The following is a 57400-nucleotide window of genomic DNA, read 5'->3' as shown; positions in this document are numbered from 1 at the left end:
ACCGGCGAGGGCGATGTCCACAATGCCGTCCCGGTCCGTGTTGAAGACCACCCGCCGCTGCAGGATGGAGGTGGAGTTGTAGAGGTGCACAATGGCACGGTCCGCACCCTGGAGGGACTCGTAGGTCCGTTCGATCAGGTGTTCCCTGGACTGGGTGAGTACCTGGATGGTGACGTCGTCGGGAATCCGGTCACCCTCGATCAGCTGGCGCACAAAGTCGAAATCCAGCTGTGAAGCTGACGGGAAGCCGACCTCGATTTCCTTGAAGCCCATCTTCACCAGCAGGTCGAACATCTTGTGCTTGCGCTCGGGTGTCATGGGATCGATCAGTGCCTGGTTGCCGTCCCGCAGGTCCACGGCGCACCAGCGCGGTGCCTTGGTGATGAGTTTGCCGGGCCAGGTCCGATCCGGCAGGTCCACGGCGATCTGTTCGTGGAACGGAACGTACTTCGACGTCGGCATACCGGAGGACTGCTGTGCATTACGCATGGTGTTGTTGTGGCCTTTTCTAGTCGATCATCAGAAATAGTGGCCGGGCAACACAAACTCCGCAGCGAGGGGTCGGCCTAAGCAGGTGCTTGTGTGGCCTCGCCGCGGCAGCTAAGGAGAAGGATCTCTGCGTGCACGTGATCACAGTAACACGCAGAGGATCCCCCCTTTCAAACGCTAGTTCCCAAATGCCGACTGGCACGTAACCTGGGCTGCGGTCTGGCCGCTCAGGTCGCCCAGGTCACCCAGGTCCTTCATGGCGGTTCCCGCGGTGAAGTCCGCGCCGATCTCCACCGACACTCCGGCGTAGGCGGCGCTGAGCACTACCTGCACGTCGGGGATGTTCAGGGTCCGGGCCACCTCCAGTGCCATTTCCTCATAGCCGTAGCCGTAGAAGATCTGGGTGGCAGGGCTCTGGGTGGCGGCCGTGCCGTTGGCCAAGGCCTGAACGAACCCCTTGGACAGCAGGAACTGGGCGATGGCGGCATCCCGGCCCTGGGTGCCGGACGCATTCACCAGGGTCACCGGGACGGACGCCGGATCCACGGCCGGGGCCGCCGGCTCCGCGGGAACGGCGGTGCCGGTTTCGGATCCCGTTGCCGTACCTGCCGGTGCCGACGGTGTGGCCGACGCCGTGATTCCCTGGTCCGAGACCAGGGCGTCGAAGAGCGGCTGCGCCTTCTCTTCGTCGAGGGCGAGGCGGTTCGGATCGTATTCCCAGGGCATTACCGGGGCGGTCACGAAGGCCACCTTGCCCAGGTCCACGTCCTTGAGCCGGGTGGCAAGGGACACCAGGTCCGGAATCTGCGCCAGGCCTTCGTCCACCGTCAGGTTCTTGGTGACGGTTTCGGCGATGGAATAGAGCTTGGGCAGGTTGTTCAGCGTGCCTTCGTCCTTGACCTTGCGGACCATGGAGGCGAGGAAGCTTTGCTGGGCACGGATGCGGCCTTCGTCGCCGCCGTTGCCGAACCCGTGCCGGGTGCGGAGGAATGCCAGTGCCTGGTCGCCCTGGACGCTGCTCACGCCGGCGGGGATGTCCAGGCCGGACAGCGGGTCATTAACGGGCTGGTTGACGCAGACTTCAACGCCGCCGAGGGTGTTCGACAGCTCCTTCACGGCATCAAAGTCGGCCATCATGAAGTGGTCGATGGTCAGGCCGGTCAACTCGTTGATCGCGGCAACGGTGCACCCCGGCCCGCCGTTGCCCAGGGCGCCGTTCAGCTGTCCCATGTCCATGGCCTCGTAGACGGTGCCGGTGGAGGGGTCCTCACATTGCGGCAGGGGAACCATCAGATCGCGGGGGAAGCTCACCACGGTGACGTTGGACCGGTCCGCCGAAAGGTTGACCAGCATCATCACATCGGAGTTGTTCGAGTTCTGGCCGTCGCGGTTGTCGGTGCCAAGGACCAGGATCTGCATCGGATCGGTGCTGGCGTCCACCTGCTCGGCCGGCTTGTCTCCGGCGCCCAGGTTCAGCGGCTGGGTATCGAAGTTGCCCTGCAGCCGCATCACCTGCACGACGCCGAAGACAACCCCGGCCACGAGGACCAGGGAAAGAAGAGCGGCAATGCCCTTGAGGACCGGGTGGCCGGCCGACTTCCGCCGGGAAAGGTGGCGTCCGCCGGGTTCAGCGGAAGCACCCCTCCTGGTAGTGGGTTGTCCCAAGGGGCCGCCGCCCGTTGCGGCACGGCGAGATGACATAGCCGGTCCCCTTCATGAATCGATATGCTCAAACGAATGTACAAAGTGTACGGGCTGCTCCTGTGTGTTTGCCGGGCGCAGCACCGTGGCGGCGGCACGGAATTCCGTGCCGCCAACCGCCAGGCCCGGGTCAGAACCCGAGTTTCACCAGCTGTTTCGGGTCCCGCTGCCAGTCCTTGGCGATCTTGACGTGAAGGTCAAGGTACACCTTCGTGCCCAGCAGCGCCTCGATGCCGCGGCGTGCCGTGGTGCCGACGTCCCGCAGCCTGGAGCCGCCGCGGCCGATGATAATGGCTTTCTGCGAGGAACGCTCCACGTAGAGGTTCACCCGGACATCGAGCAGCGGGTTCTCCTCGCTGCGCCCTTCACGGGGAACAATCTCCTCCACCACCACGGCTAGGGAGTGCGGCAGTTCGTCCCGCACACCTTCCAGCGCCGCTTCACGGACCAGTTCGGCCACCATGACCGCTTCGGGCTCGTCCGTGAGTTCGCCGTCCGGGTAAAGCGGCGGCGAAGCGGGCATATGGCCGGCCAGCACATCCGCCACGGTATCCACCTGGAAGCCGTCCGCCGCCGACACGGGGACGACGTCGGCCCAGCCCGACTCGCCCAGCACCTCGTTGCCGAGGGCAGTGACAGACATCAACTGCTTGGCCAGTGCGGCGCGGTCCACCAGGTCCGTCTTGGTGACCAGGGCAATGACCGGTGTCCGCTTCAGGGCCGCGAGCTGGGCGGCAATGTAGCGGTCGCCGGGGCCCACGGCCTCATTGGCCGGCAGGCAGAAGCCGACGGCGTCGACTTCGGCAAGGGTGTCCGCCACAAGCTCGTTGAGCCGCTTGCCGAGGAGGGTACGCGGGCGGTGCAGGCCGGGAGTGTCCACCAGGATCACCTGTGAGTCCTCGCGGTGGACGATGCCGCGGATGGTGTGCCGGGTAGTCTGCGGCTTGGCGGAGGTGATGGCCACCTTCGAACCGACCAGCGCATTGGTCAGGGTGGACTTACCGGCGTTGGGCCGGCCCACCAGGGAAACGAATCCTGCGCGGAACTTCGGTTCAGTCATTGCGGGGTACCAATTCTGTAGAGCGGGTGCGCGGGGCGGCATTTCTGCCCTCGTCGCTGTTTTCTTCTTCTTGGGCGGGAAGGGCCTTCCACGCCAGGACATGGGACACGCGGTTGCGCCTGCCTTCGAGGCGTTCGGCGTGCAGGACTATGCCTTCAACCTCCACCTCGCTGCCCACGATGGGGACACGGCCAAGGGCCTTGGCCAGCAGGCCGCCCACCGTATCCACTTCATCATCCTCCAGTTCGACGTCGAACAGCTCACCCAGGTCGTCAATGCCTGCCTTGGAGCTGACCCGGTAGCGGCCGTCGCCAAGGTCCTCGATCTCGGGCCGTTCGGAGTCATACTCGTCCACGATTTCGCCGACGATCTCTTCGATGAGGTCCTCGAGGGTGACCAGGCCCGCCGTTCCGCCGTATTCGTCAATGACGATTGCCACGTGGGTCGACTCACGCTGGAGTTCCTGCAGCAACTCGCTGACGGCCTTGGATTCGGGCACGTAGCGCACGCTGCGGGCGAAGTCCTCGACCTTCTGCACTGACCCGTGCTCCGGGTCGCTGTGGATGCTGGCGGCGACGTCCTTCAAATAGAGGATTCCCACCAGGTGGTCCGCACTGTCCTCAATAACCGGCACCCGGGAGTATCCCGAGCGCAGGAACAGCGACATGGCCTGGCGCAGGGTGCTGCCGGCCTCGATGCAGACCATGTCGGTGCGCGGGACCATGACGGACCGGACCTTGGTGTCGCCGAGTTCGAAGACGGAGTGGATCAGTTCGGCCTCGGTGTCTTCGATCATGTCCGCGTCCGATGCCCGGTCCAGCAGTTCCCGGAATTCCTCCTCGGTGAAGAAGGCCGCATCCGGGCCCTGGGTACCGGGCGCCACTGCGGAACCCAGCCGCACCAGCCAGCCGGGGATGGGACCCAGCACGGCCCGCAGCACGCGCACCAGCTGCGCGGTCAGGACCACGACGGCGGTGACGTGCTTGCGTCCGATCTGCCGCGGGGAGACCCCCACCAGCACAAAGCCGACGGCGGCCATGGTCACGGTGGCCAGCAGTCCGGCCAGCCAGATGTTGTCCAGCACCAGCTGGAAGATGGTGGCCACGGAGACGGCCATGGCCATTTCAAACCACACCCGCCAGAAGCGCAGCGCGTGCATATGTGCCACCGGGTGCGCCAGGATGCGGCGCAGCGGAGCTCCTGCCTTGCCGTGGAGCAGCGCCTCGGCGTCCTGCCGGGGCAGGTAGCCGTAGGCGGACTCAGCAGCGGTCAGCAGGCCCGCCAGGACCATAAAAGCCATGGCCATGACGATGAGGACGCCAATGCTCAACTTCGGGTCTCCTTGGGGGCCTGTTTACCCAGGTAGGCGGAGAGGAGGCGCCGCTGGAGGCCGAACATTTCCTTCTCTTCCTCCGGCTCGGCGTGGTCGTACCCCAGCAGGTGCAGTACGCCGTGGGTGGTCAGGAGCAGCAGCTCTTCGCCGGTGCTGTGGCCGGCGTCGGAGGCCTGCCGGGCCGCCACCTGCGGGCAGAGCACAATGTCACCCAGGACGCCCGCGGGGGTGATCCGCCCGGATGTCCCGGGACGCAGCTCGTCCATGGGGAAGGACAGCACATCGGTGGGACCGGGCAGGTCCATCCACTCGATGTGCAGCTTTTCGATGGCGTCCTCGTCCACCAGGATGATGGACAGGTCCGCTTCGGGGTGCACATAGAGGCTGTCGAGCAGGTAGCGGCCCAGCCGGGCCAGCTCCTCCTCATCGACGCCGGTTGCACTGGATTCGTTATTTACTTCAATGCTCATGAACGGGCCTCCCGCCCCTGGCTGCCGTTGCTGCGGCTGCCGTTGGAATGTCCGCTGTTGCCGGAATGTCCGCCGCGGCTGCGCCGCGCTTCGTCCCACTCGCTGTAGGCGGTGACAATGTCACTGACCAGGCGGTGGCGGACGACGTCGGCGGCCTGCAGTTCAGAGAACGCGACGTCGTCAATGTCGCCGAGGATGTCGTGCACGATGCGCAGGCCGGACGCGGTGCCGCCGGGCAGGTCCACCTGGGTCACGTCCCCGGTGACCACCATCTTGGAACCGAAGCCCAGGCGGGTCAGGAACATCTTCATCTGTTCCGGCGTGGTGTTCTGCGCTTCGTCCAGGATGATGAAGGCGTCATTCAGAGTGCGCCCGCGCATGTACGCCAGCGGTGCCACTTCGATGGTGCCCGCTGCCATCAGCCGCGGGATGGACTCCGGGTCCATCATGTCGTGCAGCGCGTCGTAGAGCGGACGCAGGTACGGATCGATCTTGTCGCTCAGGGTACCGGGCAGGAAACCCAGCCGCTCCCCCGCCTCCACGGCCGGCCGGGTCAGGATGATCCGGTTTACTTCCTTCTGCTGCAGGGCCTGCACTGCCTTCGCCATGGCGAGGTACGTCTTGCCCGTGCCTGCGGGGCCGATGCCGAAAACCACGGTGTTGCGGTCGATCGCATCCACATAGTTCTTCTGGTTCAGGGTCTTGGGCCTGATGGTCTTGCCGCGGGTGGACAGGATGTTCTGCGTCAGCACATCCGACGGCCGGTGGGCGCTCTGCTCACGGAGCATGCTGATCAGCTGCTCCAGGACCTGCGGCGTGACGCGGGTCTGGTTCCGGGCCAGGACGCGGACTTCGTTGACCAGCCGGACGGTCTGCTCCACGTCGGCTGCCGGTCCGGACACGGACAGTTCGTTGCCCCGTACCATCAGGCTCACCGCGGGGTTGGCCGCCTCAATGATCCGCAGGGCCTCGTCATTGGCCCCCAGCGACTGGACCATGTGTTCCGTGGAATCGAAGACTATTGTCTGGGTGTCCAGTCGGATGGTGCCGATTTCCATTGAAGATTCGGTCATATATACGGCCTTCCCAGGCCTTTCATCGCCCCTTACAGAGTCCGGTATCAGGTGGTGCTGTGCAGTTCAGTGGTGCTGTGCGGTTCGGTGGTGCCGGCGCCGTATGTCTTTAACGACACCTTGTAAAAAACACCGCGGCACGGACGTTTATTTCCCTGCGTTCCCTGCCGGCTACCTAAATCTTACTTGATGTGCCCGTCCCCGGACGGAGGAGCGGCAGGTTTATCTCAGCACCGCAACGGTGATGTCTCAATCGTGTTTCAGTCCGGCCGAGGGCCGGTGAACGGTACGGATCGGGCCGATGCCGTATGCAAAGGTTGAACACGTACCTTTTACCAACGCCTTGAAGGAGGGTCGATGTCCGCCGGTAAACTCCGCCATGCTTCCTCCCTCCCCGGCTTCCGCGGGCGGCTGCTGCTGGCGGTTTCGGTACTGGCCGCCGGCACGCTGATGCTGGAAGGGTGCGGCGTGGTGGCCGAGAATCCGACCATCACCATGCCCACCACCTTTGCCGCCGGCCAGGCGCCCAAGGGTGCGGCCATGACCATCTCCCCGCCGGCCGAGGCCGGCGTCACCGACACCCTGATGCCCGTCTATTGGCTCGGCCTGAATGAGGCCACGGTCAGCCTGTACCGTGAGTTCCTTCACTCGGATAACACCGGCGATCCGATCGGCGAAGCCGTCAAGGCCATGACCGCGGGCAAGCCACTGGACCAGGATTACTTCACGCCCTGGCATCCCGCAGATAACGTAACCGCCTCCATTTCGAACACGAACGTCATCACCGTGGACATTTCCTCCAACGCCTTCAAGGGTTCCCTTGATGCCGGCATGGCCCACCGGGCCGTGCAGCAGCTGGTGTACACCGCCACTGCCGCGGCCGCCAATGCCAAGCTGACGGCCGTTGGGCAGGAAAGCTCCGTCGTCATCCTCGTGGACGGCAAGGCCGGCTACCAGGCGTTCGGCCATGAATCCCTGGACGGGCCGCTGCGCCGGGACCCGGCCCTGACGGCGCCCATCTGGATTATCGACCCGCAGGAATCCCAGGCCCGCGGCACCGGCCTCAACGTCAGCGGCACGGCCGTGGCCCGGGAATCCGAGCTGCACTGGCGTGCCGAGCCGGTAGTGGCCGGAAGGCCGTCTCCGGATGCTGTCGCCTCCGGCAAGGTCACGCTGGACGCAGCCGTGGGAGAGACCGGTTCCTTCAGCTTCTCCTCCACCCTTGCGCCGGGCGAATACAGCATCAGCGTTTTCTACGCCGGAAGTGAAGCCGCCGGCGACTCCAAGCGGATCACCATCACGGCTGCGCCGGGGTCACCCGAAGACTGAGCCGGCGGGACCCGGTCCGCCCCGGGCTGCCCGGTTCCTCCTTCTACCAGCGGCCCAGCAGTTGGTTGAGCACGGCGAGGGCCGAGGGCCCGGCGGTGGAGGACCGCAGCACATGCGGTCCCAGCCGGACAGCCACTGCCCCGGCGGCGCGCAGCTGCTCCAGTTCAGCCGGGCTGATGCCGCCTTCCGGTCCCACCACCACGGCAATGTCCGCAGGTGCGGATCCGGCGTCCGATGCCGCCCGGCGCCGGACCATTTCCGCAACCGCTCCGGACAAGGGAGCATCCGCTTCCTCGTGCAGGACGAGGACCAGGTCCAGCCCTTCGAGGCGCCGCACCAGTGCCTTGCTGTCCAGGACCGGCTCGACGGCGGGAATGCGGGAGCGCCGGGACTGTTTGGCGGCCGCAGCGGTCAGGGCCTGCCACTTGGCTTGTCCCTTGGCGGCCTTTTCGGTACGCCAGCGGACTATGCTGCGGTCCGACTGCCAGGGAATGACCGTATCCACACCCAGCTCCGTGGCAGCTTCGACGGCCTGCTCATCCCGGTCTCCCTTGGCGAGGGCCTGGACGAGGATGAAACGCTCGGCGTCAGCAGGTTCCTCGGTCACGGCTTCCACCGCGAGCTCCAGCAGGGACGGTCCGGTTTCCGTGACGGTGCCGGTGATCCGGCGTCCGGCACCGTCAACAACATCCACGGCCTCGCCGGCACTGATCCGTTTTACGGCGACGGCGTGGCGGGCTTCGGAGCCCTCCAAGCGGAACGTTCCGCCGGGATGTGCAGCTGCCACCTGTGCCGGATCGCCGAAAAAGATCGGGTTGGTCATGCTAGAGGTTGCCCAGCCGGTCCCGCAGCTTGGCGAAGACGCCGGTGCCGGAGCTGTTCAGCCGGCCCTCGCTGTATTCCTCCCCGCGCAGGTGGGCGAGCTTGCGCAGCAGCTCTTCCTGTTCGGAGTCCAGCTTCTGCGGGGTTTCCACGTGCAGGTGGACCCGCAGGTCGCCACGGCCGTGGCCGCGGAGGTGGGTGACACCCAACCCGTTCAGCACGGATACCTCACCGGACTGCGTTCCGGGCTTGACGGTGATTTCCTTCTCGCCGTCGAAGGTGTCCAGGGTGACGGTGGTGCCCAGGGCGGCGGCGGTCATCGGCACGGTGAGGGTGGCGTGCAGGTCGTCGCCTTCCCGGAGGAACGTCGGATCGTTGTTGACCCGGATCTCCACGTACAGGTCGCCCGAGGGCCCGCCCGCAACGCCCGCCTCGCCCTGCTGGCTGAGCTGGATGCGGGTACCGGTAGCCACGCCGGCCGGGATCTTGATGTTCAGGGTGCGGCGGTTGCGGACGCGTCCTTCACCGGAGCATTCGTGGCAGGGGTCCGGGATAACCGTTCCGTAGCCGTTGCAGGTGCCGCAGGGCGCGGAGGTCATGACCTGGCCCAGGATGGAACGGACGGCTCGCTGGACCTGACCGGTGCCGTGGCAGATATCGCAGGTACGCGGCGAGGTTCCCGGCTGGCAGCAGGAACCGTCACAGGTGGGGCACACGACGGCGGTGTCGACGTCGATCTTCTTGTTGATGCCGAAGACGGCATCCTTCAGGTCGATGCGCACGTTGATCAGCGCATCCTGGCCGCGCCGGGCACGGGACGCCGGGCCACGTCCGCCGCCGGGGGCGGCACCACCGAAGAAGGTGTCGAAGATGTCCTGGAAGCCGAAGCCCTGGCCGCCGAAACCTCCGCCGCCGAACCCGTTGTCGGTTCCGTTCTCGTTGCCCGTGGTGTCGTAGATGCGGCGCTTCTCCGGATCGGAGAGGACCTCGTAGGCGTGCGTTACGGCCTTGAACTCGTCGGCAGCACCCGGAGCGTTGTTCACGTCCGGATGCAGCTTGCGGGCAAGCTTCCGGTACGCCTTCTTGATTTCTTCACCGGTGGCGTCTCGTCCGACACCCAGAACCTGGTAGTGATCGCTCACTCGTGCACATCGCTTCCTGTATTGCCTGCCTCCGGTGCCGGAGGCGTTGTTTGTGGTCCGCCGGATGTCCCCGGCGGGACGGCGCCGCAGCTGCTGCGCGCCGGACTAGTTGTTCAGTATGCGGGAGAGGTACCTGGCCACGGCCCGGACCGCAGCCATGGTGGTGGGGTAATCCATCCGGGTGGGGCCCAGGATGCCGACTTTCGCCGACGCGTCCGGTCCGTACCCGGTGGCCACCACCGATGCTTCCGACAGTCCGCCATGCGGGTTCTCGCGCCCGATCCGGACGGCGACGCCGCGGGCGTCCTGCTCCATCTCGGACAACAACCGCAGCATCACGACTTGTTCCTCGAGGGCTTCCAGGACCGGTCCGATGGTCAGCGGGAAGTCTACCGTTGAGCGGGCCAGATTGGCCGTGCCGGCCATAACCATGCGGTCTTCCCGGTTGATTCCGGCCAGCATTTCCAGGCAGTTCCCCAAGGCATTGGCTACCCGCCGGCTGGCTGCCGGTACCGTGGCCAGCGCTTCTGTGAGGTGGCTGGTGATGCTGCTCAGCGGCGTGCCGGCCAAGGCAGAGAGGAAATGGTGGCGCAGGTCCAGCAGGTCCGGTTCGGTGACTGCCTGCGGCACCGTGATGACCCTCTGCTCCACGCGTCCGGTGGTGGAGATGAGCACCACCAGCACCTGGGCAGGTGCCAGCAGCACGAATTCGATATGCCGCACCTTGGCGTTGCCCAGATGCGGGTACTGCACCACGGCCACCTGGTTGGTCAGCTGGGACAGCAGCCGCACGGTGCGGTCCATGACGTCGTCCAAGTCATCCGCACCCTCAAGCAGGGAGGAGATGGCCCGGCGTTCGGGGGCTGAGAGCGGTTTGACGTCCGAGATGCGGTCGACGAACAGCCGGTAGCCCTTGTCCGTGGGAATCCGGCCGGCCGACGTGTGCGGGGCGGTAATGAGCCCCTCTTCCTCAAGGGCAGCCATGTCGTTGCGGATGGTGGCCGAGGAGACGCCCAGCTGGTGCCGCTCCACCAGTGCCTTGGAACCGACCGGTTCGCGCGAATGGACGTAGTCCTCAACAATGGCGCGGAGGACCTCGAGTCGGCGTGGCTCACTCATGGTTTTCCCTCCCAGTTGGTCGGCGGATGGTCCGTCGGGTTGATCGGCGGGCCTGGCGGACGGGACTGCACGGCCTGCGGAGCGCGCCCCGCTTAGCACTCACAGTGCCTAAGTGCTAAGTCTAATACGGATCAACGGCGTTGCTAGCATTGAGTAAACCCGTGGCCAGCCGCGGGCATCGAGCCCGACCAAGCACCTGAGTGAGGCAATTTCCGTGTCCAGCTTTTCCTGGGGTCCGCAGGACATCACTGCGCCGGCCCGGACCGTCCTGCGCAAAGTCGGAGCCGAAACCGGCCTGGTCTTGGAAGATGTGGCCTCCGGGTGGGTGGGCGCCGTGGTCCGGGTGGAGAAATCCGGCGGCCTGCACCTGATGGTGCTCGAGGACCGGCGCGGGAAAACCAAATCCTTCGAACTCGGCTTCGGTTTCCTGCTGGAAGGCGAACCGGTGGAAGTGGTTCCCGCCGCGCCGGCCGGCAACGCGGCTCCGGCCCGTACTGCGTCGGGCTCCGTGCGGGTAGCCAACCAGCGGGCCCGCACCGCCCGGGCCAGCCGGATCTGGGTGGAAGGCAAGCACGACGCCGAATTGGTGGAGAAAGTCTGGGGCGACGACCTGCGGGTGGAAGGAATCGTCGTCGAGCCCCTCCACGGCGTCGACGACCTCTATTCGGCTGTGCGGGACTTTGCCCCCGGCCCCGGCCGCCGCCTCGGGATCCTGGTGGACCATCTGGTCCCGGGGTCCAAGGAATCCCGGATCGCCGCCGAAGCAATGACGTGCCCCGGCGCCGCCGGGAACGTGCTGATAGTCGGGCATCCTTATGTCGATGTCTGGCAGGCCATCAAGCCCTCCGTGATCGGCCGCAGCGCCTGGCCCGTGGTGCCGCGGCACCTGGACTGGAAGACCGGAATCCTGCAGGGACTGGGCTGGCCGCACCGGGACCACACCGACGTTGCCATGGGCTGGAAGAAGCTTTTGGGCCAGGTGCGCACGTACGCGGATCTGGAGCCCTCGCTGCTCGGGCGGGTGGAAGAAGTGATTGATTTCCTGACCGCGCCCGGATGAGACGTACAACTCACCGGTCGTCGCCGTTCCGTTATAAAGCACGCCAGACAGTACCCTTGAGTCAATACGTAGTAGCGGACCGACCCTGAGTCACCATGAGCAAAAGGAATATACGCCGTGTCCAACACACGCCAGAACCACCCGCCCCGACCGAAGGAACCCTCCCAGCCCCCGGTGTATCAGGGCGCCCCGGCCAATGCGCTTCCGCTGACCGCGTCCGAGGACCGGCAGTGGGCCACCTTGGCGCACTTCGGCGGGATTCTCGCCTTTGTTCCTTCACTGATCATCTACCTCGTCTTCCGTGACCGCGGCCCGTTCACTGCGCAGGAATCCAAGGAAGCGCTGAACTTCACCCTGCCGCCCAGCATTGCGGCGCTGATCGTCTGGGCCCTGTCCTTCATCCCCGTGGTGGGCGGCTTCTTTGCGGTCCTCAATGCCATGATCTGGGTCTACGTGGCCGTGTCCTCGGTGGTCGCGGGCATTGAATGCAACCGCGGACGCCCGTACCGCTACCCGTTCAACCTCCGCCGCATCAAATAGCGGAAACAGCCCCTGCCCGTATGGGCAGGGGCTGTTTTGGTTTAAGCAGTCGGTTTGTTTAGGCAGTCTTATTCCGGCCGGGTTTCCGTCCGGGCGCAGTTTCAGTCCGGCAGCAGCCGGCGGACCACGGCGTCAGCCAGCAGGCGGCCGGTGCCGGTCAGGAGAACCTTGCCGGTCAGCGCGGCCCGGGGGTCCACCAGCCCGTCCGCCATCAGTCCGGCCACGGCCAGCCGGCCGGGCTCGCGCAGGCGGCTAAGGTCCAGCCCTTCGGCCAGCCGGGTACGCAGCATGACGTCTTCCACGTACCGGGTGTCGGCGTCGAGCGTTTCGCGGCCGACCGCCGGGGACTCGCCCGCGGCGATCCGCTGGGCGTAGGCCGTGGGGTGCTTGGCGTTCCACCAGCGCACACCGCCGGCGTGGGAGTGCGCACCGGGACCGATCCCCCACCAGTCATCGCTGCGCCAGTAGGCCAGGTTGTGCCGGCACTCGTCGGCCGGGGTGCGGGCCCAGTTGCTGACCTCGTACCAGGACAAACCGGCAGTGGTCATCATTTCATCGGCCAGGACATACTTGTCCGCGTGGTCATCGTCGTCGATGGGCGGGACCTCCCCGCGCCGCATCCGGGCGGCGAGCTTGGTGCCTTCCTCGATGATCAGGGCGTAGGCCGAGATATGGTCCGGCTCGTAGCTGAGCGCTTCTTCCAGGGAGACCTTCCAGTCCGCCATGGATTCCCCGGGGGTGCCGTAAATCAGGTCCACGCTGACGTGCAGCCCGGCGTCGCGCGCCCACTTCACTGCCTGCGGCACCCGCGACGGGGTGTGCGTGCGGTCCAGCACGGCCAGCACGTGGGGCACGGCCGACTGCATGCCGAAGGACACCCGTGTGAAGCCGGCGTCGGCGAGCAGCTGCAGGGACTGAGGCGTCACCGAATCGGGATTGGCCTCGGTGGTGACTTCGGCACCGGGCTTCAGCCCCCACTGGTCGACGGCGGTCCGCAGGATCATGGCCAGATCCTCGGCCGGGAGCAGCGTGGGAGTGCCGCCGCCGAAGAAGACGGTGCCCATCGGCCGATCAGGCATCCCGGAGAGGCGCAGCGCGTCGGCAGCGAATACTACTTCCTGCGCGGCTGTGGCGCCGTAGGCCGCCTGGGAGGCACCGCCGCCGAGTTCGGTGGCGGTGTAGGTGTTGAAGTCGCAGTAGCCGCAGCGGACGGAGCAGAACGGGATGTGGACGTAGAGTCCGAAGTTCCGTTCCGCGGCTCCGTCCGCGGCCTGTGCGGGGAGGAGGCCGTCCGCCGGTGCGGGGTCTCCGAGGGGCAGTGCGCTGGGTGTCACTTCTTGGATTTGTCCTTGGATTCGTCTGAGGAAAGCGCCGCGACGAAGGCTTCCTGCGGAACTTCCACACGTCCCACCATCTTCATGCGCTTCTTGCCTTCCTTCTGCTTTTCGAGCAGCTTGCGCTTACGGCTGATATCGCCGCCGTAGCATTTGGCGAGCACGTCCTTGCGGATGGCGCGGATGGATTCGCGGGCAATGATCCGGGAGCCGATGGCGGCCTGGATGGGCACCTCGAACTGCTGGCGCGGAATGAGTTCGCGCAGCTTGCCGGTCATCATCACGCCGTAGCTGTAGGCCTTGTCCTTGTGGGTGATGGAGCTGAAGGCATCCACCTGCTCGCCTTGGAGCAGGATGTCCACCTTGACCAGGTCGGCCACCTGCTCGCCGTCGGCCTTCCAGTCCAGCGAGGCGTAGCCGCGGGTCTTGGACTTGAGGACGTCGAAGAAGTCGAACACGATCTCGGCCAGCGGCAGGCGGTAGCGGATTTCCACCCGGTCTTCGGAGAGGTAGTCCATGCCGCCCAGGACGCCGCGGCGGGACTGGCACAGCTCCATGATGGCGCCGACGAATTCGCTGGGCGCCAGGATGGTCGCGGCCACCATCGGCTCGCGGACCTCTTTGATCTTGCCCTCGGGGTACTCACTGGGGTTGGTCACCGTGACCACCTTGTTGTCCTCCAGCGTCACCTCGTACTCCACGTTGGGGGCGGTGGAGATCAGGTCCAGATTGTACTCACGCTCAAGCCGCTCTCGGGTGATTTCCAGGTGGAGCAGACCCAGGAAGCCCACCCGGAATCCGAAGCCCAGCGCGGCGGACGTCTCGGGTTCGTATACCAGGGCGGCGTCGTTGAGCATCAGCTTTTCGAGCGCGTCTCGCAGCACCGGATAGTCGGCGCCGTCGATGGGGTACAGCCCGGAGAACACCATGGGCTTGGGATCCGCGTAGCCGGGCAGCGATTGCGTGGCCGGCTTGGCCAGGTTGGTGACGGTGTCACCCACCTTGGAAAGCCGCACGTCCTTCACACCGGTGATCAGGTAGCCCACCTCGCCGACGCCGAGACCCTTGGAGGGGGTGGGTTCGGGCGAGCTGACGCCGATTTCCAGCAGTTCGTGGCTGGCCCGCGTGGACATCATCTGGATGCGTTCGCGCGGGGACAGGGACCCGTCCACCACGCGGACGTAGGTGACCACCCCGCGGTAGGTGTCGTAGACGGAGTCGAAGATCATGGCCCGGGCCGGGGCGGCCGGGTCGCCCACGGGGGCGGGGATGTCCCGGACAATCTTGTCCAGCAGGGCTTCGACGCCCACGCCGGTCTTCCCGGAAACCTTCAGGACGTCGGCGGGGTCGCCGCCGATGAGGTTCGCCAGTTCCTCGGCGTACTTTTCCGGCTGCGCCGCCGGGAGGTCAATCTTGTTCAGGACCGGAATGATGGTCAGGTCGTTTTCCATCGCCAGGTACAGGTTCGCCAGGGTCTGGGCCTCGATGCCCTGTGCTGCGTCAACCAGGAGGATGGCGCCTTCGCACGCCGCCAGGGACCGCGAAACCTCGTAGGTAAAGTCCACGTGGCCGGGGGTGTCGATCATGTTCAGGGCGTAGGAGTCGCCGTCGACTTCCCACGGCATGCGCACGGCCTGCGACTTGATGGTGATGCCGCGTTCGCGCTCGATATCCATGCGGTCCAGGTACTGGGCCTTCATGTTCCGGTGCTCAACCACGCCCGTGGACTGGAGCATGCGGTCGGCCAGGGTGGACTTGCCGTGGTCGATGTGGGCGATGATGCAGAAGTTTCTGATGATCGCCGGATCCGTCGCGGCAGGCACCGGCGAGAAGCGGGCCATAGGTGACACTGTGGCGGTTCCTTTACTGTTTCCGGGATCGCTGCGCCCCGCGCGGGCGCGGAGCCGGACTCCCGGCTTTGCTGGTGGGTGATTCTGTCGAATTAACAGTCTCCCACGTTTGGCTGCCGCAACAGGAACCGGATCGCCGCCGCCTGCACCCTCCGTCTCCGCCGCCTAACGTAGAGCCATGCCCTTTAATGCACGTGCCTTTGCCTCACTCCTCCGCTCGGCAGCCCGCCTGCTGCGCCCGACGACGGCGCCCCGGGACGGCGGCGCGCCCGGTTCCGGTACCGGCGGGCCCCGGCGGACTACCTCTCCCCGACCGACGGCCCAGCCCGGCGCCCGCGGCACGGGACGGGCGCGCACGCCGTCGCCATCCCCCGGGCCCGTGGCCTCCTCCCCCGCTGCTGCACCCGGTACCCAAGGGACCGGACCGGCGTCGACGCCGTCCCGTCACGGTTATGCCGGCGACTACGCAGGGCCGGTACGCCCGGTGTACGCCCCGCAGCCGGACGGCGATCCCGATCCCGGCGAGGTGGTGTGGGCCTGGGTGCCCTACGAAGACGACCCCGCCCAGGGCAAGGACCGGCCGGTCCTGCTGATCGGCCGCAACGGCGGTCGCCTGCTGGCCCTGATGATGACAAGCCGGGACCGGAATAACTCCAACGCCTCCGATCCCCGCTACCTCGATGTCGGCACCGGCCCGTGGGACAGTAAAGGCCGGCCCAGCGAGGTGAAGCTGGACCGGGTACTGCAGCTGGACCCGGAAAGCGTGCGCCGGGAGGGTGCCGTGATGGGTGCCGAGGTATTCCGCCAGGTGGCGCAGGCACTGGCGAAGGTGCGCCCGGCGCGCTGATCCCCGGTTGCCCTGCGGCCGCCCAAACTCTGCTAACATTTATTGCTGTGTGTCCGCGCAGGTCGACGGGCACTTCGGTTCAGGCGCCACAAACGGTATCCCCACGCCACTCAGTCAATGTCTGAGCCGAAATTCCCTCACCGACCAAGTCCGCAATACAAAGAGAGTTTATAAGTGGCCAATATTAAGTCCCAGAAGAAGCGCATCCTCACCAACGAGAAGGCGCGTCAGCGCAACAACTCGGTGAAGTCCGAGCTGAAGACCGTCATCAGCAAGGTTGATGCCGCAGTCAAGGCCAGCGACAAGGACGCAGCAGCCGAAGCGCTGAAGACCGCCAGCCGCAAGCTGGACAAGGCCGTCAGCAAGGGCGTAATCCACAAGAACAACGCTGCCAACCGCAAGTCGGCCATCTCCAAGAAGGTCAGCGCGCTCTAAGCAGCAGCCAGTACAGACTTACCTCGTATGGCCGGTCCTTCGGGACCGGCCATACGTGTTTTAACCGGTGCCCGCGTCTTGACCGGCGGTTGTGTCTTTACCGGCGGCCCGTCTTGGCCGGCGGCCCGTGGCCGGGCGCGAAGTGCTACCGGCCGGAGGCCGCCAGGGCAATAACCGTCACGGCCCGCTCCACCGCGTACACCGGGTCCCGGCCGGCGCCCTTGACCTGGGCATCGGCTTCGGCGAGGGCCTGCACCGCCTCGATCAGGGACTCGGAGGACCAGCGCTGGGCATCCCGCCGGGCCTGGTCCACCTGCCAGGGAGCCATTCCGAGTTCCTTTGCCATGGAGGCGGAGGAACCGCGCAGGTTCGCTACCCGGGCCACGGCACGGACCTTCATGGCCAGGGCGCCGACCAGCGGCACCGGATCCACGCCCGTGTCCAGGGCATGCCGCAGCATGGACAGTGCCTGCGCGGCACGTCCTGCCAGCGCTGCGTCGGCCACCTTGAACGCCGTGGCTTCCACCCGGCCGCCGTAATAGCGTTCCACCAGCTCCTCGGTAACCTCGCCGGTGGAATCGCTGATCAACTGCTGGCAGGCGGCGGCCAGTTCCGAGAGCCGGGAGCCGACGGCGTTGACCAGGGCGCGGGCTGCGGCCGGATCGATGCGGCGGCGGGCGGACCGGAACTCCGAGGTGACAAATTCGAGCTTTTCCGCATCCTTCTTGAACGGCTGGCATTCCACAACGGGCGCGCCGGTGGCCTTGACGGCATCGAGCAGCTTCTTGCCGCGGTTGCCGCCGGAGTGGTGCAGTACCAGTACGGCATCCGGGGAGGGGTCCTTGAGATAGGCCAACGTCTCGGTGAGGAAGTCCTCGTTCATGGAGGCCAGGTTCACCGCTTCGATGAGTTTCGCCTCCCCGAACAGCGAGGGGCTGGACTGCAGGGTGAGTTCCCCGGAGGCGTAGGAGGCGGCGTCGAACTGCACCAGCTCGGTGTCCGGCTGCTTTTCCCGCAACACGGCCCGGAGCCGGTCACGCGCCCGGGAAGCCAGGTATTCTTCGGGACCCGCCAGCAGGACCACCGGGGCAGGTTCAACGTCCCGCCACGATACGGTGCGGGCGGATTTGCTGCCGGAGCTGCGTTTGGAGGGGACGGCCGGATTCACAGCTGGTGCTCCTGGGAGTGTGCGGGCGGACCGGGTCTTGCCGGGCCGCCGGAATAAGTGGAACTGAGCATACCCGCACAGCGGATACCTACCCTCCAAGGTTCCCACGCCCGCGGTCCGGCACCAATTCCGCCGCCCGGGGGGCGGTGCCGGTCAGGGCGGCAACCCGTTGACCGTCAGGGTTTGCCCGCGCCGTGTCACCAGGATGGTTCCCAGCCGGTCGGTTCGGGCTACCTCGGTGCCGGCCGACTCGAGGCCCGCCACGATCTGTGGGGCCGGATGCCCGTACTCGTTGTCCTCTCCCACTGAAATCAAGGCCAAGACGGGATGAACAGCCCGAAGCCATCCGTCTCCCCCGTTCCGGGCACCGTGGTGGGCCACCTTCAACACGTCGACACCGGTGCGCAGCCCGGGATGCGCCGCCAGCGTTGCTGCCGCCGCCTCGGTTTCCGCATCCCCGGTCAGCAGGATCCGCAACGGCCGGTCCGGGCTGCCCGCGTCCACGGACACCAGCAGCACGGCGCTGGCATTGTTTTCCTTCTCCTCCCCCGCCGAGGCGGACGGAATGGCGGCAGGCGGCCACAGGACTTCCCACTGCACATTGCCGGATTTCCCGGCCATTCCCTGTGTAAGCCGCACCCGTGGAGCCGCCGATCCGGCCAGGGCCGCCGTCAGTTCCTCCGGGAGTTCCGTACCCGCCGTGGAGTAGCCCACCTCACGTACCGTCCGTCCGGACAGAACGCCTGCGGTACCGCCGTAGTGGTCCAGGTGGGCGTGGGTGATCACCAAGAGGTCCACGCTCCGGACGGCCAGCGTATCCAGGCAGCGGTCCATGGCAGCGGGTTCCCCTCCCGCATCAATCACCACCGCACTGTCCGGCCCGGCGCGTATGGCCAGCCCGTCCCCCTGCCCCACATCGCAGGCGGCCACAACCCAGTCCCGCAGGGGTGTTCCGCGTTCCCCTTCCAGACTGCGTCCGACCAGCAACGTACCGCCGGGGACTACGAGCAGCATGGCGGCGCCTACGGCAAGGCCGGGTCGGATCCGGACGCTCCGTCGCCCGGCAACCACCGGTGACGCGGGTCTTGTGCCCGTCCGTGTGCGCAGGGTAAGAGGTACCCCTGGAGGCTGCCCACGGCGGGAAAGGTACACAAGCGCGGCAACGGCCACGGCGGTACCCGCGGCCATCAGAAAGGCACCTCTGCTGCCCTCCGGCCAGGGCAGCAGCGCGCCGGGTACCGCTTGGATAAAGCGCGCTGTTTCCGCGACCCACTTGGCCCCTGCTGCAGCAACCATCAGCGGGGCGGCCGCAAGCACCGGAAGCGTACAGACCGCAGCCACGGCCAGCATGCCCGCTATGGTCACGCCCGGAACCACCGGTGCGACCGCCAGGTTCGCCGGCACCGAATACACCGGCAGCTGCGGCTGCAGAAGGACCAGCACCGGACCGCAGAACAGTTGGGCCGCCACCGGCACTGCCAGTGCAGCCGCGAACCACCTCGGCAGCCAGCGGGACAATACCCGCACCAGATGCGGGCCCAGGAGCACCAGTCCCAGCGTGGCGCAGACCGAGAGGATGAACGCGTAGCTGGTGCACAACCACGGATCGATGGCCAGCAGGACTGTGATGGACAGGAGCAGCAGTGCCACGGGAAGCCGGCCCCGCCCCGAGAGAACCGCGAGGGTGCCCAGCCCTCCCATGACCGCAGCCCGTAACACGCTGGGATCGGGCCGGACGAGCAGGACAAACGCCGCCAGCCCGGCCAGTGCCAGCAGTACCGCCGCTGCGCGCGGCGCGCGGGCCGCCCGGGCGGCCAGGAAGATGAAGGCCAGCAGGTAGGAACAGTTCGCCCCGGACACTGCCGTCAGGTGGGTCAGGCCGATGTCCTTCATTGCCTGCGCCAGCTCCGGGTCCAAGTTGGAGCGGTCGCCAAGCACCATACCGGGAAGCAGGCCGTCCACGGAGGCTCCGTGGTTACGGGCTGCCTGTACAAAGCCGGTCCGCAGGCCGGCTGTTCCTGCATACCACCCGCCTGCGGGTTCGATGTCGGGTGCCGCGGCGGCACGCATTAACGCCAGGTTCCGGTCCCCCGGCGGCAGCTGTTGGAGGCCTCCGGCGCTGCTGAACCGGTCGCCCCACCTGATGCCGGCGTAGTCCTTCCCTCCCACCACCAGAATGGTCGCAGAGCTGGCGAACCGATTTCCGCCAGCTGTCGCGCTCTCTGCGACAGCATCCACCAGGTACCTGGGCTGCCCGGTGAAGTTGTCCGGGGCCCCTGGACGGGCGTCCGACACGGCACGGAATTCGGCAGTGACCGCAGCTCCCTCGGAAACAAGTGCCGCCATGGGGCCGCGTGTCCGCTCGGCCAGTGTTCCCGCCGCCCCGGCGCAAACCAGGGCCGCGGCTGCCAGCGGTACCGCTGTCCCTCGTGCCAGGGCGGCAAACCGCCGCCGGTTCCGGGCCGGTCCCCTGCCGGCGACTCGAGCCAGGACCAGCCCCAGCACGGCGACGACCGCAGCACTGCATGCCAACGCCCACCCGGCCCCGGGCGGAAAACGGACAGCCAGGAAAGCAGCGACCCAGGCAGCACCGGCAGTGGGAAGCAGCCGCAGTTCACGGAGCGGGGCCGGCACCGCCGTTACGTTGTCCGTGCGGGCCCGGGTGCGCGTCCACCGCGGCACCGGGAACCGCTGCGGCTCCGGCAACTGCTGCGGCCCCGGTGCAATCGGCGCCGCCTGGGGTACGCCACGGAGCGCGGAGGAGACGTAGCGCGACCACCCGGCCCTGCGCCGGGAAGGGATGCCCACCATCAGACCGAGACGAGAGGCAGCAGCGCAGCGAGCATGGCTTCACCGATCCCCGGTACGGCATCCAGGTCCTCCGGGCGGGTGAACTTTCCATGTTCCGTGCGCCAGGCAATGATGCGCTCCGCCAGCACGGGTCCCACCCGCGGGAGGGTCTGGAGCAGGTCCGAGTCGGCAGTGTTGAGGTTAACTCCCTCCCCGGGACCCATCGGCGTGCCGGAAGCCGCGCCGGGAGCCGACCCGGGACCAGGGATGGCGGCCACCTCTCCGCTTGGCTGAACGGCGGCTTCCCCAATACGCGGAACCAGCACCATGGCACCGTCTTCGAGCACGGCAGCGAGGTTCACCGCCGCCAGATCCACATCGGCGGCCGTTCCACCGGCGGCATCAACGGCGTCGATAATCCTGCTTCCAGCGGGCAACCGGACCACACCCGGACGCTGCACGGCGCCGGCAACGTGAACCACCACAGTGCCGGTTGTTCCGCTCTCCGTTCCGCGGCCCGACGTCACCGGCACCGGCGGCGGTTTCTCAGCCCCTGGCGAGCCAACGACATCCGGGGCATCTGTGTACCCGGACGGAACGCCGTTTTCTGAGGGTGCCGGCACTGCCGTGGCAAGGTCCACGCTGGAGACCGGAACCGGAGTCTGGTCCCTGAATAGGAATACCGCCGCGGTGCAGCCGCAGAGCAGGCAGGCGGCCAGGACTGCCGCCGGGAAGGAAAACGCCCACCGCCGCTTGGCCGGAAGCGTCTCCGGCCCGCGCTCTTCCCCGGCACGCCCGGCGGTGCAGCCTGAGCCTTCTTCCGGTTCGTCCTCAGAATCAGTCATCGGAGAATCGGTCATCGGCTGCAAGGCCGCGCGAGCCCCTTGTCCGGGCGATGCCGTGTCCCAGCGGTGTTGTGCCATGGACCGAAACTAACCGGACGCAGCGAAGCGGGTGTGTCCTACCCGGCTGCAGGTGGACAGTGCCCGCCTGTTCCGGACCGGTTCCGGGGCTGTGGAGGAAGGATTCTGCGGTGACGGGGCGCGGGTGACGGGGCGCGGGTGCCTTGGGGTGTCGCGTCGGGGGCTAATGCTGCCCGGAAGGATCCACATGCTGTCCCCAGGACACCTCACGATCCAAGGTTTCAAGGCCCGCCGGGTGCCGGCAGGGAACTGCGGCGGATCCTGAACGGCAGGCCGCTCGCCGTACTCGGGTGCTCCGGCAACTTTCAGTTCATTGTCCAGAGCCTCGATGCAATCAACGGTCCATCGCCGGGCTGCGCGGAGGCAACCATCTCCGAAGGAGACGCGTAGTTCCGCGTTGCTCTCCGGTTCTTCATACGCTTTGGACGAGGTCCAGGAGAGGTAAGAACTGCGCCTGAGGCCCGTGACCATCTGGATTGCGGAGTTGCTCAGCACGCCCCGGTCCGGTTGCCAGATGCGGGTCAGTTCAAGGAACCAGACGGCAGCCTCAGATATGCTCGACGCCGGGATCGAGCAACTCGGTGAGGCTCTTGCTCTCGACGGGCATAGCCTCGAAGTTGGACGCACGGCTTTGCACCTTCCGGGCCGAAGCGGCGTTAGTCGGCGGCGGCGGGTCCGGGAGCCTTAGGCCCTTTCGCCCCGGACCCCTTTCCCCCAGGCCCTTTAGCAGGTGAACCCTTCGCTGCGGACACCGACCCCGCCGCACTGGGCGGCACAGCCCCTGCATCAGATCCATCGCCGCGGCTTTCCTCCCCGGTCACCGCTACGGCCAACACGCCCAGTCCCACATGCGCGGCCAGCACCGCCGGCACCGGACAGATGAGGATTTCGACGTCGGGCGCGGCAGCGCCGATAATGCCGGCAAGCCGTTCGGCCTGGTCGGGATTGCCGAAATGATGGACGGCGGCCCGGACCTTCCCGGTCCGCCCGGCAATGTCCTGCTGCACCAGTTCGGCGAGCCTGGCCAGCGCTTTCGGGGCGGTGCGGACGCGTTCCAAGGGAACCACCCGTCCCTCGCGGATCACCAGGAGGGGTTTCACGGCAAAAAGCGTGCCCAACCAGCCGGCAGCGGCTCCGATGCGCCCGCCCCGCCGGAGCTGGTCCAGGCTGGGGACGTAAAACAGGATGTTCGACTCCGCGCAGACTGCACGGGCACAGGCAGCCACGGTTTCGGGCGGGCAACCGGCACGGGCGCTCTCAGCGGCCGCAGCCACTGCGAATCCCAGCCCCATGGCCGCCGTCGCACTGTCAATGACCTCCACCGGGAGGGCGGCCGACCGGGCGGCCAGGCGGGCCGAATCCACGGTGCCGGACAACTGGCCGGAAAGGTGCACGGACACCACCGAGGTGCACCCGGCGGCAGCCAGCTCGGCGTAGGCTGCCTCGAACCGGCCGGGCGCCGGGCGGGAGGTGCGCACCTCGTGCCCCTGGGCCAGGGCCATGGCCAGCGCCGGAATGAGCTCCTCGGAACCCTCTCCGTAAATCTGGTCCCCGATCATGACCGGCATGGGAACCACGCGGACAAACGGGGTCACCTTCGCGGCATCCGCCCAGCCCGGAGGCAGGGCGGACGCGGAATCGGTGACCACACCCACGGACGGCCCGGGGACGGCGGCAGGGCTGCGCTGCCGTCCCCGGGCCCGCGCTGCGAGGCGTTCCAGCCAGTCCATGGGTGCGGTGACGCCTAGGCCGGAACGATGTTCACAAGCTTGGGCGCCCGGACGATCACGGTGCGGATGCCGCGGCCGTCCAGCGTGCGCTGCACGGCGTCGGAGGCCAGTGCCGCCTCGCGCAGGTCATCCTCGCTGATGTCGGCGGCCACCTCCAGGCGGTCGCGGACCTTGCCCTGCACCTGGACGACGGCGGTGACCGTGTCCTGGACCAGCAGGTCCTTGTCCACGGTCGGCCAGCCGGCGTTGACCACGGAGGCGTCCCGGCCCAGCAGGTTCCACAGGTCCTCGGCCGTGTACGGGGCGAAGAGGCTCAGGATCACGGCAACGGCTTCGGCCGCTTCGCGGACGGCGGGGTCGGCGCCGCCGACGCCGGAGTCGATGGCCTTGCGGGTGGCGTTGACCAGCTCCATGAGCTTGGCGACCACCACGTTGAACTTGTTGTTCTCCAGCAGTTCGGTGGCATCGGCAACCGTCCGGTGGGTCAGCGCGCGCAGCTTCCGGTCACCGCCCGAGTAGTCGATCCCGGGTTCGCTGGTGATGTCCTGGCCCAGGCGCCAGGCGCGGGCCAGGAACTTCGCGGAGCCCGACGGCGAGACGTCGGCCCAGTCAACGTCGTCCTCCGGCGGGGAGGCGAAGACCATGGTCAGGCGCACGGCGTCCACACCGTACTTGTCCAGTTGCTGGCCGAGGTCCACGCCGTTGCCCAGGGACTTGGACATGGCCTTGCCACCGTTGAGCACCTGGCCCTGGTTCAGCAGCGAGCTGAACGGTTCGCTTGCCTCCAGCAGGCCCATGTCGTGGACCACCTTGGTGAAGAAGCGCGCATAGAGCAGGTGCAGGATGGCGTGCTCGACGCCGCCCACGTACTGGCCCACCGGCATCCAGTTCTTGGCGGCCTCGGGATCGAAGGGGCCGTCGGTGAAGTCCGGGGACACGAAGCGCATGAAGTACCAGGACGAATCCACGAAGGTGTCCATGGTGTCGGTGTCACGCTTGGCGGCGCCGCCGCACTTCGGGCAGGCCACGTTGACCCATTCCTCGGCGGAGGCCAGCGGAGAGGTGCCTTTCGGCGCCAGGGCTTCGCCGCGCAGGCCGGTGGGCAGCGTGACGGGCAGCTGGTCATCCGGTACCGGGACCTCGCCGCAGTCATCGCAGTGAATGATGGGAATCGGGGTACCCCAGAAACGCTGCCGGGACAGCAGCCAGTCGCGCAGGCGGAAGTTCACGAACTTCTCGCCGGTGCCCTGCTCCTCGAGCATGGCGATGGCGGCCGGAATGGCTTCGGACTTCGGCAGGCCGTTGAGGTCGCCGGAGTTGATCAGGGTGCCTTCGCCGGTGGTGGCGACGCCGCTGACCGCCGGATCCTCTTCGCCGGTGTCCAGGACCGCCTTGACGGGCAGGTCGAAGGTCTTGGCGAAGTCCAGGTCGCGCTGATCGTGGGCCGGGACGGCCATGATGGCGCCGGTGCCGTAGTCGGCCAGCACGTAGTCGGCGGCCCAGACGGGCAGCTTTTCGCCGTTGAGCGGGTTCACCGCGTAGCGGCCGGTGAAGACTCCGGTCTTGGTGCGTTCAGTGGACTGGCGTTCGATATCCGAGAGTGCCTTGACCTGCTCACGGTAAGCCAGCAGGGCATCCATGTTCCCGTCAGTGGTCAGCTCAACCGCCAGCGGGGCGTCGGCGGCAACCACAAAGAAAGTGGCGCCGGCCAGGGTGTCCGGGCGGGTGGTGAAGACCGTGACCTGCTCTTCGGGCTTGTTGCCCTCGGCGGCGATCACGAAGCGGACGTGGGCGCCTTCGGAACGGCCGATCCAGTTTTTCTGCATGGCCAGCACGCGCTCGGGCCAGTGGCCCTTGAGCTGCTCCATGTCGTCCAGCAGGCGGTCCGCGTAGTCGGTGATCTTGAAGTACCACTGGTTCAGGGACTTCTTCGTGACGGGCGTGCCGCAGCGTTCGCAGGCGCCGTTAACTACCTGCTCGTTGGCCAGCACGGTCTGGTCCTTCGGGCACCAGTTGACCGGGGAGTTCTTCCGGTAGGCCAGGCCGCGCTCGTAGAAGCGGGTGAACAGCCACTGGGTCCAGCGGTAGTACTCGGGATCGGAGGTGTGGATGCGGCGGGACCAGTCAACGCTGATGGCGTAGCGCTTGAAGGACTGGGCCTGCGTCTCGATGTTGGCGTACGTCCAGTCGCTGGGATGCGCATTGTTCTTGATGGCCGCGTTCTCGGCGGGCAGTCCGAAGGAGTCCCAGCCGATCGGGTGCAGCACGTCGTAGCCGAGCTGCCGCCAGTACCGGGCCACGACGTCGCCCATCGCGAAGGCCTCGGCGTGGCCCATGTGCAGGTCGCCGGAGGGGTACGGGAACATGTCCAGCACGTAGCGCCGTTCGCGCGAGCCGTCGTCGGCAGGGGTGAAAACGCCAAGGTCTTCCCAGACCTGCGGCCATTTCTGCTCGATGGCCGCGAAACTGTAGACGGCCTCTTCCTGCTGATCAGTCTGTGACTGCGTGCTCACTATGCTTCGCCTCTGTTCCAAGAAAATGTTGATCCACGCTCCGGCCCGATGCGCCGGAAAAACCGGGTCCTCCCCAGACACACAAAAGCCCCTCGACAAGCAAGGGGCGGCCGCGCACAGACGGTGCGCGGCTAGCTAAGGAGGAGTACTGCGCTCATTTCTCCACTTTACAACAGCACGGAGCCGCTGGAGGCAGTATGTCCGGGTGAGCCGCCGCAGCAGGTTTTCCGGCCGGTTCCGTATCTTTTGGCGATGCCCGTGCGTCTACCGGATAAGGACGTGGCGCAATGCCATTCTTAGGGTTGCACCTGCGGGTGCAGACGAACGGAGCAGACATGAGCGTGAATGCAGCAGAAGAAACCGTCACCGCAGGCGGGCCCGCACCGGATCTGGGTGCACTCCCCGCCCGATTGCGCCAGGTACGCCGGGATTTCCTGGTGGCGCTGGAACCGGTGCGTCCCTCCGTGTACCGCTACTGCCGCAGCCTCACCGGTACCGTGTGGGATGCCGAGGACCTGCTGCAGGAAACCCTCACCAAGGCCTTGGCGGAAGCCTCGCAACGGCATGAACCGATCCGGAACGTCCAGGCCTGGCTCATCCGGATAGCCACGAATACCTGGCTGGATACCCTGCGGCGCAGCAGCCGAACCACCGTGCAGGACTTCACTGACCCGGTGATGGACCTGCCCGATGACGGCGCCGCTGATCCGCTGGCGCCGCTGGCGGTGGAGTCGGCCTTGAAACGCCTTGTGCTTCTCCTGGCGCCCAGGGAACGGGCATGCGTGGTCCTCAAAGACGTGTTCGGCTATTCCCTGGCCGAGATTGCCGCCATCCTTGACTCGAATCCCGGTGCCGTGAAGTCGGCCCTGCACCGCGGGCGCACCGCTCTGCGGGCCGGAGTGGCTGTTGCGGGGGCGGAGGCTGCCGGGCCGGGCAAGGGTACTGCGCATCCACTGCTGCTGCGCCGGCTGGCTGATGCCTTCAACTCCTGTGACATTGATGCCATGGTCCGCCTGTTCCTGGCGGACGGCCGAACCGAGGTAGTGGGCAACGTCAGCGAGACCGGTCACGAGGAAATCCGGACCGGCTCGCTGGACCACACCTTCGGACCGGACGCACCGGAAACCTACCGCGCCACGGTCCACCGGTTCGACGGCGAGGAGGTCATCCTGCTGTGGGAGCGCCCCAAGGACAATCCGGAGGCAGCAGAGGTAGTGGCCGATGTCCTGCGGCTGGATTCTGCCGAGGCTGCCCCGGGCGAGGACGCCCTGATCCGCGAGCTCAAATGGTACTTCTTCTGCCCGGAACTCCTGGCCGAGGTGGCCGGCGGCCTGGGACTGCCGTTCAAGACGAACGGTGTTTCCTACTTCTAGTTTCTAGGCATCGGCAGCGCCCGACGCCGCCGGGCCGGGCATCCGGGATTCCTCCCGGACGCCCGGCGATTCCGGCGCCAGCCGGACACCCGGACTTTCCGGTCAGCCGGACGCCCCGGCGTCGCGCGCCGCCCGGCAGGCCAGGAACGCCTCGCGGCTGGTTCGGGTGGGCGTGAAGCCGAACTCCTCCTTCAGCGCCCGGTTGTCCAGGACCGGCCGGTAGCGCAGGAACCGCACCTGTTCCGGCCCGTGGACGGTGAGCCGGAGCCTGTGCCCCAGCCAGAGTCCGGCGGCCAGGACCGGTGCGGGGACGGTGACTGTCCCCCGCCCGAGCAGCGCGGCTATTTCCCGGACGGTCAGTGCCCCGTCACCTGCCACGTTGAAGATGCCCGTCCGCCCCGTAACGGCTGCCTGCACCATAACGGCGGCGACATCTTCGTCCCAGATGAAAACGAACGGGGAGTCGCTGCCGGCCACGCGCAGGAGCCGCGGCGCATCAAACAGTGCGGTGATCTGGTTCCGCACGCGTTCCCCCAGGATGGTGCCGATGCGGAAGACGGTCTGCTGCAGGGCCGGGTGTTCCGCGCGGACACGGGCCAGCTCCTCCTCCACCAGGCGCTTGTGCCGCGAGTAGGCAAACTCGTCGTTTCCGCGGACCGGGTCGGATTCGCGCAGCCACGGTGAATTGTCCGGATGGTAGCCGTAGGCGGCGCCGGAGGAGGAAATGATCACGTGCTTGACGCCGGTGGCGATGCAGGCTGCAAGCACGTTGCGTGAGCCCTCGACGTCAACGCGGTATTCCTGCTCCCGGGTGGTGTTTTTCCCCGGATTCACGATGGCCGCCAGGTGGACCACGGTATCTATCCGGTGTTCTTCGAGCAGGCGGGCAATGTCCTCGGAACACACATCGGCCAGTGCGTAGTCGACACCGTCCAGCCTGCGTGCCGCGTCCGGTTCGCGGATATCCAGGCTGAGGACGTGGGAAATGTCCGGGTGCCGGGCCAGCCCGGAAACCACCGCGCTGCCCAGGAAACCGTTGCCTCCGGTGACACAGACCCGGGTCATCGCTCCGCTCCGTCCGGTGCCGCGGCAGGCGCCGCAGGGTTTCCGGTCCGGGCGTCCCGCCGCCGCCACCAGGCGGCCAGCAGCAGTCCGGCCAGGATGTCCCAGATGCCCCACCAGGCAGCCACCATGGCCATCCCGCCCAAACCGGCGAAGAAGGTCAGGGTCAGGCCCAGCCCGAGCCCGGTATTGCGGGCACCGACTTCGAACGCAAACGCCCGCCGGCTGGGTTCATCCAGCCGGACCGCTGCCGCTGTCCAGTAACCGACCGCCAGCGCCACGGCGTCGTGCAGCAGGACCACCAGGAAAATGGTGCCCAGGTGCTCACGCAGCGGCCCGAGGTTGCTTGCCGTGCCGGAAACGATGAAGACCAGCAGGGCGGCCAGCCCGATCCGCTGCACCCAGGGCCGGACCCTGCCGGTGATCCCCGGGAAGCGGCGGGCCACCGGCATGCCGACGGCGAAGGGCACACCGATGATCAGCAGGACCTGGACCAGCATTTCCCACCGGTCCAGCGAGAATTCACGCATCAGCGACGCCGTGTCCGGATTGAGCCGGGCCCACAGCGCCACGTTCAGCGGCATTACCGCAATGGCCACCAGGTTCGACACCGCGGTCATGGACGCCGACAGCGCCACATTTCCGTGTGCCCGGTGGGTCAGCACGTTGGAAATGCCGCCGGGCGGACAGCACGCCACCAGGATCATGCCCAGGGCAATCGATGCCGGGACCCGCAGCACCAAGGCCAGGGCCACCGTGACGGCCGGCAGGACGAGGTACTGGGCAGCGATTCCCAGCAGCACCGCCTTGGGGCTGCGCAGCACGGCACGGAAATCCGCCGGCCGCACTTCCAGGGCAATGCCGAGGATGATGACCGCCAGCACCACGTTCAGGATCACCAGCGAACCGGGGGTAAAGCTCAGTACGACGTCGTCAATGGACATTGCCCGCTCCTTCCCGCATCCGTTCGGTTGCCGTGGGCACGGTGGCCGGTGTTGCCAGCTGCTCCAGGTGTGCTGCCAGTTCCGCGCGGTAGGCATCCTTGTTGACGTAATAGCTCATCCGGTCCAGGCCCAGATACCGGTAGCCGCCGGTAACGTCCGGGCTGGGCCCGGTGATCCGCTGCCGGAATGCTGCTGCGGCTGCGGGGTCGTCGCGCTGCGCCGCCAGGTATGCAGCTGCCAGCTCCGCCTGCCGGTACCGGCCTTCCCAGCCGAGTCCGGAAGCTTCGACCATGCCGATGACCAACAGGTTCGCGGCCTGCCGGCTGAAGATGTTCAGGTACAACGACGGCGAGGGTCCCTTCCAGCCCAGCAGGTCCGGGTTTAGGAACGGATAGTCCAGCACGTACCCGGTGGAGAGCAGAATCAGGTCGTACTCGCCGGAACTGCCGTCGCGGAAATGCACGGTGTGTCCGTCCAGGCGGTCAATGTCGGCACGCACCTGCAGGTCGCCGTGCCCCAGATGGTGCAGGACCAGCGAGTTCACCACGGGATGGGATTCGTAGATCCGGTAGTCCGGATCCGGGAACCCGAACCGGTGGGGATTACCCGTGAACATCCGCAGCAGCCGCTTGTCGAGGAACTGCTTCACCGGCCGGGGCAGCGGACGGCCCTGGTTCAAGGTATCGGTGGGCCGGCCGAACACATATTTGGGCACAAAGTAATAGCCCCGGCGGACGCTGAGGTCCACGGACGCCGCGTGATGGACGGCGTCCACCGCTATGTCGCATCCGCTGTTGCCCGCCCCCACTATCAGCACCCGTTTGCCGGCAAGGTCGGTGGCCTTCTTATAGTGCGCGGAGTGCCGGATCTCGCCGGCAAAGGTCCCTTTGAAGGTCGGGATGCTGGGCTTGTGCAGGGTGCCGGAGGCCACCATGACGGCACTGAACCGGCCGCTGCCTGATCCTTCGGCGCCGGTCCAGGAGACATCCCAGCCGTCACCGGACTGCACCGCTGCGGTCACGGTTGCCCCGAAGCGGATGCGCTCCCGCAGGCTGAAACGGTCGGCGTAGGCGCGGAAATAGTCCCGCAGGTGGCGGTGTCCGGGGTAGTCCGGCGCCGATTCCGGCATGGGGAATTCGAGAAACTGGGTGGTGGTTTTCGAGGAGATCAGATGGGCCGACTCGTAGACGGTGCTGGCCGGGTTCCCGATGTCCCAGAGGCCGCCGACGTCGGTGTGCTGTTCAAAACCGACAAAGTCCAGGCCCTGCCGGGCCAGGGCACGCATGGCAGCCAGCCCGCTGGGCCCGGCACCGATGACGGCAACCGGCAGGGCTGTGCTTGGTGAAATGGATTCGGATGACACTTGTACCTGTTTCTGTGACGTGCATCACCATTGATGCTTTCCGAACGGTACCGAAACCGTGCCCGGGCGGCCAAGCAACGCGCCGATTGTGACCGGAACCGGAATCCAACGCAGAAGGCCCCGGCGGTTACCCGCCGGGGCCTTCTGCTCAAGGTGCTTACTCTACGTCGGAGTCGACCCAGTCGAAGGTCTTGGTGACAGCCTTCTTCCAGAGCCGCATCTGCCGCTGGCGCTCGTCGTCGCCCATCTGGGGGCTCCAGCGCTTGCCTTCGTCCCAGTTGCGTCCCAGTTCATCGGTGTCGTTCCAGAAACCGACGGCCAGGCCGGCAGCGTAGGCCGCGCCCAGTGCGGTGGTCTCAATGACCTTGGGGCGGACAACGTCCACGCCGAGGATGTCGGCCTGGAACTGCATCAGCGCGTCGTTGGCAACCATGCCGCCGTCAACCCGGAGCTCGGTCAGCGGCACGCCGGAGTCGGCGTTCACTGCGTCGAGTACCTCGCGGGTCTGGAAGGCGGTGGCCTCCAGTGCGGCGCGGGCAATGTGGTTCTTGTTGACGTAGCGGGTCAGGCCGACAATCGCACCGCGGGCGTCGGAGCGCCAGTACGGGGCGAAGAGTCCGGAGAACGCGGGGACGATGTACACGCCGCCGTTGTCCTCCACATTGCGGGCCAGCTCCTCGATTTCCGGGGCGCTGTTGATCATGCCGAGGTTGTCGCGCAGCCACTGGATCAGCGAGCCGGTAACCGCAATGGAACCTTCCAGTGCGTACACCGGCTTGGCGTCGCCCAGCTGGTACGCCACGGTGGTGATCAGGCCGTTCTCGGAACGGACAATTTCCTCGCCCGTGTTGAAGATCAGGAAGCAGCCCGTGCCGTAGGTGTTCTTCGCGGCGCCCTTGGTGAAGGCGGCCTGGCCGAAGGTTGCGGCCTGCTGGTCACCCAGGATGCCGGCCACCGGGGTTTCGCGCAGCAGCTGCGACCCGGCAACGGTTCCGTACACCTCGGACGAGGAACGGATCTCCGGCATCATCGACTTCGGGACACCGAATTCCTTGAGGATCTCCTCGTCCCAGGTGAGGGTCTCAAGGTTCATGAACAGCGTGCGGGACGCGTTGGTGACATCGGTGATGTGCGCACCGCCGTCGGGCCCGCCGGTCAGGTTCCAGACAATCCAGGAATCCGTGTTGCCGAAGATGAGGTCCCCCGCCTCGGCCCGCTCGCGGGCCCCTTCGACGTTGTCCAGGATCCACTTGATCTTCGTGCCGGAGAAGTACGTTGCCAGCGGCAGGCCCACGGTGTTCTTGAAGCGGTCCAGGCCGCCGTTCTCCGCCAGCTCGTTGACGATCGGCTGGGTCCGCGTGTCCTGCCAGACAATCGCGTTGTACACCGGCTCGCCGGTGTTCCGGTCCCAGACCACGGCGGTCTCACGCTGGTTGGTGATGCCGACGGCGGCAATGTCGTGCCGGGTCAGGTTGGCCTTGGACAGCGCGGTGCCGACCACTTCACGGACGTTGGTCCAGATTTCCTGCGGATCGTGTTCAACCCACCCGGCGTGCGGGAAGATCTGCTCGTGTTCCTTCTGGCCCGTGGAAACGATGTTTCCGTCGTGGTCGAAGACGATCGCCCGGCTGCTGGTGGTGCCCTGGTCGATGGCGATGATGTACCTGGGATTGTCAGGCATTGTTTCTGCTCCTTGCGGTGGGGGTTTTAAGGGGTGGCCGCCCGAGGCGGCCCCGAAGGGTTGTACCGCTTAGAGCGAAAGCTCCGGCAGCGGGATCTGCGCGCCCAGGAAGCCGCCCAGTGCGCCGCCGATCAGCGGGCCGACAACGGGAACCCAGGAGTAGGCCCAGTCGCTGTTGCCCTTGTGCCGGATGGGCAGCAGGGCGTGGACGATGCGCGGGCCAAGGTCACGTGCAGGGTTGATGGCGTAGCCGGTGGGGCCGCCGAGGGAGGCACCGATGCCGAGGACCACCAGGGCAACAGCCAGCGGGCCGAGGCCCGAGGGGGTTCCGGCGAAGGCCACGACGGTGAAGACCAGCACGAAGGTACCGATGATTTCGGTGACGAGGTTCCAGCCGTAGGAACGGATGGCCGGGCCGGTGGAGAACACGCCCAGGATGTTGGCGGCATCCGGTTCCTCGTCGAACTGCTTTTTGTACGCCAGCCAGGCGACGAAGGCACCGATAATGGCACCTACCATCTGGCCCGCGAAGTAGACCATGGTCGAGGCGAAGGACACCTCGACGCCGGGTGCGTACTCATCGGCGCCGCTGACCAGCAGGCCAACGGTAACCGCAGGGTTGATGTGCGCACCGGAAATGGCGGCGGCGTAGACACCGGCGAAAACACCGATTGCCCACCCCCAGTTGACCATCAGGAAGCCGCCGCCGGCTCCCTTCGTCTTGGCCAGGGCAACGTTGGCAACAACGCCGCAGCCAAGAATGATGAGGATGGCGGTACCCGCCATCTCACTGACAAAAACTTCTCCCAGAGTCACCATCGACTCCTCCGATCCTTTGTGGCATTCCGCGGCCCAGACGGGCGGCGGATTCTTTGGTTCTATGCAACCAATCTTTTGCAAGAAGCGCCATTACCTTAGCGGACCGGTTTGGCGCCACGCCAATTCCCGTCCGGTGAAACAAGTAGTCAGGGGCGGATTCGGCAGGCACGTCCGACCCTCGGTAAAGTCGTTTCCATGCAGCCGGCACCTCGAATCGAGCTCAACAACGGCGTCCTGATGGACCAGGCGGGCTTCGGCACGTACAAAATCCCCGACGGCGACGCGGCCCGGCTCTGCCTGGACGCGCTGGAAGCCGGCTACCGGCACCTGGACACCGCAGCCCTGTACGGCAATGAAGCCGGCGTCGGTGCCGCGGTGAGGTCCTTTACGGCGTCAGGCACCTCCACCCGGGAGGATCTGTTCGTGACCTCGAAGGTGTGGAACACGGACCAGGGGTACGACTCCACCCTCCGGGCCTTTGACGCATCCCTGGCCCGGCTGGGCCTGGATTACTTGGATTTGTACCTGATCCACTGGCCCTGCCCCCGGCGCGGGAAGTTCGTCGAGACCTACCGCGCGCTGGAAGAGATCTATGCGTCCGGCCGTGCGCGGGCCATCGGCGTCTCCAACTTCCAGCCCGCACACCTGGAACAGCTCCTGGACGCCACCGGGATCACACCCGCCGTAAACCAGATTGAGCTCCATCCCTGGCTGGCACAGCAGGAACTGCGCCGGCTGCATGACCGGCTGGGTATCCGCACAGTCGCGTGGAGCCCGCTGGGCCGCGGCGCGGTACTGGCCGATCCGGTCATTACCGGGATTGCAGACGAGCTGGGCCGCACCCCCGCCCAGGTGATCCTCCGCTGGCACCTGGACCAGGGCAACGTGGTGATCCCCAAGGCGAGCAGCCCGGAACGGATTGCGGGCAACCTTGACCTTTTCTCCTTTGCACTCACGGAGGCGCAGCGCCTGGCCATCGACGGGCTGGACCGCGGCCAACGCTCCGGTTCGCACCCCGACGAGGTCAACTGATGTCCGCCCCGGCCGTGACGCTGGCGCGCACCGCCGTCGTACGTTCCTTCGACGTGGCGGGAACCGAACAGTTCTGCTGGGACTTCGCGCCGCTTCAGGATGCGGGCCTGCCTCCGGTCTTTATGGTGCACGGCTTCCGCGGGGACCATCACGGGCTGCTGCGGATAGTGGAGGCACTCCCGGGGCACCGCGTACTGGTGCCGGACCTGCCCGGATTCGGCATCGGAACCGCCCTGCCGGGACCCCACGACGTTCCGGCCTATGCATCCTTTGTCCGGGATGCCTTCGACGCCCTGGACCTGGGACCGGATACCGTGCTCCTGGGGCACTCCTTCGGCTCCATCATCGCCGCCCATCTGGCCGCCGGATCACCTCAGCTGATGAGCGAACTGATCCTGGTGAACCCCATCTGCGAACCGGCACTCGAGGGACCCAAGGGCATCACCAGCAAAGCGGCAGAGCTCTACTACCGCGTCAGTGCGGCGCTGCCGGAGAAGGCGGGAATGGCCCTGCTCAGCAGCCCGGTGATTGTCCGCGGGATGAGCGTCATGATGGCCAAAACGCGCAACCGGAGCCTGCGCCGGTGGATCCACGGCCAGCACGATGCCTATTTCAGTGCCTTCGCCAACCGTGCGGTGGTCCTGGACGCGTTCCGGGCCTCCATTTCGGCCACGGTGCGCGACGTCGCCTCCCGGCTGTCCATGCCGGTGCTGCTGATAGCGGCGGAGCAGGACGACATTGGCTCCGTGAAGGGACAGCGGCGCCTGGCCGAACTGATCCCGGATGCCGAACTGCACCTGCTGCCGGAGGTCGGGCACCTGGTGCACTATGAAAAGCCGGCCGAAGCGGCGCAGCTGATTGAGGATTTCCTGTCCCGGAGGCATGCATGAGGATGCGACTGGCCATTGACGCGCGGTTCACCCGCACGGACCACCACGACGGCATCAGCCGCTACGGCGCCAGCCTGATCGAGGCCGTCAGTGCGCATGCCGATGTGCTGATGCTGATCTCCGATGAGCGCCAGCTGGCACTGCTCCCCGACCTGCCCTGGCTGAAGATCAACAGCCCGCTCTCCCCCGCCGAGCTCTTTGTCGCGTTCCGCCTCAACCGGCTGGGCGCGGACGCGGTGTTCAGTCCCATGCAGACCATGGGCAGCTGGGGACGGAAGTACCCGCTGATCCTGACGCTGCACGACCTGATCTACTACCAGAACCCCGCTCCGCCGTCGTTCCTGCCGCTGCCGGTGCGCGCACTGTGGCGGCTGTACCACCTGGCCTACTGGCCGCAGCGGCTGCTGCTGAACCGGGCCGACGTCGTGGCCACCATCAGCGAGACAACGCGGGGACTGATGGCCCGGCACCGGCTGACGCGCCGGCCGGTGCGGATGGTGGCCAACGCTCCCCAGGCGGGTGTGGTGCCGCGGAGTCCGGAGGCCCCGGCGGAACCGTCCCTGCTCTACATGGGCTCGTTTATGCCGTACAAGAACGTGGAGACCGTGATCCGCGGGATGGAACACCTCCCCGGCTTCACCTTGCACCTGCTGAGCCGGATCACTGATGCGCGGCGGGCCGAACTCGAGGCCCTGGTCCCGGCCGGCGCCGCGGTCCGGTTCCACGACGGCGTCAGCGACGAGGAATACGACCGGCTCCTGCGGCAGGCAACGGCCCTGGTGACCCTCTCCAAGGCCGAAGGCTACGGGCTGCCCGTGATCGAAGCGATGGCAGCGGGCACCCCCGTGGTAGCCAGCGACATTCCGATCTTCCGGGAGGTCTCGGGCGGTGCTGCGCTGCTGGTGGACCCGGATTCACCGGCTGGATTCGCCGACGCCGTGCGCACCCTGGCCGAGCCGGACCGCTGGCGCAAGGCGTCCAACGCCGGTGTGCGGCGGGCGGGCGACTACGGGTGGGATGCCTCCGCCGAGCAACTCATGGCGGCGGCCGGGGAGGCTGTCCGCCTGTTCCCCCGCCGCCGCTGATCCTTTGGCAGAGCCGCCGGCCGGTGCCGGTGAGCTCCATACCGGCCGGCTCGCCGGTCAGCCCAGGTTCACCACCATCTTGCCCTTGTTGGCACCCTTCATCAGGTCGATGAAGGCCTGCGGGGCGTTTTCGAGTCCGTCCACGAACGTCTCGTCATAGCTGACCGTGCCTTCCCGCAGCCACTGCGCCATCCGGGCATTGAACTCGTCCGTGTACCGGCTGTAGCTGCCGACAAGGAAGCCGCGCAGGGTGATTTCCTTGCCGATGGCGAGGGCGAGGTTGCGCGGACCGGACGCGGCACCCTTGTCGTTGTACACGGAAATGGCACCGCACATCGCTACCCTGCCGCCCCTGTTCATCACTGAGAGGGCGGCTTCGAGGTGTTCGCCTCCGACGTTGTCAAAGTAGACGTCAATGCCGTCCGCGCCTGCGGCCTTCTTCAGGGAATCCTTCACGGGACCGTCGTGGTAGTTGAAGGCTTCGTCGAACCCGAGGTCCAGCAGCCGCTGGACTTTCTCCGCCGACCCTGCGCTGCCGATGACCTTCTTGGCTCCCATGACCTTGGCAATCTGGCCCACCAGTGAGCCCACGGCACCGGCCGCACCCGAGACGAAGACAACGTCGCCTTCCTGGAATTCAGCCACCTTGGTCAGGCCGGCGTAGGCCGTTTCGCCCGGCATGCCGAGCACACCCAGATACGCACTGGCCGGTGCCAAATCGGTGTCAATGACGCGTGCCCGCTTCCCGTCCAGGACCGCGTAGTCGCGCCAGCCAAGCCAATGGACCACTTTGTCTCCCGGCTTGTGCGCGTCGGAGCGGGATTCCACCACTTCACCGACGGCGCCGCCTTCCAATGCGGCGTCCAGCTTAAAGGGCGGGACGTAGGATTTCACGTCGTTCATGCGGCCGCGCATGTAGGGATCAACGGACATGTGCAGGTTGCGGACCAGGACCTGCCCGTCCTGCAACTCGGGCACGGGCACCTCGGCCAGCCGGAAGTTCTCCTCCGACGGCCAGCCCGCGGGCCGGGACGCCAACTGGATTTCGCGACTGGTTTGGGGGTAGTTGCTCATGGATTGCACCTAACTGTCGGGGTTGTGTGGCAAATCTTTAGTCGGCGGCCTGCCTCAAGGCCGCCGTGACCTTGTCAAGGGTTTCCAGCAGGGCCCGCAGTTCTTCCGGAGCCACGCCGTCGGACGCGGCGAGCCGGTCCGGCAACGCCTTGGCCTGTGGTTCCAGGGCGCGTCCCGCATCCGTCAGGTGGATGCGGACCCGCCGTTCGTCCCGGGCGTCACGGTGCCGCTGCACGAGGCCGGCGGCTTCCAGCCGCTTGAGCAGCGGGGACAGCGTGCCCGAGTCCAGTTCCAGTTCTGCCCCCAGCTCCCGGACGCTGAGTCCGTCCTGCTCCCAGAGCAGGGTCATCACCAGATACTGCGGATAGGTCAGGCCCAGCCTTTCGAGCATGGGCCGGTACAGGGCAGTGGCTGCCTTGGAAGCTGAGTACAGGGAAAAACACACCTGTCGCTGGAGCGAGTCCTTCACGGGTCCCACGCTAGGACACAATCCAGTTGTGCACAACCTATTTCTTGAAAGCGGATACCGCGCCCGGCTGCGCGGCCCCTGCCTTAGGCTGTGTCCCATGCCCAACGAATTACTGATTCCCGATTACCGCCGGACAGCGCGCCGTATCCCCTGGGACCGCCTGCCGGCCGCGGTACGGGACCTGGCTGCCCGCCCGCTGGGCGGAACGGTGACAGTGGTCGAACCGGCCGGTGGAGGATTTACCCCCGGCTTCGCCGCCGTGCTGGGGAACGCTGCCGGTGAACGCATCTTCGCCAAGGCCGCCCCGGCGTCGGACCCGGTGACCTTTCCCTCCTATGTGCGCGAGGCCGAGGTGGCCGCCCTGCTGCCGGCCGGCATGCCGGTACCGGCCCTGCTGGACTCCGGCACGGTGGACGGAGCCAACTGGCAGGTGCTTATCTACGAGGCCGTGCCGGGACGGATGCCCGGACAACCATGGACCGATGCTGACACCGCGGCCGTGGAAGCCGCCTGCGCCAGCTCCGCAGCACTGCTCGCGGGCTTCCCCCGGGCCAAGTGCGGGCCACCGTTGGGGCCGGACATCGCCACCATCCCCTCCCGGTTCCAACCGGTGGCCGACGGCGCAGAGGCGCCCTGGTTCCTGCCCCGCCTCAGCCGGGAGGAGGCCCGGAGGTTCCAGGCCGCCCTGGAACTGTGCCCCGAAGCCCTCGCCGGTGACGCCGTCATCCACGGGGACCTGCGGGCGGACAACATCCTGATCGCTGCGGGGCGGGCGGTTTTCTGCGACTGGAACTTCCTGGGCACGGGTCCGGAATGGATCGACTGGGTGGGCCTGCTGCCCTACATGCGGGCGGACGGCATCGACGCCGACGCCTGGCTGCATCGCTCGCGGCTCACCCGGGACGTCCCGGCTGCCTTCATCGACGCATGGCTGGCCGGCCTGCTGAACTACATGGTCCACTGGGGCAGCCAGCCGGAGGTGGAAAGCAGCCCCCTGCTGCGCAGCCACGGGAGGCACACCGCCCGGCTGATCTACCAGTGGATGGTGAGCCGGCAGACGGACTCCAACCGCCTGCCGGCGGAGTAGGACGCCGCCGGGAAACTCCTTCTTGGCACTCCAGGGCAGAGAGTGCTAATCTTCTTTCCGCAAGTTGAGTGACACCGACTCAACTTTGGAACTGAACATCGATGAGCGCTGATGAAGCGGTTGAATGGAGGATTTGATCTCACATGGCTATGAAATTTGATCCGTTCCAGGAACTCGACCGGATGGCACAGGCCCTGCGCGGGGACGGCTCGCTGCGCGGTATGCCGATGGACCTGTACCGGCAGGGTGACAACTACATCCTGGCTGCCGATCTCCCGGGAATCGATCCGGGATCGATCGACGTCGACGTTGACGGTCAGCTGCTGACCATCCGCGCCCAGCGCACCCTGCACGGCGTCGAGGGCGTCAAGTGGCTGACCCGCGAACGGGAAAGCGGTTCCTTCCTGCGCCAGCTGAACCTGGGCCAGGGAATCGACACCGACCGGATCTCCGCGCAGTACACCAACGGTGTGCTGAGCGTGACCATCCCGGTCAGCGAACGGGCCAAGCCGCGCAAGATCGAGGTCCAGGCGTCTGCGGACTCCGCGGTCATTACCGGCAACGGCTCCGACCGCAGCGAATCCCGCGAAGCGGTCAGCGCCTAAACGCTGCCGGTAGCCATATACCCACGCGAGATACCCGTACAAGGGCCCCGGAAAGATTCCGGGGCCCTCTCCCGTTTCCGCACCCGGCGCGGAGGGTGCCCAAGTTCACGGGACACCGGTTCGAAACTGCCGGGTCCGCGGCGCAATACTGGAAAGTGACCCGCTTGAGCCCACGCGCTTCGGCTGTCCCGGTCCCGCCGAAGCCGCCACCGAGGAAGAGGGATTGATAGTGCGAATTCCCACTGTGAACCGCAGAGGCTGGCTGATCCACGGAGTGCCGCGCGGATTGTTCGGCCGCCTCACCCGCCTGGGAAGCGCCGCCCAGCTGTCGCTGCTGTCTCTGCTGGCCGCCTCAGCCGTCCTGTTCCAGGTGCTCTAGGGCGCTACAGGACGTCGGTTCCGTCCACCCGGACAAACACCGGATCGCCGGTGCGGCGGGCCGAGGCTGCAGCCTTGACGGACCGCAGTGCAGCGGTGATTCCCGGCGCTGACGCGTACGGGAAAAAGAGCAGCGTCCGGAATCTTCCGCCGGCACCGCCCAGTTGGCTGTCGCGGTCGCGGACGGTGCCGCCCTGGCTGCTTCCCGGCGCCGGCGCGGGCAACGGCGCGGGGCCCACGGTCCGGACGCCCTCAGGCAGCTCCAAACGGGTGATGAATGCGTCCAGGCCTTCCTTGGAACCGGTCAGTTCCGCGTACCGCACGGCCGGCGGAAGCCCCAGTTCACGCCGCAGCCCGAGTTCCCGCTCGGCCGCACCGGCCGGATCCCAGCGCAGCAGGTGTCCCACCGTGGTGCCGTCGTCGGCGGTCACCACCACCAGTCCCTTTTCCGTGGCCGGCCGGACCAGCGCCGCGGCCGAGAACCACCGCCGCAGGGTGTCCTCGCCGGCACGCAGGGATTCGCGGGAAAGCATGGCATTGCCGTCCAGGAGGATGGCAGCGGCGTAACCCCCGGGAGCCACGGGCTCTGCGCCGGGGGTGGCCACCACCAACGCCGGGGCGTCCGGAACCGTTGTGCGGATGTGGTCCCCCGCCGAGGAAATCACCGTGGTGGAGGGAAAGGCCCGGCCCAGCTCCTCCGCGGTACGTCCGGCTCCGGCGGCGGATCCCCGCAGGCGGGTTCCCCCGCAATTACTGCAGTGCCACATGGGTTCAGGCCGCCCGCACCACCGGCACGCCGGTATCCCGTTCCGGCTGGCAAGGCCCAGCGGCCCGCTGCAGTGGCGGCACCGGGCCGGCTCCCGGCAGTCCTCACAGGAGAGCGCCGGGGAGAAGCCCGTGCGGGCCACCTGGACCAGGACCGGGCCGCGGGTCAGCCCGTCCTGCGCAGCTTTCCACGCCGTATGCGGTATCCGGGCCCGCGCGGCCAGCGGATCCCGTTCCATGGTGAACGAATCGGCAGTGCTGACCACCCGGGGGGCCGAGGCCCTTACCGTCGGCCGTTCGGCGGCAATCCCGGCGGCCCAACCGCTGGCCACCAGGCGCTGGGCCTCGGTACTGCGCGAAAGCGAGGCCATCAGCAGGGCGGCATTTTCCAGCTCGGCCCGCAGCAGCAGTACGTCGCGGGTGTGCTGGTAGGGCGCCCGCTGCTCGGCGTGCAGGTCATCGGCGTCATCCCAGATAACCGCCAGTCCCAGGTCTGCCACCGGCGCATACGCGGCGGACCGGGTGCCGATGGCGACCCTGATGTCGCCGTGCAGGAGCTGCAGGAAACTGCGATAGCGCGGAGTGGGGCCGTCCTCGGCGGTGAGCCGGACAAAGGCGCCGGCACCGATCCGCGCAGTCAGCGCGTCCTGGACCCGCGCCAGGTCCTTGTTGTCGGGCACCACCACCAGTGCGCCCCTCCCCGAAATCAGGGTGGAGCGCACGGCTTCGGCAATTTCCGCCGGCCAGTCGCGGGGTCCGTACCCGCCCAGGGAAGCCAGGACGGCCCGCGGACTGTGGCCGGCGGCAAGGTGCGTCAGGAAGCGCGGCCCGTGGGGGTACCGCGCGAGCGGGTTTACCCCGGCGCCTTCCGGGCCGTCCGGAGCATCTGCCGGCGCTTCGCCTTGCGGGTTGCCCGGGGTGTCCGCCTCCCCCGGAACCGCTTTCCGGGCTTCGGGGGTGAATTCCTTGTCCACGCGGGCGGCGCGGGGCGGGATGGCCACCCGCAGCACATCGTGCACGGTCCCCGCGTAGCGGGCGGCCACGGCCTCGGCCAGGCGCAGGATCTGCGGAGTAAGCACGGGCTGCGGGGACACGACCTTACCCAGCGGCATCAGCCGCGCGGTGGTGTCGGCTTCCGCCACCCGTTCGGTGATGAATCCGGGCAGTTCCTGCGCTCCGAACCGCACCTTGACCCGCGCGCCGGGCACGGCGTCCGCGTCAAGGTCGTCCGGGACCAGGTAGTCGAACGGCCGGTCCAGATGAGGCAGCGGCGAGTCCAGCAGCACCCGGGCAATGGGCAGGGCCGAGGCCGGACGCGCCTTGCCTACCGCTGTGGCCGGCGGGGTGAAGCCCTGCAGCAGGGACAGCTGCACGGCCTCGCCGGACTGGTCCGCTGCCATGTCCGGCTAGGCGTTGAAGTAGCTGCGGAGGTCCTCGACCTTGTCCTTGCGCTCCCAGGTGAAGCCTTCGTCCTCACGGCCGAAGTGGCCGTGGGCGGCGGTCCGCTGGTAGATGGGGCGCTTGAGGTCCAGGCTGTTGATGATGCCCAGCGGCCGCAGGTCGAAGACTTCCTGCACGGCGTCGGCGATGCGGGCCGGGTCAACCGTTTCAGTGCCGAAGGTTTCCACGTAGATGCCCACGGGACGGGCCATGCCGATGGCGTAGGCAATCTGGATTTCCGCCCGCCGGGCCAGCCCGGCGGCCACCACGTTCTTGGCCACCCAGCGCATGGCATAGGCCGCCGAACGGTCCACCTTGCTCGGGTCCTTGCCGCTGAAGGCTCCGCCGCCGTGGCGGGCGAAGCCGCCGTAGGTGTCCACAATGATCTTGCGGCCGGTCAGCCCGGCGTCGCCGACCGGGCCGCCGATCACGAACGGCCCGCCCGGGTTGATGATGTGGTTGACGTGCGAGGTATCCAGCTCGGTACCGGCCAGCACGGGATCGATGACGTGGCGGGCCATGTCGGCGCGCAGCTGCTCCAGGTCGAGGTCCGCGGCGTGCTGGGTGGAAACCACCACCGAATCCACGGAAACGGGCCGGTCGCCCTCGTAGCCGATGGTGACCTGGGTCTTGCCGTCCGGACGCAGGTACGGAAGCGTGCCGTCCTTGCGCACGGTGGTCAGCCGCTCGGACAGGCGGTGCGCCAGCCAGATGGGTGTGGGCATCAGCACGGAGGTTTCGTCACTCGCGTAGCCGAACATGATGCCCTGGTCCCCTGCACCCTGCGCATCGTAGGGGTCCGCCACCTTGCCGGTGCGGTTCTCCAAGGAGTTGAAGACGCCGGAGGCGATCTCCGGGGACTGCTGGCCGATGGAAACGGACACGCCGCAGCGGGCGCCGTCGAAGCCGTTGGCCGAGGAGTCGTAGCCGATGTCCAGGATGGTGTCGCGGACCAGCTGCGGGATCTCGACGTATCCCTCGGTGGTCACTTCACCGGCAACATGGACGAGGCCGGTGGTCACCAGGGTTTCAACGGCCACGCGGGATTCGGGGTCCACCTTGAGGAGCCCGTCCAGGATGGCATCGCTGATCTGGTCACAGATTTTATCCGGGTGGCCCTCGGTGACGGATTCCGAGGTGAAAAGGCGCAGGTTGGACTGCGCCTTGGGAGAAGCAGAAGTAGAAGTCACAGCATTTACTCTACCGGGCGGCCCGGACACTCCCGCACGGCACCGCCGCTGCGGGGTCAGGCCTGCCGGGCGGCCAGTTCCGCGGCGATCCGCGCGATGATGCGTACCGACACTTCGGTTTTGCTGCCGGCGATGGTCTCGCCGGACCGCGTGGCCGAGGGTGAGAGAATCGTCACCTCGGTTTCGTCCCGGCCGAAGACCAGGGAGGTGCCCACCCGGTTCAGCACCAGCAGGTCGCATCCCTTCCGGGCCAGTTTCTTCCGTCCGTATTCAAGTACGTCGGAGGTCTCGTCGCCGGTTTCGGCGGCGAAGCCGACAATAAGCTGCGGGGTATGGGAAGCGGAGCCGTCGCGGTCGCGGACCAGTTCCTGCAGGATGTCCGGGTTGCGGACCAGGGTAATCACGGGGTCCGGGACGTCGTCGCTCTTTTTGATCTTGGCCCCGGCTGTCTGGGCGGGCCGGAAATCCGCCACCGCGGCGGCCATGATCACGACGTCGGAGTCGGCGGCCGCACGATGGGCTGCCGTGCGCAGGTCCAGGGCGGTCTCCACCCGGATGAGTTCGACGCCGGCCGGTGCCGGTACGTCCATGTGCGCGGCGATGAGCCGCACCCGGGCCCCGGCTGCAAGGGCCGCTTCCGCCAGTGCCGTGCCTTGCTTTCCGGACGAGCGGTTGCCCAGGAAGCGGACGGGGTCCAGGGGTTCACGGGTGCCGCCGGCGGTGATGGTCACGGTGGTGCCGGCCAGCGGCCCGGGCTGCACGGCGGCCAGGGCGGCGGCGAAGATTGCCTCCGGCTCGGGCAGGCGGCCGGGCCCGGAATCCTTGCCGGTCAGCCGGCCGACGCCGGGTTCGAGGACCGTCGCGCCGCGGCTGCGCAGGGTGGCGACATTCGCGGCTGTGGCCGGGTGGGCCCACATTTCGGTATGCATGGCCGGGGCAAACACTACGGGCCCGCGGGCCATCAGCAGTGTGTTTGTCAGCAGGTCATTGGCCTGCCCGGAGGCGGCGCGGGCCAGCACGTCCGCAGTGGCGGGGGCCACCACAATCAGGTCCGCTTCGTGGCCCAGGCGCACATGGTTGACCTTTTCCACCTCGTCAAAGACCGAGGAGGAGACGGTGTTGCCGGACAGCGCCTCCCAGGTGGCGACACCGACAAACCGCTTGGAAGACTCCGTGGGTACAACGGTGACGTTGTGCCCGGCTTCCGTAAACAGCCGCAGCAGCGACGCGGCCTTGTACGCGGCAATCCCGCCGCCGACGCCCAGAACTACGCGCACGCTGCTGCCTTCCCCCGTTTGCCTGCGGCCGGTTACTCGGCGCTTTCGTTGGGGCGCACCACAAGCATGCCGTCATTGATCTCGCGCAGGGCGATGGACAGCGGCTTCTCGTTCAGCTTGGTCTCGACCAGCGGGCCGACATACTCGAACAGGCCCTCGTGCAGCTGGGAGTAGTAGGCATTGATCTGGCGGGCGCGCTTGGCACCGTAGATGACCAGCGCGTACTTGGAATCGGCTGCTTCGAGCAGATCGTCGATCGGCGGGTTGATGATGCCTTCAGACACAGGGTTCTCCAAAATTCTTGAACGGGATTCGCGGTTTGTCAGCGCTGGCGCGGACTGATTCCCATGAGTGATACAAGCTCAGCTGCCGCCCGCTGGACGTCATCGTTGATGACGGTGTGATCGAACTCGGACTCGGCAGCAAGTTCCAGTTTAGCGGTTTCCAGCCGTTGCTGCTGCTCTTCGGGGGTTTCGGTGCCGCGCCCTACCAGACGCCGGACCATTTCATCCCAGGTAGGCGGTGCCAGGAACACGAAATTCGCTTCCGGCATGGACTTTTTGACCTGCCGGGCGCCCTGCAGGTCAATCTCCAGCAGCACGCTGCGGCCCTCGGCCATGGCCGCTTCGACGGTGCGTCGCAGGGTGCCGTAACGGTTGCGTCCGTGCACCACGGCCCATTCGAGCATCTGGCCTTCTTCGACCAGGGCGTCGAATTCTTCGGCACTGACGAAGAAGTAGTGCACGCCGTCTTCCTCGCCCGGACGCGGTGCGCGGGTGGTGGCCGAGACGGAAAGCCAGACTTCGGGATAGTTGTCCCGGATATAGGTGGATACAGTGCCCTTGCCAACTGCGGTTGGACCTGCCAGAACTGTCAGCCGCGGTTGCGACACGTAGACCTCATTCACTCTTTAAATAACTCGATAAATCGCTGATATGTGCCCTAATGGTTCTCCAGCAGGTCGATCAGCGCCTTGCGCTGATGCACGCCCAGCCCCCGGACACGGCGGGTGGGCGCAATACCTACCGTAGCCATTATTCCAGCTGCGCGGCGTTCCCCGACACCGGGCAGTGCGCGGAGCAGGTCCATGACCTTTAGCCGGCCCACGGCTTCCTCCCCCGAACGGGAGAGGATCACTTCCTCAATAGTGAGCTCACCGGACTTGATGCGTGACTTGACTTCGGCCCGTGCTGCCCGGGCGGCAGTGGCTTTTTCCCTTGCCCGGGTACGCTCGGCTTCGGTCAGGGGCTTGAGGTTCAAAAGGGACTCCCGGACGAGGACGTACCGCTGTCAGCGGCTCTGCTGGTAGGTCCGAACCTATCCGTAAAAGAAGCCGAATTGCAATGGACGCCGCTTAGCCGGCCGGCCGCGCACTGCCGCGCTGCTAGCCTTCGGCGGCCAGTTCCCCCGCAGTACGGGCCGCAGCATCCCGCAGCAGGCGCGGTTCCGGTCCGGCCTTCAGAATCCCGCGGCTGGAGGTCGCCAGGACATTGGGCCAGGCGCCGGCGAAGGTCCGGTGCAGGTCCGCCGCAGTGGCACCCTGGGCCCCCAGGCCCGGCGTCAGCAGCGGCGCACCGGAGGCAGCCAGGTCAATGCCCAGCTCCGCCAGGACGCCGGCGCCCACGGTCGCGCCGACCACCAGGCCCACGGAGCCCAGGCCGCCTGTTCCCCCGTCCCCGGCGGCGGCGTTCTCCGCCGCCGCGGCCTGCACCACCTGTGCCGCCACGGATTGCCCCGCTCCCCCGCCGGCATGCTGCACCGTGGCGCCTTCGGGATTGGAGGTCAGGGCCAGGACAAACACGCCGCGCCCGTTGGTCCGGGCCAGGTCCAGGGCCGGGCGCAGGGAGTCAAACCCGAGGTACGGGCTGAGGGTGACGGCGTCGGCGGCCAGAGTCGAGCCGTCGCGGAGCCACGCGTCGGCATAGGCGGCCATCGTGGAGCCAATGTCACCCCGCTTGGCGTCGGCAATGCTGAGCATCTGTGCGTCGGTGCAGGCGGCCAGCAGCCGTTCCAGGACAGCCAGGCCGGCGGAGCCATGGCGCTCGAACAGGGCAACCTGGGGCTTCAGGGCAGCAGCGTGGTCCTGCACCGCGTCCAGGACCGTGAGGGAAAAACGCTCCAGCCCGGCGGCGTCGTCGTTCAGTCCCCACCCGGCCAGGAGCTCCGGATGCGGGTCGACGCCCACGCACAGCTGCCCGCGGCGGTCCATCGCCGCGCGCAGCTGTGCGCCGAAGGGGCGGCGGGCCTCAGGCACCGGCGGCCTTCAACCGGGCGGCATGCTGCTGCAGGGAGGTAACGTCCCATTCGTAGGACCGCATCGCCTCGATGGCCTGGACCGCGGCACTGAACTCGGAGACGGTGGTGACCACCGGGCAGCCGATGGACGTGGCGGCGGCACGGATTTCGTAGCCGTCCCCCCGGGCCTGCCCGCCGGACGGGGTGTTGACCACCAGGTTGATTTCGCCGGCAGTGATGAGGTCGACCACGGTGCCTTCCCCGTTCGGTCCGGCACCCTCGGCGACCTTTCGCACCACGGTGGCGGCAATGCCGTTGCGCCGCAGCACCTCCGCCGTGCCGCCGGTGGAGAGGATCTCGAAGCCGAGGTCGCTCATCAGCTTCACCGGCATGATGATGGAACGCTTGTCCCGGTTGGCCACCGAGACAAAGACCTTGCCGCTGGTGGGCAGGGCGCTGTTGGCTGCGGCCTGGGACTTGGCAAAGGCGGTGTCGAAGTACTTGTCGATGCCCATGACTTCGCCGGTGGAACGCATTTCCGGGCCGAGCAGGGAGTCGACCACGGTGCCCTCCGGGGTGCGGAACCGGCTGAAGGGCAGCACGGCTTCCTTTACCGCCACCGGGGCGTCCAGCGGCAGGGTGGACCCGTCGCCGTCGGCCGACAGCTTTCCGGCCGCCCGCAGCTGCGCGATGGACACGCCGGTGCCGATCAGGGCCGCGGCCTTGGCCAGCTGCACGCCGGTGGCCTTGGAGACAAACGGCACGGTGCGCGAGGCCCGCGGATTGGCTTCGATCACGTAGAGGATGTCCGAGGCGAGGGCGAACTGGATGTTGATCAGCCCGCGCACTCCCACGCCGGCGGCAATGGCGAGGGTCGCTTCCCGGACCCGGCCGATGACGTCGGTGCCCAGGGTGATGGGCGGCAGGACGCAGGCGGAGTCACCGGAGTGGATGCCGGCTTCCTCGATGTGCTCCATGATGCCGCCCACGTACAGGTCGGTGCCGTCGAAGAGGGCGTCGACGTCGATCTCGATGGCGTCTTCCAGGAACCGGTCCACCAGGACCGGGTGGTCCGGGGTGATCTCGGTGGCGTTGGTGATGTACCGGGCGAGGTTTTCCTCGTCGTAGACAATCTCCATGCCGCGTCCGCCCAGCACATAGGACGGGCGGACCAGGACGGGGTAGCCGATTTCGTCGGCCACCTTCTTTGCGTCCTCGAAGGAGACCGCGGTCCCGTTCTTCGGGGCGGTCAGGCCGCCCTCGTCCAGCACCCGCTGGAACGCGCCGCGGTGCTCGGCCAGGTCGATCGCTTCGGGCGAGGTGCCCAGGATCGGCACGCCGGCGTCGGCCAGGGACTGGGCCAGCTTCAGCGGCGTCTGCCCGCCCAGCTGCACGAATACGCCCAGGACGCCGCCGGTGCGCTGTTCCGCGGCAATAACCTCCAGGACATCCTCCAGTGTGAGCGGCTCGAAGTAGAGCCGGTCGGAGATGTCGTAGTCGGTGGAGACGGTTTCCGGGTTGCAGTTGATCATCACGGTCTCGTACCCGGCCTCGCGCAGGGCCATGGTGGCGTGGACGCACGAGTAGTCGAATTCGATGCCCTGGCCGATCCGGTTCGGTCCGGAGCCCAGGATGATGATGGACGGCTTGGCGTGCTCGGCCACCTCGTCCTCCTCGTCATAGGAGGAGTAGTGGTACGGCGTGTACGCGGCGAACTCGGCGGCGCAGGTGTCCACCGTCTTGTAGACCGGGCGGACGTTCAGCGCGTGCCGGACACCGCGGATCACGGCTTCGGGGGTGTTGGTCAGCCGGCCGATCTGCTCGTCGGAGAAGCCGTGCCGCTTGGCCAGGCGCAGGATGTCCTCGTTGACCGCCGCGGCGGCGCGGATCTGCCCGGCGGTTTCGTTGATCAGGGCCAGCTGGTCCAGGTACCAGGGGTCGATGCCGGTGGCCACATAGAGCTCCTCTATGGTGGCACCGCCCAGCAGCGCCTGTTGGACCTGCTGCAGGCGGCCGGTGGTGGGCTGCCGGGCGGCCTTGACCAGGGCGGGGACATCGGCCGCGTCCACCGGGTCGAAGGAGAGCGCGGCGCCCTTCTGCTCCAGGGAGCGCAGGGCCTTCTGCAGGGCTTCGGTGAAGTTGCGGCCGATGGCCATGGCCTCACCCACGGACTTCATGGTGGTGGTCAGGGTGGGGTCGGCCGCCGGGAACTTCTCGAACGCGAACCGCGGGACCTTCACCACCACGTAGTCCAGGGTGGGCTCGAAGGACGCCGGGGTCTTCTTGGTGATGTCGTTGGGGATTTCGTCCAGGGTGTAGCCCAGGGAGAGCTTGGTGGCGATCTTGGCGATGGCAAAGCCGGTGGCCTTGGAAGCCAGTGCCGAGGAACGGGAAACACGCGGGTTCATTTCGATGACGACAACCCGGCCGGTGTCCGGTTCGATGGCGAACTGGATGTTGCATCCGCCGGTATCCACGCCGACTTCCCGGATGACGGCGATCGCGATGTTGCGCAGCTTCTGGTACTCGCGGTCGGTCAGGGTCATGGCCGGAGCCACGGTGATGGAGTCGCCGGTGTGCACGCCCACCGGGTCGAAGTTCTCGATGGAACAGACAACCACCACGTTGTCGTTCTTGTCCCGCATCATTTCCAGCTCGTATTCCTTCCAGCCGAGGATGCTCTCTTCAAGCAGCACCTCGGAGGTGGGGCTGTACTGGATGCCGGCACCGGCAATACGGCGCAGGTCTTCGGCGTTGTAGGCCAGGCCGGAACCGAGCCCGCCCATGGTGAAGGACGGGCGGACCACCATCGGGTAGCCCAGCTCGTCGGCGGCGGCGAAGGCCTCCTCCATGCTGTGCACAATGATGGACTTGGCGGATTCGGCGCCGCAGCGCTCGACGACGCCCTTGAACTTTTCGCGGTCCTCGCCCAGTTCGATGGCGGCGATGTTGGCGCCGATGAGTTCCACGTTGTACTTCTCCAGCACGCCGTTCTTATCCAGCGCGATGGCCGTATTAAGTGCGGTCTGGCCGCCCAGGGTGGGCAGGATCGCGTCGGGCCGCTCCTTCGCGATGATCTTTTCGACCACCTCCGGGGTGATCGGTTCCACATAGGTGGCGTCGGCGAATTCCGGGTCCGTCATGATGGTGGCCGGATTGGAGTTCACGAGGATGACCCGCAGGCCCTCCTCTTTCAGCACCCGCAGGGCCTGCGTGCCGGAGTAGTCGAATTCCGCGGCCTGGCCGATCACGATCGGACCGGAGCCGATCACCAGGACGGACTGAAGGTCGGTTCTGCGGGGCATTAGATGCTTTCCTTGTTCTTGCCGGAGGAGGCCATAAGGTCCGTGAAGCGGTCGAAGAGGTAGGCCGAGTCGTGCGGTCCGGCAGCGGCTTCGGGGTGGTACTGGACGGAGAACGCGGGGATATCCAGGCAGGCGAGGCCTTCCACCACGTTGTCGTTGAGGGACACGTGGCTGACTTCCACCCGTCCGTAGCGGGACTCCGGCGCGGTGACCGGCCCGTCCAGCGGGGCGTCCACGGCAAAACCGTGGTTCTGGCTGGTGATCTCCACCTTGCCGGTGCGGCGGTCCAGCACGGGCTGGTTGATTCCGCGGTGGCCGTAGCGCAGCTTGTAGGTGCCGAAGCCCAGGGCGCGGCCCAGGATCTGGTTGCCGAAGCAGATGCCGAAGAAAGGGATGCCGGCATCCAGTACCCGGCGCAACAGCTGCACCTGTACGTCCGCGGTGGCCGGGTCGCCCGGGCCGTTGGACATAAACACGCCGTCGGGGTTCAGTGCGGCAATGTCCTCGAAGGTGGAGGCGGCCGGCAGCACGTAGGTGCGCACGCCGCGCTCGGCGAACCGCACCGGCGTCATGGACTTGATGCCCAGGTCGATCGCCGCCACGGTGGCGACCGGTTCGCCGGTCCAGCCGTGGTCGGCCGGGTCGATGAGGTAGGTCTCATCCACGCTGACCTCTTCGGCCAGCCGGGCTCCTTCCATCCCCTGCTGGGCACGGACCTCGGCGAGCAGTTCGGCGTCGGGCCGTCCGGCGTCGGCGCCGGAGAAGATGCCGGCCTTCATGGCACCGCGTTCACGCAGGTGACGGGTCACAGCCCGGGTGTCGACGCCGGAAATGCCGACCACGCCCTGTTCCGCGAGCTGCTCGTCCAGGGTCCGTTCCGAGCGCCAGCTGGACGGGCGTCGGGCGGCGTCGCGCACAATGTAGCCGGCAACCCAGATGCGCCGGGACTCGGCGTCGTCCGCGTTGACCCCGGTGTTGCCGATGTGCGGCGCGGTCTGGACCACCAACTGCCGCGCATAGGAGGGGTCGGTGATGGTTTCCTGGTAGCCGGTCATGCCGGTGGCGAAAACGGCTTCGCCCAGGGCGGTTCCCTCCGCGCCGTAGGCACGGCCGCGGAAGGTCCGGCCGTCCTCGAGCATCAGGACGGCGGGGGTGGGGTTGATGATCTCGTGCACTGTCACAGTTGTTCCTCGCTTGGGGTGGCCGATTCCGGCAGAAGTTCAGTAATTGCCCGTACCAGGGGGGTCTTGTCGCTGCCCGAGCGCGTCCGGAAGCCGGTGTCCACGCGTTTGGGGCCAAGCTGCCAGGTCACGGTGACCAGGCCGTCCTTCTCTACGAATTTGCCGGCCATGCCGCGCTCCAGGCGCACCGCCCGCAGGTCATGGCGCGGGATCCACAGGTCATCCGCCCCGGAGCGGGCGAAGAGCACGCCCTCGGGGAATACGGCGGCGGTGGCGTTGGACTTTACGCCCAGGCCGTACTGCGCCACCCGGTCCAGCCAGTCCCCTGCGGTGGTGGTGACCACGTACTGGCCGAGGGCCTGGAATCCCGGCTCCGACAGCTCCTCCGGTACCGGCAAGGGCCGGGGCATATCCTGCTGCCGGCGTCGTCGGCCCCGCCAGCCCAGGGCAAACAGGCCCAGGACAACAACGACGAGGGCGGCAAGGCCCAGGAAAAAGTACAGCAGTTCCATCACAATTCCTTTGAGGCAGCGGGGTGGGGCGTATTCAGCCTGCCGGCCAGGACCGTGGGGTGGCCGGCATAGAAAACCGCCTGGACCACGCCGGGCAGTTCCAGTCCGGCAAACGGACTGTTGCGCCCCTTGGTTGCCATCTTATGGGGGTCCACCCGCCGCCGCGCAGCCGGGTCAACCAATATGACGTTGGCCGGTTCCCCCGCGGCGAGGGGCCGGCCCTGCGTGGCCAGCCTGCCGATCCGGGCGGGGGTGGCGGAGGTGACGCGGGCAAATCCCGCCCAGTCCATCAGCCCGGTCTCGATCATGGTGTGCTGCACCACGGAAAGCGCCGTTTCCAGGCCGGTCATGCCCATGGCGGCCTGCGCCCACTCGCATTCCTTGTGCTCGGTGGGGTGCGGGGCGTGGTCCGTGCCCACAATGTCGATGGTGCCGTCGGCCAGCCCGCGGCGCACTGCTTGGACATCTGCCTCGGTCCGCAGTGGCGGGTTCACCTTGTACACCGGGTCGAACGTGCGCGCAATTTCGTCGGTCAGGAGCAGGTGGTGCGGGGTGACCTCGGCGGTGACGTTGATGCCCTGTGCCTTGGCCCAGCGGATGATGTCCACCGAGCCCGCGGTGGAGAGGTGGCAGACGTGCAGCCGGGAGCCGGTGTGGCGGGCCAGCAGGACGTCGCGGGCAATGATTGCTTCCTCGGCCACGGCAGGCCAGCCGGCCAGGCCCAGGACAGAGCTGACCTCTCCCTCGTTCATCTGCGCGTTTTCGGTCAGCCGGGGTTCCTGGGCATGCTGGGCGATCACGCCGTCAAAGGCCTTCACGTATTCCAGCGCGCGGCGCATCAGCACCGGATCGGATACGCATTTGCCGTCGTCGGAGAAGACACGCACCCGGGCGCGGGAATCCGCCATGGCGCCCAGCTCGGCCAGCCGTTCGCCCTCCAAACCGACGGTCACGGCGCCCACTGGGCGGACGTCCACCCAGCCGGCCCGCTGGCCCAGGCTCAGGACCTGTTCCACCACGCCGGCGGTGTCCGCCACCGGCATGCTGTTGGCCATGGCATGCACGGCGGTGAACCCGCCCAGTGCTGCGGCGCGGCTGCCGGTTTCCACGGTTTCGGCGTCTTCGCGGCCGGGTTCGCGCAGGTGGGTGTGCAGGTCCACCATGCCGGGCAGGGCGACCAGCCCGTGTGCCTCGAGCACCTCGGCGCCCGCGGGAGCGCCGAGTCCCGGGCCGACGGCGGTGATGATGCCGTTTTCGATAACGAGGTCCGCCTCCTCCGCGCCGAGCACCGAGGCCCCGCGGATCAGGTAGATGGTACTCATAGCGAATGCTCCTGTGCTGTGCGTGCGGGGCTGCCCTCACCGGAGAGCAGCAGGTAGAGGGCGGCCATCCGGACGGATACCCCGTTGCTGACCTGGTCCAGGACGGTGGACCGCGGCGAGTCCGCAGCGCGTGCGGAGATTTCCAGTCCGCGGTTCATCGGGCCCGGGTGCATGATGATGGTGTCCTTCAGGCCCAGGGTGTCCAGCCGGTCCAGCCGGACATCGTCCAGCCCCCAGCGGCGGGAGTACTCGCGGACGGACGGGAAGAAGGCCGACTGCATCCGCTCCCCCTGCACCCGGAGCATCATCACGGCGTCCGGACGCGTATCCAGGGCTTCATCCAGGTCGTAGCGGACGGTGCAGGGCCAGGTCCCGACGCCGAAGGGCAGCAGGGTGGGCGGCGCCACCAATGTCACTTCCGCGCCCAGGGTGCGCAGCAGCCAGAGATCGGAACGGGCCACACGGGAATGCAGCACATCTCCGGCGATGACCACTTTCATGCCGGCCAGGTCGGTTCCTGCCGAGGCGGTACCGTGCAGCCGCGCCCAGTGCCGGCGCATGGTGAAGGCATCCAGCAGGGCCTGGGTAGGGTGTTCGTGGGTGCCGTCGCCGGCATTCAGGACGGCGGCGTCAATCCAGCCGGAGGTGGCCAGCCGCGCCGGCGCACCGGAGGAGCCATGCCGGATCACCACTGCGTCGGCGCCGATGGCGGCCAGTGTCTGCGCGGTGTCCTTGAGCGATTCACCCTTGGATACCGAGGAACCCTTGGCGGAAAAATTGATGACGTCGGCGGAAAGCCGCTTGGCGGCTGCTTCGAAGGAGATCCGGGTGCGGGTGGAGTCTTCGAAGAACAGGTTCACCACGGTGCGGCCGCGCAGGGCAGGAAGTTTCTTGACTTCCCGCTCCCCTACTGCCGCCATTTCCTCCGCGGTGTCCAGGATGGCCAGCGCGTCCGTCCGGCTGAGGTCCAGTGTGGAGAGCAGGTGCCTCATGCGGTGCCTTCAATGACCACTTCGTCGTTGGCGGGCGCTCCCGAGTCCGCGGTGTCGGACTCCGCCAGCCGGACCCGGACCTGCTCGCGGGAGGCGGTGGGCAGGTTCTTGCCGACATGGTCGGCGCGGATGGGCAGTTCGCGGTGCCCGCGGTCCACCAGGACTGCCAGCCGGACAATCCTCGGCCGGCCCAGGTCCACCAGGGCATCGAGGGCGGAACGGATGGTACGTCCGGAGTAGAGCACGTCATCCACCAGCACCACGACTTTGTCGTCGATGCCTGTGGCCGGAACCCGGGTGGCGTACGGCGGCCGGGTGGGCCGGCGGGACAGATCGTCACGGAACATGGTGACGTCCAGCTGCCCGGTGATTGCGGCCGGGTCGACGCCGGGGGACGCTGCGGCTATTTTGGCGGCGAGCCGGCGGGCCAGCGGATATCCGCGGCGGGGAATGCCCATCAGGACCAGGTCTTCGGGCCCCTTGTTGGCCTCGAGGATCTCGTGGGCGATGCGCGTCAGCGCGCGGTCAATGTCAGCTGAAGACAGAACGGTACGGCTGGGTACCGGAACGGCATGGTTGTCCGTCATTTCCGCTTCCTCCTTCCCCGCCTCACAGGACGGATTTAAAGGTTGAATGCGCGTCCAAGCTACCACAGCGCGCCGCGCGGCCTCCCATCTGTGACCTAAACGCGTTTTGTGTGACTATCCTGTCTGCTATGAGCAGGCCCACCGCATGAGCACACCAGGTTTCCTTCCCACCCAGCAGCATCCCGGTCCGCCCGGGTATGCGCCTGCCTACGGCCCGGGGCCGGTCCAACCGTTCTGGGTTCCCCCGGCACCCCGGCGGGACCGCGGCCTGGTGGTCACCATCGTGCTGATGGTGCTGTCCGCCGCGGCCCTGGCGTGGGTGGGAATGTGGCTCATCGGCCGCTTCGGTTCCCCGGCATTCCTGGTCTGCGGCTTCCTGGCCCTGATTCCGCTGGGCATCTGTCTCCTGGGCATCTGGTGGGTGGACCGGTGGGAACCCGAACCGCGCAGCGCCCTGCTGTTTTCCTTCCTGTGGGGAGCCGGCGTTTCCGTAGTGATTGCCATTGCGCTTGGGCCGCTCTTTACGCTGGCCCTGTTGGACCTGCTGCCCTACACATCGGCGGACGTGCTGGGACTGGTGGTTGAAGCCCCTGTGGTCGAGGAAACGGCCAAGGGGCTCGGGATCCTCATCCTGCTGCTGGTCCGCCGCCGGATCTTCGACGGGCCCGTGGACGGTATCGTTTTCGCAGCGGCTGTGGCTGCCGGTTTCGCCTTCACCGAGAACATCCTTTATTTCGGCACCGCCATGGTCACCCCGGACTGGACCGGCGCGAACCAGCTCGGCTTTACGTTCGTCCTGCGCGGGCTGCTTTCACCGTTCGCGCACGTGCTATTTACTGCCTGCACCGGCCTCGCGCTGGGGCTGGCCGCCAGCCGTGCCGGGCGGGGCTGGATTGCGCCGGCCTTTGTCCTGGGCCTGATCCCCGCGATCCTGGGCCATATGCTCTGGAACGGCGGGCCGATGCTTTTCTTCGGGGACAACTTCTTCGTGTTCTATTTCCTGCTCCAGGTCCCGCTGTTTGCCCTGGCAGTCACCGGCGTCTGGTTCCTGCGCCGCAGTGAACAGCGGCTGACCCTGCGCCGGCTGGACGAATATGCCCGGGCCGGCTGGTTCACGCCCGCCGAAGTGCGCATGCTGGCCACGGGCAGCGGCAGGCGCCAGGCCATGGCATGGGCACGCGTTAACGGACCGGCAACCAAGGCGGCCATGAAGGAATTCATCCGCCGCTCCACGCGGCTGGCGCTGACCCGGCAGCAGATTGCCGTGGGCCGGGACATACCTGCCAACCAGCAGTACGAGCAGACCCTGCTGGGCGAAGTCACCGGTATCCGCACGGCCATGCTTGCGGGCAGCCGGGCCTAGGGGCCGCGCAGCCGCCCCCAGGGGCGCCGCTAGGGGCCCTGCCCGGCCGGTTCCGGTACGGGAAACGCAAAAGACCGGCCCCGCGGGGCCGGTCTTTTGCGTTTGCTGCATTCTGGCCTCAGGCCAGAAGCGAAGGCTTCAGTTCCTGCAGCCGGCCCAGCAGGCCGTTGATGAAGGCCGGGGATTCGTCCGTGGAGAGCGCTTTCGCCAATTCCACGGCTTCGCTGATGGCCACTTTGTCCGGGATCTCATCGTTGTAGAGGAGTTCCCAGGCGCCCAGGCGGAGGATGATGCGGTCCACCGAAGGCATGCGTTCAAGCGTCCAGCCCTGCGAATACGTGCTCAGGAACTCATCGATCTGCTCCTGCATCGCAACCACGCCTTCCACCAGGTCCATGGTGTAGGGGTTGATGGTCTGGTCGGTCTGTTCGCGGCGGGCCCGGATGGCATCGAAGGCTGAAACCGAACGCTGTTCGGCTTCGAAGAGGACCTCCAGTGCGCGGGTCCGTGCTTTACTGCGTGCACTCACTCGTTAACGCGTCCCAGGTAGTCGCCGGTGCGGGTGTCAACCTTGACCTTGGTTCCGGTTTCCAGGAACAGCGGAACCTGGATCTCGTAACCGGTCTCAATGGTGGCAGGCTTGGTGCCGCCGGTGGAGCGGTCGCCCTGCAGGCCCGGCTCGGTGTAGGTGATTTCCATCGTGACGGACGGCGGCAGCTCGATGTAGAGCGGGGAGCCTTCGTGGATGGCGATGGTGACCATCATGGACTCGAGCATGAAGTTGGCGTTGTCGCCGACAATCTTGCCCGGGACCGTGAGCTGGTCGAAATCGGAGGTATCCATGAAGACGTAGTCTTCGCCGTCCTGGTACAGGTACTGGTAGTCGCGGCGGTCCACCGTGGCGGTCTCTACCTTGATTCCGGCGTTGAACGTCTTGTCCACTACCTTGCCCGACGTCACGTTGCGCATCTTGGTACGGACGAACGCACCACCCTTGCCCGGCTTCACGTGCTGGAACTCGATGATGCTCCAGAGGTTGCCTTCAAGCTTCAGCACGGTGCCGTTCTTGATGTCGTTGGTCGTCGCCACAGTTTCTCTTCCGGTTGTTCGTGAAAGTACGTTTATTCAAGTCCGTCCACTATTCTACCCGCTCGCGGGAACCTACAGGCTGAGCCGGATGCCGCCCTGCGGCTCGGAGGCAATTTCCTGGTAGGTGGCAAACAGCAGCGAGGTGTCCGGGACCTCAAGCATGGACGGCTTCGCGAGTCCGTCCAGCACCACGAAGCGCAGCAGGTCACCGCGGGATTTCTTGTCCCGCCGCATGCCGTCCAGCAGGGCCGACCAGCGGTCCTTGCGGTAGCTGACGGGCAGGCCCAGCGAGGAGAGGATTTCCTTGTGCCGGTCCGCGGTGGCGTCGTCCAGGCGGCCCACCATGCGCCCGAGTTCGGCGGCGAACACCAGACCCACCGACACCGCCGCGCCATGGCGCCATTGGTAGCGTTCGGCCAGTTCGATCGAGTGGCCCAGGGTGTGTCCGTAGTTCAGGAATTCCCGCCGGCCGGCCTCGCGCAGGTCCGAGGACACAATGTCCGCCTTGACCCGGATGGAACGCTCAACGAGTTCGCGCACGACATCGGAGCC

At 67.1% G+C, this 57400-nt stretch carries 51 protein-coding genes and 1 pseudogene (2 of these 52 only partly in view); 13 read left to right on the top strand and 39 right to left on the bottom strand.

Annotated features, from left to right (window positions below; genetic code table 11):
• From leuA to AC5RUF_RS04565, 6 genes are all read right to left on the bottom strand, one after another.
• A protein-coding gene (gene leuA, locus AC5RUF_RS04590; RefSeq protein ID WP_494129853.1) for a 2-isopropylmalate synthase crosses the window boundary here: on the bottom strand, nucleotides 1-489 show its beginning. 1254 nt of this gene lie to the left of the window's left edge; 489 of the gene's 1743 nt are visible here — the first part of the coding sequence; it begins with the start codon at nucleotides 487-489; the stop codon falls past the left edge of the window.
• Between the two features lie 177 nt (nucleotides 490-666).
• The gene (locus AC5RUF_RS04585) at nucleotides 667-2190 is read right to left on the bottom strand and encodes an LCP family protein (protein ID WP_494129852.1); all 1524 of its coding nucleotides are present in this window, start codon (nucleotides 2188-2190) and stop codon (nucleotides 667-669) included.
• Nucleotides 2191-2320: 130 nt separating this feature from the next.
• On the bottom strand, nucleotides 2321-3250 hold the full coding sequence (gene era / locus AC5RUF_RS04580) for a GTPase Era (RefSeq protein WP_493996223.1): 930 nt from the start codon (nucleotides 3248-3250) through the stop codon (nucleotides 2321-2323).
• Nucleotides 3243-4556 carry a hemolysin family protein gene (locus AC5RUF_RS04575; protein ID WP_494129884.1) on the bottom strand — a complete coding sequence of 438 codons (1314 nt, stop codon included), beginning with the start codon at nucleotides 4554-4556 and terminating at the stop codon, nucleotides 3243-3245. Before AC5RUF_RS04575 ends, era begins: the two co-directional genes overlap by 8 nt.
• A gap of 20 nt (nucleotides 4557-4576) precedes the next feature.
• The gene (gene ybeY / locus AC5RUF_RS04570) at nucleotides 4577-5053 is read right to left on the bottom strand and encodes an rRNA maturation RNase YbeY (RefSeq protein ID WP_493996224.1); all 477 of its coding nucleotides are present in this window, start codon (nucleotides 5051-5053) and stop codon (nucleotides 4577-4579) included.
• Nucleotides 5050-6111, bottom strand: coding sequence for a PhoH family protein (locus AC5RUF_RS04565; protein ID WP_493996232.1), 1062 nt, complete (start codon nucleotides 6109-6111; stop codon nucleotides 5050-5052). The genes ybeY and AC5RUF_RS04565 overlap by 4 nt, the downstream gene beginning before the upstream one ends.
• A 372-nt stretch (nucleotides 6112-6483) precedes the next feature.
• Here AC5RUF_RS04565 and AC5RUF_RS04560 point away from each other — a divergent pair, with 372 nt between their 5' ends.
• Nucleotides 6484-7455 (top strand): GerMN domain-containing protein, encoded by a 972-nt coding sequence (locus AC5RUF_RS04560; RefSeq protein ID WP_493996225.1) that lies wholly within the window; start codon nucleotides 6484-6486, stop codon nucleotides 7453-7455.
• Between the two features lie 43 nt (nucleotides 7456-7498).
• Here AC5RUF_RS04560 and AC5RUF_RS04555 read toward each other — a convergent pair whose 3' ends face one another.
• The 3 genes from AC5RUF_RS04555 to hrcA all read right to left on the bottom strand — a co-directional run bounded on the left by AC5RUF_RS04555 (nucleotide 7499) and on the right by hrcA (nucleotide 10538).
• Entirely contained in the window at nucleotides 7499-8278 is a 780-nt protein-coding gene (locus AC5RUF_RS04555) for a 16S rRNA (uracil(1498)-N(3))-methyltransferase (protein WP_494129851.1), read from the bottom strand.
• Nucleotide 8279: 1 nt separating this feature from the next.
• Complete coding sequence (dnaJ, locus tag AC5RUF_RS04550) at nucleotides 8280-9419, bottom strand: molecular chaperone DnaJ (RefSeq protein WP_493996227.1); 1140 nt, start codon at nucleotides 9417-9419, stop codon at nucleotides 8280-8282.
• Nucleotides 9420-9524: 105 nt separating this feature from the next.
• On the bottom strand, nucleotides 9525-10538 hold the full coding sequence (gene hrcA, locus AC5RUF_RS04545; protein ID WP_493996228.1) for a heat-inducible transcriptional repressor HrcA: 1014 nt from the start codon (nucleotides 10536-10538) through the stop codon (nucleotides 9525-9527).
• Between the two features lie 214 nt (nucleotides 10539-10752).
• Between hrcA and AC5RUF_RS04540 the strand changes: the two genes are divergently transcribed.
• Nucleotides 10753-11598 carry a DUF3097 domain-containing protein gene (locus AC5RUF_RS04540; protein ID WP_493996229.1) on the top strand — a complete coding sequence of 282 codons (846 nt, stop codon included), beginning with the start codon at nucleotides 10753-10755 and terminating at the stop codon, nucleotides 11596-11598.
• A gap of 117 nt (nucleotides 11599-11715) precedes the next feature.
• Nucleotides 11716-12138 (top strand): DUF4870 domain-containing protein, encoded by a 423-nt coding sequence (locus AC5RUF_RS04535; protein WP_493996230.1) that lies wholly within the window; start codon nucleotides 11716-11718, stop codon nucleotides 12136-12138.
• Between the two features lie 101 nt (nucleotides 12139-12239).
• Here AC5RUF_RS04535 and hemW read toward each other — a convergent pair whose 3' ends face one another.
• Together hemW and lepA are read right to left on the bottom strand one after the other, a co-directional pair.
• Nucleotides 12240-13472, bottom strand: a complete 1233-nt coding sequence (gene hemW, locus AC5RUF_RS04530) for a radical SAM family heme chaperone HemW (RefSeq protein WP_494129850.1) — start codon at nucleotides 13470-13472, stop codon at nucleotides 12240-12242.
• Entirely contained in the window at nucleotides 13469-15322 is a 1854-nt protein-coding gene (lepA, locus tag AC5RUF_RS04525) for a translation elongation factor 4 (protein ID WP_493998124.1), read from the bottom strand. The genes hemW and lepA overlap by 4 nt, the downstream gene beginning before the upstream one ends.
• A gap of 178 nt (nucleotides 15323-15500) precedes the next feature.
• Here lepA and AC5RUF_RS04520 point away from each other — a divergent pair, with 178 nt between their 5' ends.
• Complete coding sequence (locus AC5RUF_RS04520; RefSeq protein WP_494129849.1) at nucleotides 15501-16169, top strand: type II toxin-antitoxin system PemK/MazF family toxin; 669 nt, start codon at nucleotides 15501-15503, stop codon at nucleotides 16167-16169.
• 174 nt (nucleotides 16170-16343) lie between these two features.
• Complete coding sequence (gene rpsT, locus AC5RUF_RS04515) at nucleotides 16344-16604, top strand: 30S ribosomal protein S20 (protein ID WP_146361896.1); 261 nt, start codon at nucleotides 16344-16346, stop codon at nucleotides 16602-16604.
• Between the two features lie 145 nt (nucleotides 16605-16749).
• On the opposite strand, the gene holA is transcribed toward rpsT, so the two are convergent.
• The 5 genes from holA to leuS all read right to left on the bottom strand — a co-directional run bounded on the left by holA (nucleotide 16750) and on the right by leuS (nucleotide 25755).
• On the bottom strand, nucleotides 16750-17772 hold the full coding sequence (gene holA / locus AC5RUF_RS04510) for a DNA polymerase III subunit delta (RefSeq protein WP_493997683.1): 1023 nt from the start codon (nucleotides 17770-17772) through the stop codon (nucleotides 16750-16752).
• Nucleotides 17773-17925: 153 nt separating this feature from the next.
• Nucleotides 17926-20583 (bottom strand): ComEC/Rec2 family competence protein, encoded by a 2658-nt coding sequence (locus AC5RUF_RS04505; RefSeq protein ID WP_494129848.1) that lies wholly within the window; start codon nucleotides 20581-20583, stop codon nucleotides 17926-17928.
• The gene (locus AC5RUF_RS04500; RefSeq protein WP_494129847.1) at nucleotides 20583-21407 is read right to left on the bottom strand and encodes a helix-hairpin-helix domain-containing protein; all 825 of its coding nucleotides are present in this window, start codon (nucleotides 21405-21407) and stop codon (nucleotides 20583-20585) included. The genes AC5RUF_RS04505 and AC5RUF_RS04500 overlap by 1 nt, the downstream gene beginning before the upstream one ends.
• Nucleotides 21408-22141: 734 nt before the next feature.
• On the bottom strand, nucleotides 22142-23215 hold the full coding sequence (locus tag AC5RUF_RS04495) for a DegV family protein (RefSeq protein WP_494129846.1): 1074 nt from the start codon (nucleotides 23213-23215) through the stop codon (nucleotides 22142-22144).
• 14 nt (nucleotides 23216-23229) lie between these two features.
• The gene (gene leuS, locus AC5RUF_RS04490) at nucleotides 23230-25755 is read right to left on the bottom strand and encodes a leucine--tRNA ligase (protein WP_494129883.1); all 2526 of its coding nucleotides are present in this window, start codon (nucleotides 25753-25755) and stop codon (nucleotides 23230-23232) included.
• Nucleotides 25756-26063: 308 nt separating this feature from the next.
• On the opposite strand from leuS, the gene AC5RUF_RS04485 reads away from it, so the two are divergent.
• A complete protein-coding gene (locus tag AC5RUF_RS04485) occupies nucleotides 26064-27101 on the top strand; it encodes a sigma-70 family RNA polymerase sigma factor (protein WP_493997885.1) in 1038 nt (345 codons plus the stop codon).
• A gap of 102 nt (nucleotides 27102-27203) precedes the next feature.
• Here the strand turns inward: AC5RUF_RS04485 and AC5RUF_RS04480 are convergent, their stop codons facing one another.
• From AC5RUF_RS04480 to AC5RUF_RS04460, 5 genes are all read right to left on the bottom strand, one after another.
• A complete protein-coding gene (locus tag AC5RUF_RS04480) occupies nucleotides 27204-28166 on the bottom strand; it encodes an SDR family oxidoreductase (protein ID WP_494129845.1) in 963 nt (320 codons plus the stop codon).
• Nucleotides 28163-29107: a bile acid:sodium symporter family protein gene (locus tag AC5RUF_RS04475; RefSeq protein WP_494129844.1), complete on the bottom strand. Its 945-nt coding sequence runs from the start codon at nucleotides 29105-29107 to the stop codon at nucleotides 28163-28165. Before AC5RUF_RS04475 ends, AC5RUF_RS04480 begins: the two co-directional genes overlap by 4 nt.
• Nucleotides 29097-30470, bottom strand: a complete 1374-nt coding sequence (locus AC5RUF_RS04470; protein WP_494129843.1) for a flavin-containing monooxygenase — start codon at nucleotides 30468-30470, stop codon at nucleotides 29097-29099. The genes AC5RUF_RS04475 and AC5RUF_RS04470 overlap by 11 nt, the downstream gene beginning before the upstream one ends.
• Before the next feature lie 157 nt (nucleotides 30471-30627).
• Nucleotides 30628-32151 (bottom strand): glycerol kinase GlpK, encoded by a 1524-nt coding sequence (glpK, locus tag AC5RUF_RS04465; protein WP_493997053.1) that lies wholly within the window; start codon nucleotides 32149-32151, stop codon nucleotides 30628-30630.
• A 69-nt stretch (nucleotides 32152-32220) separates the two neighbouring features.
• Nucleotides 32221-32967 carry an MIP/aquaporin family protein gene (locus AC5RUF_RS04460; protein WP_493997054.1) on the bottom strand — a complete coding sequence of 249 codons (747 nt, stop codon included), beginning with the start codon at nucleotides 32965-32967 and terminating at the stop codon, nucleotides 32221-32223.
• A 198-nt stretch (nucleotides 32968-33165) separates the two neighbouring features.
• Between AC5RUF_RS04460 and AC5RUF_RS04455 the strand changes: the two genes are divergently transcribed.
• The 3 genes from AC5RUF_RS04455 to AC5RUF_RS04445 are packed head-to-tail and all read left to right on the top strand — an operon-like array spanning nucleotide 33166 to nucleotide 35977.
• Nucleotides 33166-34002, top strand: a complete 837-nt coding sequence (locus tag AC5RUF_RS04455; protein ID WP_494129842.1) for an aldo/keto reductase — start codon at nucleotides 33166-33168, stop codon at nucleotides 34000-34002.
• On the top strand, nucleotides 34002-34892 hold the full coding sequence (locus AC5RUF_RS04450) for an alpha/beta fold hydrolase (protein ID WP_494129841.1): 891 nt from the start codon (nucleotides 34002-34004) through the stop codon (nucleotides 34890-34892). Before AC5RUF_RS04455 ends, AC5RUF_RS04450 begins: the two co-directional genes overlap by 1 nt.
• Nucleotides 34893-34894: 2 nt before the next feature.
• Nucleotides 34895-35977, top strand: a complete 1083-nt coding sequence (locus AC5RUF_RS04445; RefSeq protein WP_494129882.1) for a glycosyltransferase family 4 protein — start codon at nucleotides 34895-34897, stop codon at nucleotides 35975-35977.
• Between the two features lie 57 nt (nucleotides 35978-36034).
• Here AC5RUF_RS04445 and AC5RUF_RS04440 read toward each other — a convergent pair whose 3' ends face one another.
• A complete protein-coding gene (locus AC5RUF_RS04440) occupies nucleotides 36035-37051 on the bottom strand; it encodes an NADP-dependent oxidoreductase (protein ID WP_493997909.1) in 1017 nt (338 codons plus the stop codon).
• Between the two features lie 37 nt (nucleotides 37052-37088).
• Nucleotides 37089-37520: a MarR family winged helix-turn-helix transcriptional regulator gene (locus AC5RUF_RS04435; RefSeq protein WP_494129840.1), complete on the bottom strand. Its 432-nt coding sequence runs from the start codon at nucleotides 37518-37520 to the stop codon at nucleotides 37089-37091.
• A 97-nt stretch (nucleotides 37521-37617) separates the two neighbouring features.
• Here AC5RUF_RS04435 and AC5RUF_RS04430 point away from each other — a divergent pair, with 97 nt between their 5' ends.
• The 3 genes from AC5RUF_RS04430 (at nucleotide 37618) to AC5RUF_RS04420 (ending at nucleotide 39591) form a co-directional block, all read left to right on the top strand.
• Complete coding sequence (locus tag AC5RUF_RS04430; protein WP_494129839.1) at nucleotides 37618-38607, top strand: phosphotransferase; 990 nt, start codon at nucleotides 37618-37620, stop codon at nucleotides 38605-38607.
• 143 nt (nucleotides 38608-38750) lie between these two features.
• On the top strand, nucleotides 38751-39212 hold the full coding sequence (locus tag AC5RUF_RS04425) for an Hsp20/alpha crystallin family protein (protein ID WP_493997912.1): 462 nt from the start codon (nucleotides 38751-38753) through the stop codon (nucleotides 39210-39212).
• Between the two features lie 229 nt (nucleotides 39213-39441).
• The gene (locus AC5RUF_RS04420; protein ID WP_494129838.1) at nucleotides 39442-39591 is read left to right on the top strand and encodes a hypothetical protein; all 150 of its coding nucleotides are present in this window, start codon (nucleotides 39442-39444) and stop codon (nucleotides 39589-39591) included.
• A gap of 4 nt (nucleotides 39592-39595) precedes the next feature.
• Here AC5RUF_RS04420 and AC5RUF_RS04415 read toward each other — a convergent pair whose 3' ends face one another.
• From AC5RUF_RS04415 to pyrR, 13 genes and pseudogenes are all read right to left on the bottom strand, one after another.
• Entirely contained in the window at nucleotides 39596-41755 is a 2160-nt protein-coding gene (locus tag AC5RUF_RS04415; RefSeq protein ID WP_494129837.1) for a primosomal protein N', read from the bottom strand.
• Nucleotides 41756-41761: 6 nt separating this feature from the next.
• Nucleotides 41762-42985 carry a methionine adenosyltransferase gene (gene metK / locus AC5RUF_RS04410; protein ID WP_493998486.1) on the bottom strand — a complete coding sequence of 408 codons (1224 nt, stop codon included), beginning with the start codon at nucleotides 42983-42985 and terminating at the stop codon, nucleotides 41762-41764.
• Nucleotides 42986-43041: 56 nt separating this feature from the next.
• A pseudogene (gene coaBC / locus AC5RUF_RS04405) lies at nucleotides 43042-44265 on the bottom strand (bifunctional phosphopantothenoylcysteine decarboxylase/phosphopantothenate--cysteine ligase CoaBC); the annotation flags it as partial.
• Between the two features lie 29 nt (nucleotides 44266-44294).
• Nucleotides 44295-44558 (bottom strand): DNA-directed RNA polymerase subunit omega, encoded by a 264-nt coding sequence (rpoZ, locus tag AC5RUF_RS04400; RefSeq protein ID WP_227901772.1) that lies wholly within the window; start codon nucleotides 44556-44558, stop codon nucleotides 44295-44297.
• A gap of 26 nt (nucleotides 44559-44584) precedes the next feature.
• The gene (gene gmk, locus AC5RUF_RS04395) at nucleotides 44585-45154 is read right to left on the bottom strand and encodes a guanylate kinase (protein ID WP_493998604.1); all 570 of its coding nucleotides are present in this window, start codon (nucleotides 45152-45154) and stop codon (nucleotides 44585-44587) included.
• 50 nt (nucleotides 45155-45204) lie between these two features.
• Nucleotides 45205-45522: an integration host factor, actinobacterial type gene (mihF, locus tag AC5RUF_RS04390; protein WP_493998605.1), complete on the bottom strand. Its 318-nt coding sequence runs from the start codon at nucleotides 45520-45522 to the stop codon at nucleotides 45205-45207.
• Between the two features lie 124 nt (nucleotides 45523-45646).
• Nucleotides 45647-46516, bottom strand: coding sequence for an orotidine-5'-phosphate decarboxylase (pyrF, locus tag AC5RUF_RS04385; protein WP_494129836.1), 870 nt, complete (start codon nucleotides 46514-46516; stop codon nucleotides 45647-45649).
• Nucleotides 46509-49802 carry a carbamoyl-phosphate synthase large subunit gene (gene carB, locus AC5RUF_RS04380; RefSeq protein WP_494129835.1) on the bottom strand — a complete coding sequence of 1098 codons (3294 nt, stop codon included), beginning with the start codon at nucleotides 49800-49802 and terminating at the stop codon, nucleotides 46509-46511. Before carB ends, pyrF begins: the two co-directional genes overlap by 8 nt.
• Complete coding sequence (gene carA, locus AC5RUF_RS04375; RefSeq protein ID WP_494129881.1) at nucleotides 49802-50941, bottom strand: glutamine-hydrolyzing carbamoyl-phosphate synthase small subunit; 1140 nt, start codon at nucleotides 50939-50941, stop codon at nucleotides 49802-49804. Before carA ends, carB begins: the two co-directional genes overlap by 1 nt.
• Before the next feature lie 38 nt (nucleotides 50942-50979).
• A complete protein-coding gene (locus AC5RUF_RS04370) occupies nucleotides 50980-51495 on the bottom strand; it encodes a PH-like domain-containing protein (RefSeq protein ID WP_493996757.1) in 516 nt (171 codons plus the stop codon).
• Nucleotides 51495-52817 (bottom strand): dihydroorotase, encoded by a 1323-nt coding sequence (locus AC5RUF_RS04365; RefSeq protein ID WP_494129834.1) that lies wholly within the window; start codon nucleotides 52815-52817, stop codon nucleotides 51495-51497. Before AC5RUF_RS04365 ends, AC5RUF_RS04370 begins: the two co-directional genes overlap by 1 nt.
• The gene (locus AC5RUF_RS04360; RefSeq protein WP_493996755.1) at nucleotides 52814-53809 is read right to left on the bottom strand and encodes an aspartate carbamoyltransferase catalytic subunit; all 996 of its coding nucleotides are present in this window, start codon (nucleotides 53807-53809) and stop codon (nucleotides 52814-52816) included. The genes AC5RUF_RS04365 and AC5RUF_RS04360 overlap by 4 nt, the downstream gene beginning before the upstream one ends.
• Complete coding sequence (gene pyrR, locus AC5RUF_RS04355) at nucleotides 53806-54396, bottom strand: bifunctional pyr operon transcriptional regulator/uracil phosphoribosyltransferase PyrR (protein WP_493996754.1); 591 nt, start codon at nucleotides 54394-54396, stop codon at nucleotides 53806-53808. Before pyrR ends, AC5RUF_RS04360 begins: the two co-directional genes overlap by 4 nt.
• Nucleotides 54397-54541: 145 nt before the next feature.
• Here pyrR and AC5RUF_RS04350 point away from each other — a divergent pair, with 145 nt between their 5' ends.
• Nucleotides 54542-55759, top strand: coding sequence for a PrsW family intramembrane metalloprotease (locus AC5RUF_RS04350; RefSeq protein ID WP_494129833.1), 1218 nt, complete (start codon nucleotides 54542-54544; stop codon nucleotides 55757-55759).
• Nucleotides 55760-55877: 118 nt separating this feature from the next.
• On the opposite strand, the gene nusB is transcribed toward AC5RUF_RS04350, so the two are convergent.
• The 3 genes from nusB to aroB all read right to left on the bottom strand — a co-directional run.
• Nucleotides 55878-56288: a transcription antitermination factor NusB gene (gene nusB / locus AC5RUF_RS04345; RefSeq protein WP_493998040.1), complete on the bottom strand. Its 411-nt coding sequence runs from the start codon at nucleotides 56286-56288 to the stop codon at nucleotides 55878-55880.
• Entirely contained in the window at nucleotides 56285-56848 is a 564-nt protein-coding gene (efp, locus tag AC5RUF_RS04340) for an elongation factor P (RefSeq protein WP_493998039.1), read from the bottom strand. Before efp ends, nusB begins: the two co-directional genes overlap by 4 nt.
• A 72-nt stretch (nucleotides 56849-56920) precedes the next feature.
• Nucleotides 56921-57400 carry the end of a 3-dehydroquinate synthase gene (gene aroB / locus AC5RUF_RS04335; RefSeq protein ID WP_493998038.1) on the bottom strand. It continues 642 nt past the right edge of the window, so 480 of the gene's 1122 nt are visible here — the last part of the coding sequence; its start codon lies off the right edge, out of view; it ends in the stop codon at nucleotides 56921-56923.

This window comes from Arthrobacter sp. Y3224198 (assembly GCF_059090025.1).
Note: the sequence above shows the minus strand (reverse complement) of the source record. Positions and strands in the feature narration are given on the sequence as shown.

Bases quoted from the DNA above. Each gene is read 5' to 3' on its own strand.
- carA (WP_494129881.1), bottom strand. From the start codon at position 50,941: ATGCTCGAGGACGGCCGGACCTTCCGCGGCCGTGCCTACGGCGCGGAG.
- AC5RUF_RS04365 (WP_494129834.1), bottom strand. From the start codon at position 52,817: ATGAGTACCATCTACCTGATCCGCGGGGCCTCGGTGCTCGGCGCGGAG.
- era (WP_493996223.1), bottom strand. From the start codon at position 3,250: ATGACTGAACCGAAGTTCCGCGCAGGATTCGTTTCCCTGGTGGGCCGG.
- glpK (WP_493997053.1), bottom strand. From the start codon at position 32,151: ATGCCTGACAATCCCAGGTACATCATCGCCATCGACCAGGGCACCACC.
- AC5RUF_RS04450 (WP_494129841.1), top strand. From the start codon at position 34,002: ATGTCCGCCCCGGCCGTGACGCTGGCGCGCACCGCCGTCGTACGTTCC.
- AC5RUF_RS04565 (WP_493996232.1), bottom strand. From the start codon at position 6,111: ATGGAAATCGGCACCATCCGACTGGACACCCAGACAATAGTCTTCGAT.
- AC5RUF_RS04440 (WP_493997909.1), bottom strand. From the start codon at position 37,051: ATGAGCAACTACCCCCAAACCAGTCGCGAAATCCAGTTGGCGTCCCGG.
- AC5RUF_RS04505 (WP_494129848.1), bottom strand. From the start codon at position 20,583: ATGGTGGGCATCCCTTCCCGGCGCAGGGCCGGGTGGTCGCGCTACGTC.
- AC5RUF_RS04445 (WP_494129882.1), top strand. From the start codon at position 34,895: ATGCGACTGGCCATTGACGCGCGGTTCACCCGCACGGACCACCACGAC.
- AC5RUF_RS04500 (WP_494129847.1), bottom strand. From the start codon at position 21,407: ATGACTGATTCTGAGGACGAACCGGAAGAAGGCTCAGGCTGCACCGCC.
- pyrR (WP_493996754.1), bottom strand. From the start codon at position 54,396: ATGACGGACAACCATGCCGTTCCGGTACCCAGCCGTACCGTTCTGTCT.
- AC5RUF_RS04480 (WP_494129845.1), bottom strand. From the start codon at position 28,166: ATGACCCGGGTCTGTGTCACCGGAGGCAACGGTTTCCTGGGCAGCGCG.
- AC5RUF_RS04455 (WP_494129842.1), top strand. From the start codon at position 33,166: ATGCAGCCGGCACCTCGAATCGAGCTCAACAACGGCGTCCTGATGGAC.
- AC5RUF_RS04485 (WP_493997885.1), top strand. From the start codon at position 26,064: ATGAGCGTGAATGCAGCAGAAGAAACCGTCACCGCAGGCGGGCCCGCA.
- AC5RUF_RS04415 (WP_494129837.1), bottom strand. From the start codon at position 41,755: ATGGCAGCGGACCAGTCCGGCGAGGCCGTGCAGCTGTCCCTGCTGCAG.
- carB (WP_494129835.1), bottom strand. From the start codon at position 49,802: ATGCCCCGCAGAACCGACCTTCAGTCCGTCCTGGTGATCGGCTCCGGT.
- AC5RUF_RS04495 (WP_494129846.1), bottom strand. From the start codon at position 23,215: ATGGACTGGCTGGAACGCCTCGCAGCGCGGGCCCGGGGACGGCAGCGC.
- AC5RUF_RS04370 (WP_493996757.1), bottom strand. From the start codon at position 51,495: ATGGAACTGCTGTACTTTTTCCTGGGCCTTGCCGCCCTCGTCGTTGTT.
- AC5RUF_RS04575 (WP_494129884.1), bottom strand. From the start codon at position 4,556: ATGGCCATGGCTTTTATGGTCCTGGCGGGCCTGCTGACCGCTGCTGAG.
- AC5RUF_RS04350 (WP_494129833.1), top strand. From the start codon at position 54,542: ATGAGCACACCAGGTTTCCTTCCCACCCAGCAGCATCCCGGTCCGCCC.
- AC5RUF_RS04425 (WP_493997912.1), top strand. From the start codon at position 38,751: ATGGCTATGAAATTTGATCCGTTCCAGGAACTCGACCGGATGGCACAG.
- AC5RUF_RS04560 (WP_493996225.1), top strand. From the start codon at position 6,484: ATGTCCGCCGGTAAACTCCGCCATGCTTCCTCCCTCCCCGGCTTCCGC.
- hrcA (WP_493996228.1), bottom strand. From the start codon at position 10,538: ATGAGTGAGCCACGCCGACTCGAGGTCCTCCGCGCCATTGTTGAGGAC.
- AC5RUF_RS04555 (WP_494129851.1), bottom strand. From the start codon at position 8,278: ATGACCAACCCGATCTTTTTCGGCGATCCGGCACAGGTGGCAGCTGCA.
- AC5RUF_RS04430 (WP_494129839.1), top strand. From the start codon at position 37,618: ATGCCCAACGAATTACTGATTCCCGATTACCGCCGGACAGCGCGCCGT.
- AC5RUF_RS04520 (WP_494129849.1), top strand. From the start codon at position 15,501: ATGCCCTTTAATGCACGTGCCTTTGCCTCACTCCTCCGCTCGGCAGCC.
- AC5RUF_RS04360 (WP_493996755.1), bottom strand. From the start codon at position 53,809: ATGAGGCACCTGCTCTCCACACTGGACCTCAGCCGGACGGACGCGCTG.
- AC5RUF_RS04475 (WP_494129844.1), bottom strand. From the start codon at position 29,107: ATGTCCATTGACGACGTCGTACTGAGCTTTACCCCCGGTTCGCTGGTG.
- AC5RUF_RS04585 (WP_494129852.1), bottom strand. From the start codon at position 2,190: ATGTCATCTCGCCGTGCCGCAACGGGCGGCGGCCCCTTGGGACAACCC.
- ybeY (WP_493996224.1), bottom strand. From the start codon at position 5,053: ATGAGCATTGAAGTAAATAACGAATCCAGTGCAACCGGCGTCGATGAG.